The organism is Monashia sp. HAY1-11D, assembly GCF_056868035.1.
Genome location: NZ_CP200320.1, coordinates 2,901,808 through 2,959,478, shown reverse-complemented (window position 1 = coordinate 2,959,478; position 57,671 = coordinate 2,901,808). Strand labels below are relative to the sequence as shown.

At 73.5% G+C, this 57,671-nt stretch carries 48 protein-coding genes, 1 tRNA gene and 5 pseudogenes (1 of these 54 running past the window's edge); 18 read left to right on the top strand and 36 right to left on the bottom strand.

Annotated elements, in window-relative coordinates:
- Positions 1 to 327: 327 nt before the first annotated feature.
- The gene (locus AC1VM9_RS13670) at positions 328 to 558 is read left to right on the top strand and encodes a helix-turn-helix domain-containing protein (RefSeq protein WP_481343414.1); all 231 of its coding nucleotides are present in this window, start codon (positions 328 to 330) and stop codon (positions 556 to 558) included.
- A gap of 34 nt (positions 559 to 592) precedes the next feature.
- On the opposite strand, the gene AC1VM9_RS13665 is transcribed toward AC1VM9_RS13670, so the two are convergent.
- Positions 593 to 1,141, bottom strand: coding sequence for a hypothetical protein (locus AC1VM9_RS13665; protein ID WP_481346345.1), 549 nt, complete (start codon positions 1,139 to 1,141; stop codon positions 593 to 595).
- A 166-nt stretch (positions 1,142 to 1,307) separates the two neighbouring features.
- Between AC1VM9_RS13665 and AC1VM9_RS13660 the strand changes: the two genes are divergently transcribed.
- Together AC1VM9_RS13660 and AC1VM9_RS13655 are read left to right on the top strand one after the other, a co-directional pair.
- Positions 1,308 to 2,273 (top strand): LysM peptidoglycan-binding domain-containing protein, encoded by a 966-nt coding sequence (locus AC1VM9_RS13660; protein ID WP_483123015.1) that lies wholly within the window; start codon positions 1,308 to 1,310, stop codon positions 2,271 to 2,273.
- Between the two features lie 3 nt (positions 2,274 to 2,276).
- Positions 2,277 to 2,792 (top strand): Rv3235 family protein, encoded by a 516-nt coding sequence (locus AC1VM9_RS13655; RefSeq protein ID WP_481343410.1) that lies wholly within the window; start codon positions 2,277 to 2,279, stop codon positions 2,790 to 2,792.
- A 102-nt stretch (positions 2,793 to 2,894) separates the two neighbouring features.
- Here AC1VM9_RS13655 and secA read toward each other — a convergent pair whose 3' ends face one another.
- The 9 genes from secA to AC1VM9_RS13610 all read right to left on the bottom strand — a co-directional run bounded on the left by secA (position 2,895) and on the right by AC1VM9_RS13610 (position 14,835).
- Positions 2,895 to 5,747: a preprotein translocase subunit SecA gene (secA, locus tag AC1VM9_RS13650; RefSeq protein WP_483123014.1), complete on the bottom strand. Its 2,853-nt coding sequence runs from the start codon at positions 5,745 to 5,747 to the stop codon at positions 2,895 to 2,897.
- Positions 5,748 to 5,937: 190 nt separating this feature from the next.
- Complete coding sequence (locus AC1VM9_RS13645) at positions 5,938 to 7,155, bottom strand: winged helix-turn-helix domain-containing protein (RefSeq protein ID WP_483123013.1); 1,218 nt, start codon at positions 7,153 to 7,155, stop codon at positions 5,938 to 5,940.
- Between the two features lie 28 nt (positions 7,156 to 7,183).
- The gene (locus AC1VM9_RS13640) at positions 7,184 to 7,867 is read right to left on the bottom strand and encodes a response regulator (RefSeq protein ID WP_481347177.1); all 684 of its coding nucleotides are present in this window, start codon (positions 7,865 to 7,867) and stop codon (positions 7,184 to 7,186) included.
- Between the two features lie 205 nt (positions 7,868 to 8,072).
- Positions 8,073 to 8,708, bottom strand: a complete 636-nt coding sequence (gene hpf, locus AC1VM9_RS13635; RefSeq protein ID WP_481339797.1) for a ribosome hibernation-promoting factor, HPF/YfiA family — start codon at positions 8,706 to 8,708, stop codon at positions 8,073 to 8,075.
- 231 nt (positions 8,709 to 8,939) lie between these two features.
- The gene (locus tag AC1VM9_RS13630) at positions 8,940 to 9,644 is read right to left on the bottom strand and encodes a ComF family protein (RefSeq protein WP_483123011.1); all 705 of its coding nucleotides are present in this window, start codon (positions 9,642 to 9,644) and stop codon (positions 8,940 to 8,942) included.
- 202 nt (positions 9,645 to 9,846) lie between these two features.
- The gene (locus AC1VM9_RS13625) at positions 9,847 to 11,670 is read right to left on the bottom strand and encodes an LpqB family beta-propeller domain-containing protein (protein ID WP_483123010.1); all 1,824 of its coding nucleotides are present in this window, start codon (positions 11,668 to 11,670) and stop codon (positions 9,847 to 9,849) included.
- Positions 11,667 to 13,418 carry an MtrAB system histidine kinase MtrB gene (mtrB, locus tag AC1VM9_RS13620; protein ID WP_481339788.1) on the bottom strand — a complete coding sequence of 584 codons (1,752 nt, stop codon included), beginning with the start codon at positions 13,416 to 13,418 and terminating at the stop codon, positions 11,667 to 11,669. Before mtrB ends, AC1VM9_RS13625 begins: the two co-directional genes overlap by 4 nt.
- A gap of 1 nt (position 13,419) precedes the next feature.
- Positions 13,420 to 14,097 carry an MtrAB system response regulator MtrA gene (mtrA, locus tag AC1VM9_RS13615; protein WP_481339785.1) on the bottom strand — a complete coding sequence of 226 codons (678 nt, stop codon included), beginning with the start codon at positions 14,095 to 14,097 and terminating at the stop codon, positions 13,420 to 13,422.
- Between the two features lie 174 nt (positions 14,098 to 14,271).
- The gene (locus tag AC1VM9_RS13610) at positions 14,272 to 14,835 is read right to left on the bottom strand and encodes a hypothetical protein (RefSeq protein WP_483123008.1); all 564 of its coding nucleotides are present in this window, start codon (positions 14,833 to 14,835) and stop codon (positions 14,272 to 14,274) included.
- Between the two features lie 129 nt (positions 14,836 to 14,964).
- On the opposite strand from AC1VM9_RS13610, the gene AC1VM9_RS13605 reads away from it, so the two are divergent.
- Positions 14,965 to 16,509, top strand: a complete 1,545-nt coding sequence (locus tag AC1VM9_RS13605; RefSeq protein WP_483123007.1) for a hypothetical protein — start codon at positions 14,965 to 14,967, stop codon at positions 16,507 to 16,509.
- Between the two features lie 133 nt (positions 16,510 to 16,642).
- Here the strand turns inward: AC1VM9_RS13605 and ahcY are convergent, their stop codons facing one another.
- From ahcY to AC1VM9_RS13570, 7 genes and pseudogenes are all read right to left on the bottom strand, one after another.
- Positions 16,643 to 18,079, bottom strand: a complete 1,437-nt coding sequence (gene ahcY / locus AC1VM9_RS13600; RefSeq protein WP_483123006.1) for an adenosylhomocysteinase — start codon at positions 18,077 to 18,079, stop codon at positions 16,643 to 16,645.
- 147 nt (positions 18,080 to 18,226) lie between these two features.
- A pseudogene (locus AC1VM9_RS13595) lies at positions 18,227 to 19,155 on the bottom strand (DUF808 domain-containing protein).
- 32 nt (positions 19,156 to 19,187) lie between these two features.
- Positions 19,188 to 20,600, bottom strand: coding sequence for a mycothione reductase (locus tag AC1VM9_RS13590; RefSeq protein WP_483123004.1), 1,413 nt, complete (start codon positions 20,598 to 20,600; stop codon positions 19,188 to 19,190).
- Positions 20,601 to 20,674: 74 nt separating this feature from the next.
- The gene (locus AC1VM9_RS13585) at positions 20,675 to 21,811 is read right to left on the bottom strand and encodes an SIS domain-containing protein (RefSeq protein WP_483123003.1); all 1,137 of its coding nucleotides are present in this window, start codon (positions 21,809 to 21,811) and stop codon (positions 20,675 to 20,677) included.
- A gap of 13 nt (positions 21,812 to 21,824) precedes the next feature.
- Positions 21,825 to 22,028, bottom strand: a complete 204-nt coding sequence (locus AC1VM9_RS13580; protein WP_481339764.1) for a Trm112 family protein — start codon at positions 22,026 to 22,028, stop codon at positions 21,825 to 21,827.
- Entirely contained in the window at positions 22,025 to 23,500 is a 1,476-nt protein-coding gene (locus AC1VM9_RS13575; RefSeq protein WP_483123001.1) for a phosphomannomutase/phosphoglucomutase, read from the bottom strand. Before AC1VM9_RS13575 ends, AC1VM9_RS13580 begins: the two co-directional genes overlap by 4 nt.
- Positions 23,501 to 23,516: 16 nt before the next feature.
- Positions 23,517 to 23,933 (bottom strand): DUF3499 domain-containing protein, encoded by a 417-nt coding sequence (locus AC1VM9_RS13570; RefSeq protein WP_481339756.1) that lies wholly within the window; start codon positions 23,931 to 23,933, stop codon positions 23,517 to 23,519.
- Between the two features lie 133 nt (positions 23,934 to 24,066).
- Here AC1VM9_RS13570 and AC1VM9_RS13565 point away from each other — a divergent pair, with 133 nt between their 5' ends.
- A complete protein-coding gene (locus AC1VM9_RS13565) occupies positions 24,067 to 24,579 on the top strand; it encodes a metallopeptidase family protein (RefSeq protein ID WP_481339751.1) in 513 nt (170 codons plus the stop codon).
- A 57-nt stretch (positions 24,580 to 24,636) separates the two neighbouring features.
- Here AC1VM9_RS13565 and AC1VM9_RS13560 read toward each other — a convergent pair whose 3' ends face one another.
- The 3 genes and pseudogenes from AC1VM9_RS13560 to AC1VM9_RS13550 form a co-directional block, all read right to left on the bottom strand.
- Positions 24,637 to 26,097: a DUF5719 family protein gene (locus AC1VM9_RS13560; protein WP_483124020.1), complete on the bottom strand. Its 1,461-nt coding sequence runs from the start codon at positions 26,095 to 26,097 to the stop codon at positions 24,637 to 24,639.
- Between the two features lie 2,518 nt (positions 26,098 to 28,615).
- Positions 28,616 to 29,287: pseudogene (locus AC1VM9_RS13555) on the bottom strand (glycosyltransferase); the annotation flags it as partial.
- 112 nt (positions 29,288 to 29,399) lie between these two features.
- On the bottom strand, positions 29,400 to 29,666 hold the full coding sequence (locus tag AC1VM9_RS13550) for a WhiB family transcriptional regulator (protein WP_076258264.1): 267 nt from the start codon (positions 29,664 to 29,666) through the stop codon (positions 29,400 to 29,402).
- Between the two features lie 273 nt (positions 29,667 to 29,939).
- Here AC1VM9_RS13550 and cofD point away from each other — a divergent pair, with 273 nt between their 5' ends.
- Entirely contained in the window at positions 29,940 to 30,932 is a 993-nt protein-coding gene (gene cofD, locus AC1VM9_RS13545) for a 2-phospho-L-lactate transferase (protein ID WP_483123000.1), read from the top strand.
- A complete protein-coding gene (locus AC1VM9_RS13540) occupies positions 30,929 to 32,041 on the top strand; it encodes a coenzyme F420-0:L-glutamate ligase (protein WP_483122998.1) in 1,113 nt (370 codons plus the stop codon). Before cofD ends, AC1VM9_RS13540 begins: the two co-directional genes overlap by 4 nt.
- A 42-nt stretch (positions 32,042 to 32,083) precedes the next feature.
- On the opposite strand, the gene AC1VM9_RS13535 is transcribed toward AC1VM9_RS13540, so the two are convergent.
- Entirely contained in the window at positions 32,084 to 33,055 is a 972-nt protein-coding gene (locus tag AC1VM9_RS13535) for a zinc-binding dehydrogenase (protein WP_483122997.1), read from the bottom strand.
- Positions 33,056 to 33,107: 52 nt separating this feature from the next.
- On the opposite strand from AC1VM9_RS13535, the gene AC1VM9_RS13530 reads away from it, so the two are divergent.
- The 3 genes from AC1VM9_RS13530 to AC1VM9_RS13520 are packed head-to-tail and all read left to right on the top strand — an operon-like array spanning position 33,108 to position 35,145.
- On the top strand, positions 33,108 to 33,785 hold the full coding sequence (locus AC1VM9_RS13530; protein ID WP_481339717.1) for a biotin transporter BioY: 678 nt from the start codon (positions 33,108 to 33,110) through the stop codon (positions 33,783 to 33,785).
- Entirely contained in the window at positions 33,782 to 34,501 is a 720-nt protein-coding gene (locus AC1VM9_RS13525) for an energy-coupling factor ABC transporter ATP-binding protein (RefSeq protein ID WP_481347366.1), read from the top strand. Before AC1VM9_RS13530 ends, AC1VM9_RS13525 begins: the two co-directional genes overlap by 4 nt.
- Positions 34,498 to 35,145 carry an energy-coupling factor transporter transmembrane component T family protein gene (locus AC1VM9_RS13520; RefSeq protein WP_483122996.1) on the top strand — a complete coding sequence of 216 codons (648 nt, stop codon included), beginning with the start codon at positions 34,498 to 34,500 and terminating at the stop codon, positions 35,143 to 35,145. Before AC1VM9_RS13525 ends, AC1VM9_RS13520 begins: the two co-directional genes overlap by 4 nt.
- Positions 35,146 to 35,188: 43 nt before the next feature.
- Here the strand turns inward: AC1VM9_RS13520 and AC1VM9_RS13515 are convergent, their stop codons facing one another.
- The 3 genes from AC1VM9_RS13515 to AC1VM9_RS13505 form a co-directional block, all read right to left on the bottom strand.
- Positions 35,189 to 36,349: an NAD(P)-dependent malic enzyme gene (locus AC1VM9_RS13515; protein WP_483122995.1), complete on the bottom strand. Its 1,161-nt coding sequence runs from the start codon at positions 36,347 to 36,349 to the stop codon at positions 35,189 to 35,191.
- A gap of 174 nt (positions 36,350 to 36,523) precedes the next feature.
- Positions 36,524 to 37,831, bottom strand: a complete 1,308-nt coding sequence (locus tag AC1VM9_RS13510; RefSeq protein ID WP_481339708.1) for an HD-GYP domain-containing protein — start codon at positions 37,829 to 37,831, stop codon at positions 36,524 to 36,526.
- Entirely contained in the window at positions 37,828 to 39,126 is a 1,299-nt protein-coding gene (locus tag AC1VM9_RS13505) for an HD-GYP domain-containing protein (protein ID WP_481347369.1), read from the bottom strand. Before AC1VM9_RS13505 ends, AC1VM9_RS13510 begins: the two co-directional genes overlap by 4 nt.
- 450 nt (positions 39,127 to 39,576) lie before the next feature.
- Here AC1VM9_RS13505 and AC1VM9_RS13500 point away from each other — a divergent pair, with 450 nt between their 5' ends.
- Positions 39,577 to 39,651, top strand: a complete 75-nt coding sequence (locus AC1VM9_RS13500; RefSeq protein WP_369791897.1) for a 50S ribosomal protein bL37 — start codon at positions 39,577 to 39,579, stop codon at positions 39,649 to 39,651.
- 77 nt (positions 39,652 to 39,728) lie between these two features.
- Here AC1VM9_RS13500 and rsrA read toward each other — a convergent pair whose 3' ends face one another.
- The 4 genes and pseudogenes from rsrA to AC1VM9_RS13480 form a co-directional block, all read right to left on the bottom strand.
- The gene (gene rsrA / locus AC1VM9_RS13495; RefSeq protein WP_481339705.1) at positions 39,729 to 40,016 is read right to left on the bottom strand and encodes a mycothiol system anti-sigma-R factor; all 288 of its coding nucleotides are present in this window, start codon (positions 40,014 to 40,016) and stop codon (positions 39,729 to 39,731) included.
- Positions 40,013 to 40,765, bottom strand: a complete 753-nt coding sequence (locus AC1VM9_RS13490) for a sigma-70 family RNA polymerase sigma factor (RefSeq protein WP_483122994.1) — start codon at positions 40,763 to 40,765, stop codon at positions 40,013 to 40,015. Before AC1VM9_RS13490 ends, rsrA begins: the two co-directional genes overlap by 4 nt.
- Positions 40,766 to 40,899: 134 nt before the next feature.
- Entirely contained in the window at positions 40,900 to 41,397 is a 498-nt protein-coding gene (locus AC1VM9_RS13485) for an alpha/beta hydrolase family protein (RefSeq protein WP_483124018.1), read from the bottom strand.
- Between the two features lie 170 nt (positions 41,398 to 41,567).
- A pseudogene (locus AC1VM9_RS13480) lies at positions 41,568 to 42,480 on the bottom strand (SOS response-associated peptidase).
- Positions 42,481 to 42,648: 168 nt separating this feature from the next.
- Between AC1VM9_RS13480 and AC1VM9_RS13475 the strand changes: the two are divergent.
- The 5 genes from AC1VM9_RS13475 to AC1VM9_RS13455 all read left to right on the top strand — a co-directional run bounded on the left by AC1VM9_RS13475 (position 42,649) and on the right by AC1VM9_RS13455 (position 47,161).
- On the top strand, positions 42,649 to 43,188 hold the full coding sequence (locus AC1VM9_RS13475; protein ID WP_481339697.1) for a DoxX family protein: 540 nt from the start codon (positions 42,649 to 42,651) through the stop codon (positions 43,186 to 43,188).
- A gap of 100 nt (positions 43,189 to 43,288) precedes the next feature.
- Positions 43,289 to 44,662, top strand: coding sequence for a 3-phosphoshikimate 1-carboxyvinyltransferase (gene aroA, locus AC1VM9_RS13470; RefSeq protein WP_483124017.1), 1,374 nt, complete (start codon positions 43,289 to 43,291; stop codon positions 44,660 to 44,662).
- Positions 44,659 to 45,690 (top strand): ribosome small subunit-dependent GTPase A, encoded by a 1,032-nt coding sequence (rsgA, locus tag AC1VM9_RS13465; RefSeq protein ID WP_483122993.1) that lies wholly within the window; start codon positions 44,659 to 44,661, stop codon positions 45,688 to 45,690. The genes aroA and rsgA overlap by 4 nt, the downstream gene beginning before the upstream one ends.
- Positions 45,691 to 45,793: 103 nt before the next feature.
- The gene (gene hisN, locus AC1VM9_RS13460) at positions 45,794 to 46,624 is read left to right on the top strand and encodes a histidinol-phosphatase (protein WP_483122992.1); all 831 of its coding nucleotides are present in this window, start codon (positions 45,794 to 45,796) and stop codon (positions 46,622 to 46,624) included.
- A gap of 3 nt (positions 46,625 to 46,627) precedes the next feature.
- Positions 46,628 to 47,161, top strand: coding sequence for a GNAT family N-acetyltransferase (locus AC1VM9_RS13455; protein WP_483122991.1), 534 nt, complete (start codon positions 46,628 to 46,630; stop codon positions 47,159 to 47,161).
- Positions 47,162 to 47,206: 45 nt separating this feature from the next.
- On the opposite strand, the gene AC1VM9_RS13450 is transcribed toward AC1VM9_RS13455, so the two are convergent.
- Positions 47,207 to 48,619 (bottom strand): M16 family metallopeptidase, encoded by a 1,413-nt coding sequence (locus AC1VM9_RS13450; protein WP_483122989.1) that lies wholly within the window; start codon positions 48,617 to 48,619, stop codon positions 47,207 to 47,209.
- Positions 48,616 to 49,923: a M16 family metallopeptidase gene (locus tag AC1VM9_RS13445; protein ID WP_483122987.1), complete on the bottom strand. Its 1,308-nt coding sequence runs from the start codon at positions 49,921 to 49,923 to the stop codon at positions 48,616 to 48,618. The genes AC1VM9_RS13450 and AC1VM9_RS13445 overlap by 4 nt, the downstream gene beginning before the upstream one ends.
- Before the next feature lie 128 nt (positions 49,924 to 50,051).
- Between AC1VM9_RS13445 and AC1VM9_RS13440 the strand changes: the two genes are divergently transcribed.
- Positions 50,052 to 51,755: an aminotransferase class V-fold PLP-dependent enzyme gene (locus AC1VM9_RS13440; RefSeq protein ID WP_483122986.1), complete on the top strand. Its 1,704-nt coding sequence runs from the start codon at positions 50,052 to 50,054 to the stop codon at positions 51,753 to 51,755.
- 49 nt (positions 51,756 to 51,804) lie between these two features.
- Here the strand turns inward: AC1VM9_RS13440 and AC1VM9_RS13435 are convergent, their stop codons facing one another.
- Complete coding sequence (locus tag AC1VM9_RS13435) at positions 51,805 to 51,996, bottom strand: hypothetical protein (RefSeq protein WP_481339678.1); 192 nt, start codon at positions 51,994 to 51,996, stop codon at positions 51,805 to 51,807.
- A gap of 118 nt (positions 51,997 to 52,114) precedes the next feature.
- Between AC1VM9_RS13435 and AC1VM9_RS13430 the strand changes: the two genes are divergently transcribed.
- Positions 52,115 to 52,603, top strand: a complete 489-nt coding sequence (locus tag AC1VM9_RS13430) for a MarR family winged helix-turn-helix transcriptional regulator (RefSeq protein ID WP_481339808.1) — start codon at positions 52,115 to 52,117, stop codon at positions 52,601 to 52,603.
- Positions 52,604 to 52,628: 25 nt separating this feature from the next.
- Here AC1VM9_RS13430 and AC1VM9_RS13425 read toward each other — a convergent pair whose 3' ends face one another.
- The 5 genes and pseudogenes from AC1VM9_RS13425 to AC1VM9_RS13405 form a co-directional block, all read right to left on the bottom strand.
- Complete coding sequence (locus AC1VM9_RS13425; protein ID WP_483124016.1) at positions 52,629 to 52,961, bottom strand: Rieske 2Fe-2S domain-containing protein; 333 nt, start codon at positions 52,959 to 52,961, stop codon at positions 52,629 to 52,631.
- 138 nt (positions 52,962 to 53,099) lie between these two features.
- Positions 53,100 to 53,246: pseudogene (locus tag AC1VM9_RS13420) on the bottom strand (hypothetical protein); the annotation flags it as partial.
- 41 nt (positions 53,247 to 53,287) lie between these two features.
- A pseudogene (locus tag AC1VM9_RS13415) lies at positions 53,288 to 54,265 on the bottom strand (NAD(P)/FAD-dependent oxidoreductase); the annotation flags it as partial.
- Between the two features lie 114 nt (positions 54,266 to 54,379).
- A tRNA-Met gene (locus AC1VM9_RS13410) sits at positions 54,380 to 54,453 on the bottom strand.
- 188 nt (positions 54,454 to 54,641) lie between these two features.
- Positions 54,642 to 57,671 carry the 3' portion of a UPF0182 family membrane protein gene (locus tag AC1VM9_RS13405; RefSeq protein ID WP_483122985.1) on the bottom strand. Its footprint extends 27 nt past the window's final position, so 3,030 of the gene's 3,057 nt are visible here — the last part of the coding sequence; its start codon lies beyond the right edge, outside the window; it ends in the stop codon at positions 54,642 to 54,644.

Here is a 57,671-nt window from a genome sequence, read left to right as displayed (position 1 = left end):
GGACGAACCGTGATGAACCGGGCGAACCGGCACAGCGCACATCCTGCACCAGCGCGCACGCCATCGCCCACCGACGTCGACACCTGTGGATGGCGACGGCTCACCGCAGCCACGGGGCCTACCATGTGGCGGTCGGACGCAGCCGTACCCGACGTCCGACCGCTGCAGGGGATGCGGGAGGGTCGGGTACGCGCCGCCCTGGACGGGTACGGACGCCGTGAGGCGCCCGGACCACCACGACGTCCCGCCAGGGCACAGCGCCGGGGTGACCGACGCCACCACAGCACGACGCGGTCCTGCCGATCGCCGACACGACAAGGAGCGGACGTGGCCCAGCGGTTCCTGCAGCTCGCCGAGGTCTCCGAGATCCTCAACATCTCCTCGGCCCAGGCCTATGCGCTCGTGCGCTCGGGTGAGCTACCGGCCATCAAGATCGGCGGCCGCGGCCAGTGGCGGGTGGAGGTCAGCGAGCTCGAGGCCTACATCGAGCGGATGTACGCCGAGACCCGCTCCTTCGTCAAGGCGCACCCGTTCGGCGGAACCGTGGACGACGTGTGAGCGCCGGCCACGTCCCTCCTGCCGCGGCGCCGGGTCAGGCGAGCCGGCGCACGGTGGCCAGTGCGGCGAACGGGACGACGACCGACCCGCTGACGTTGTCGCGTCGGCGCGGCTCGTCGGGGGCGTGGACGGCCAGCTCGAGGTGGTCCGACCCCACCATGTCGATGGTGCCCGTGGACTGACGGCCGTCGAGGTCCGCCAGCTCGACGGGCGCGCGGTCACGGCTGAGGACCCGCAGAGCCGCGCCCAGGCCGAACCGCCGGGTGACGACCGAGGGTGTACGCGCCCCGCGGCCCAGCCCCGCCAGCGACCGCACCGCGGGGAGGGCCACGAGCACCTGGCGGTCGGCCGCGGGCTCGAGGAGCACCCAGTCCGGGCCGACGTCGCGGACAACCCCCGCGAGCACCCGGCCGGGAAGACGCAGGGAGACCGCACTCGCGCCCAGCTGCGCCAGGAGCCGGGTGTGGAGGTCCAGCTGGGCGCGCTCGCGCCGCACCCGGTCGGCCACCTCGGTGACGAGGCCACGGGCCTCGTCGGCATCGACCTGCGCCTCGAGGTCGTCGAAGAGCCGTTCCCAACGCATGGCACCACTGTGGCGCCTGCAGCCCGATGGCGCGACCCGAGTCATCCACAGGCATCGAGGCTCAACTGTTGCCAAACGCAGGCAAACTGCATTGAATGAGCCCATGAACCGGGGAACGAGCGGGTCCAGGTCACGGAGTGCACCTCTCCGACCTCCGCCAGGTCGTGTGCAGGAGCAGGGCGGCCGGGTCCGCGCCGCGGCGTGGGCTGCGGTCGGAGTCGGGGTCGCCTCGGGGGCCGCCCGCCTCCTCGTCGAGGTGGCTGCCTCCGGGCCGCGCACGGCCGACTCAGCCCGGCCGGACCAGCTCGTGCTCGTCGGGCTGGCCTGGCTGGGTGCCGCCCTGGCCCTGTGGCTCGCTGTCGGGTCCGGGTTGGCGCTCCTGGCCCTGCTCCCCGGCGCTGCGGGGCGGCTCGCCGCAGGGGTGGCCGAGCGCGTCACCCCGCTCGCGGTTCGCAAGGTGCTCACCGTGCTGCTCGGAGCCTCCGTCGGCTCGCTCGCCCTGCCACCCGCCTCGCTTTCCTCGGCCGGCAGCGCACCGGTCGCGGCTCCCGCCCGCGGCGGCGAGCCAGGAGGGCTCGGCGCAGCGGGTACCCGGGGCGCTTCCCGCGGGGGCGGAGGGCCGGACGCGGCGCCGGCCGTCCCCGGACCCGGGTTCCTGCCGTCGATGCCGGGTGACGCAGTCGGCCGGGACCGGCCCGAACACCGGTCGCTGGCGGCACCCGTCGGGCCGGGCTACCGACCCAGCGCGGACCACGGCGCTCCCGCCCCGTCACCCGCCTCCTCACCCGCCCCCTCACCCGCCCCCTCACCCGGCTTCCGGCCGAGCGAGCCCCTGCGGGTGGCCGACGACGAGCAGAACCGGCTCCTGGCTCCCAGCCCCCGGCCCTCGACGGTCGCGCACGGCCTCGTCACGGTCCGCCGCGGCGACAGCCTCTGGACCATCGCCCGGCGACACCTGGGCCCCGACGCGTCGGACGCCGACGTGGCCCGTGCCTGGCCCCGCTGGTACGCCACCAACCGCGCGGTCATCGGTGAGGACCCCGACCGCATCGTGCCCGGGCTGCAGCTCGCGCCCCCCGCCTCCGGCGCGGCCGGTGACGCGACGACCACACACCCGGTCCCGAAGGAGTGACCCGTGCCCACCACGACCCGCCCCCTGCCCGGTGGTTTCACCGTGCGCGCACTGCCCCAGACCGCCCCGGCCGTCATCTCCGCCGACGAGGCCTGGGGCGACGAGCAGCCGTACGCCCAGGACGCCCTCGCGCTCGACTTCCTCGGGGCCGGCGAGGACGACTTCGGCCGGCGACCGACCCGCACGAGCCAGCTGCCCGACCCCGGCGCCTTCGTGGCCAAGCTGTCCCAGGCGATCGTGGAGGTCGTGTCCGGCCAGCGTCCGGCGCCACAGCTCATCCGCCACACGAGCCCGACGACCTACTCCGTCCTCGCACGCCAGGCCATGGTGGCCGGGCGCCGTCGGACGCCCGGCCCGCAGCGGCCCGCCATCGTGCGCCGCGTCCGGGTGTGCGAGCCCCGCGACGGTGTCGTCGAGGCGTGCGCCGTCGTGCTGTCGCACGGACGCGTGCGCGCCCTCGCGCTGCGGCTCGAGGGGCTCGACGGTCGCTGGGTCGTCACGGCCCTCACGATCGGCTGAGCCCAGCCGCCGAACCGCGCCCCGGGCCAGACGACACGGGCCGGATGACACGGGCCCCGACCGAGGTGGTCGGGGCCCGCGTCGATGGTTCGCACCGCGTCGTCAGCGCCGCTTGCGCTTGACCTTCTTGCCGCGGCGGTCGGCGCGACGCTCGACCGGCTGCTGGTCACCGGTGACGACGGCTCGGCCGTCCTCACCCGGAGCCGAGTAGCGCAACGCTCCGGACCGCTGTCCGTCGGTGTGGTCGACGCCGGACACACGCACGCCGGTGCCGAAGGCGCCCACACCCTCCGGGGCGTCGGGCTCGGCCCCGCCGTGGGCGTCCGGTTCGGCGGCGGCACCGGTCCGGTCGTCGGTCACCGGTGCGCTGCGGTCGGCGGTCGCTGCGGCGACACCACCGACGAGGTCCGAGACCGACATCGGGGCCGCGCCGACCGTCGCGGGCTGCGGCGCCACCTGCACCTCGACGGAGAACAGGTGCGAGACCGACTCCTCCTTGATGGCCTCCATCATCGCCTCGAACAGCTGGAAGCCCTCCCGCTGGTACTCGATGAGCGGGTCGCGCTGGGCCATGGCGCGCAGGCCGATGCCCTCTTGGAGGTAGTCCATCTCGTAGAGGTGCTCGCGCCACTTGCGGTCCAGCACCGACAGGACGACGCGCCGCTCGACCTCGCGCATCGTCTCGGCGCCGAGCGACTCCTCGCGCCGGTCGTAGGCGTGGTGGGCGTCGGAGAGCAGCTGCTCGCGCAGCAGGCCCGCCGAGATCGACTGGCGGTCACCGGCGAGGTCCTCGATCTCCTCGATCGTCACCGAGACCGGGTACACCTGGCGCAGGGCTTCCCACAGCTGCTCGAGGTCCCAGTCGCCAGCGAAGCCCTCGGCCGTCGCGGCGTCGACGTACCCGCCGACGACGTCGTTGACGAAGAGGCGCAGCTGCTCGTGCAGGTCCTCGCCCTCGAGGACGGCGCGGCGCTCCTCGTAGATGACCTGACGCTGGCGGTTCATGACGTCGTCGTACTTGAGGACGTTCTTGCGGATCTCGTAGTTCTGCGCCTCGACCGCACCCTGCGCCTTCTGGATCGAGTTCGTGACCATCTTGCTCTCGATCGGCACGTCGTCCTCCATGCCGGCGGTCTGCATGAAACGGTCGACGATGCCGGCGTTGAACAGGCGCATGAGGTCGTCGTGCAGCGACAGGTAGAACCGCGACTCGCCCGGGTCCCCCTGGCGGCCGGAACGACCGCGCAGCTGGTTGTCGATGCGGCGGGACTCGTGCCGCTCGGTGCCGAGGACGTAGAGACCACCGAGCTGGGTGACCTCCTCGTGCTCGGCGGCGACCGCCTCCTCGGCGGCGGCGAGCGCCTCGTCCCAGGCCGCCTCGTACTCCTCCGGCGTCTCCTCCGGGTCGAGGCCGCGGCGCTTCAGCTCGGCGACGGCCCGGAACTCGGAGTTGCCGCCGAGCATGATGTCGGTGCCTCGACCGGCCATGTTCGTCGCGACCGTGACGGCCCCCTTGCGGCCCGCCTCGGCGACGATCGCGGCCTCGCGCTCGTGCTGCTTGGCGTTGAGCACCTCGTGCTTGATGCCGCGCTTCTTCAGCTGCTGCGAGAGGTACTCGCTCTTCTCGACCGACACGGTGCCGACGAGGACGGGCTGGCCGGCCGCGTGCCGCTCGGCGATGTCGTCGACGACGGCGTCGTACTTGGCGATCTCCGTGCGGTAGACGAGGTCCGGCTGGTCGATGCGGATCATCGGGCGGTTCGTCGGGATCGGGATGACCCCGAGCTTGTAGATGGAGTTCAGCTCGGCGGCCTCGGTCTGGGCCGTGCCGGTCATGCCCGAGAGCTTGTCGTACATGCGGAAGTAGTTCTGGAGGGTGATCGTGGCGAGGGTCTGGTTCTCGTTCTTGATCTCGACACCCTCCTTCGCCTCGATCGCCTGGTGCATGCCCTCGTTGTAGCGGCGGCCCGGCAGCATGCGGCCGGTGTGCTCGTCGACGATGAGGATCTCGCCGTTCATGACGACGTAGTCCTTGTCCTTCTTGAACAGCTCCTTGGCCTTGATGGAGTTGTTGAGGTAGCCGATGAGCGGGGTGTTGACGGTGTCGTAGAGGTTGTCGATGCCGAGGACGTCCTCGACCTTGGCGATGCCCGACTCGAGGACGCCCACGGTGCGCTTCTTCTCGTCGACCTCGTAGTCGCCCCGACCGTCCTCGCCGCGGTGCAGGCGCTGGGCGATCCGCGCGAACTCGACGTACCACTTCGTCGCGAGGTCGGCCGGACCGCTGATGATGAGCGGCGTGCGGGCCTCGTCGATGAGGATCGAGTCGACCTCGTCGACGATGCAGAAGTGGTGGCCGCGCTGGACGAGCTCTGCGGGCTCCCACGCCATGTTGTCGCGCAGGTAGTCGAAGCCGAACTCGTTGTTCGTGCCGTAGGTGATGTCCTTGGCGTACTCGGCGCGGCGCTGCTCGGGCGTCATCGAGGCGAGGATGCAGCCGGTCTCCATGCCGAGCGCGCGGTGGACGCGGCCCATGAGCTCGGACTGGTACTCGGCGAGGAAGTCGTTGACCGTGATGACGTGCACACCCTGGCCGGTCAGCGCGTTGAGGTAGCTCGGCAGGGTCGCGACGAGCGTCTTGCCCTCGCCGGTCTTCATCTCCGCGACGTTGCCCATGTGCAGCGCGGCGCCGCCCATGAGCTGGACGTCGAAGTGACGCTTGCCCAGGGTGCGCTTGCTCGCCTCGCGGACGGCGGCGAAGGCCTCGGGGAGCAGCTGGTCGAGGGTCTCGCCGTTGTCGAGCCGCTCGCGGAAGCCCTTCGTCTCGTCCCGCAGCTCCTCGTCGGTGAGCTTCTCGAAGTCGGCCTCGAGGGCGTTGACCTGCTTGGCGATGCCCTGGAGCTTCTTCAGGGTCCGGCCCTCGCCGGCGCGAAGCAGCTTCTCGATGACGGCCATCTGGTGATCTCACTCCCGACTGAACGTGTGGGCTCGCCCGGTGGGCGGGCTCCATCGCCCGCGATGGGTCACGGGACCCGCCTAGGCTAACCGTCCCGGCGACTCTCCGACCAACGCACACCCGCCCCGGTCGGTTCCGGGGCGGTTCCGGATCGGCTCGAGGATCGGTGCCGCCGGCGCGGGTGACGTGTCAGGGCGCCCCGGCCCAGCCCGGAGGTAGGTCGATGCGCTCGAGACCCAGCCACTGCGCCATGGCCTCGAGGTTGCGCACGAGGGCGCTCCGCGCGTCGGCGGGCGCGCCGGGTTCCCACGAGACGCCGGGACAGCGGAGCACGCCCGCGGCGCGGTCGGCCTTGAGGTCGCAGCGAGCCACGAGCGCGTCGCCGTGCAGGAAGGGGAGCACGTAGTAGCCGTGGACGCGCTGGTGGGCCGGCGTGTAGATCTCGATGCGGTAGTGGAAGTCCCACAGGTCATGGATCCGCTGGCGCTGCCACACGAGCGAGTCGAACGGGCTGACGAGCGCCTCGGCGTGGACCCGCCTGGGCAGCCGCGCGTCGGCGTGCAGCCATGCGGGCCGCCAGCCGGGCACCTCGACGGGGACGAGCTCGCCGTCGGCGACGAGCCGGGCGATGGCCGGTCGCGCGTCCTCCCGCTTGATCCGGAAGTAGTCGGCGAGGCACAGCTCGGTGCCGACGCCGTGGGCGCGAGCGGCGATCCGGACGAGCTCGACGTACCGCTCGGGGTCGGCGTCGGGGCCCGGGCGCTCGAGCCAGGCGGCGCGCTGCGCCGGCGGGGCCGTCGCGGCGAGCGAGGCGTACCGACGCTCGAACTGGGTGGTCCGCCCGGCCGAGCTGATGCGCCCGGCCCAGAAGAGGTACTCGAGCGCCTGCTTGACCTCCGACCAGTTCCAGCCCCAGTGGTCCGTGCGGCGCGGCTGGTCGTGCTCGAGGGCGGCCTCGACCTCACGCGCCGTCATCGGCCCGCGCGCGACGACCTCGGCCTCGACGAGGTCGACGAAGTCCGGACGCTCGGCGAGGATGCGCCGCATGCCGCCCCACGCCTTCTCGGCGGCCGCGCGCATGCGCGGGTCGAGCAGGGGCCACGTCGAGGGCGGGATGAGGCTCGCCTCGTGGGCCCAGTACTCGACGAGCCGGCGCGGAGCCCGGTCACGGGCGCGGTCGAGCAGGGCCGGGTCGTAGGGCCCGAGGCGGGAGAAGAGCGGCAGGTACTGGCTGCGGGCAAGGACGTTGACGCTGTCGATCTGGATGACGCCGACCCGGTCGATGACGCGCTGCACGTGGCGCATCGTCGCCGCGAACGGCTCGGGACGCGGGTCGAGGAAGCCCTGCGCGGCGATGGCGACGCGTCGGGCCTGGGCGCGGCTGAGCCGGCGCGGGGCAAGGGTCACGGCGGTGCACGTCCTCGGCTCGTGGGCCTCAGTCCGGGTCGATGAGCCGCTGGCGCACGGCGTACATCGCCGCCTCCATCCGCGAGTGCATCTGGAGCTTGTCGAGGATGTTGCGGATGTGGTTGCGGACCGTGTTCTCGGAGATGAACAGCTCGGTGGCGATCTCGCGGTTCGTCCGGCCCTTGGCCACGAGCCGCAGGATGCCGAGCTCGCGCTCGGTCAGGCGGGGCGCCTCGAGACCGCCCGCGACGGCCGGGACGGAGTCGCGCTGGCTGATCGCGGCGAACTCGTGAAGCAGCTTGGAGGCCATCAGCGGCGACAGGAGCGACTGCCCGTCGTGCAGCTTGCGGATGCCCTCGGCGACCTCCTCGGGCGGGACGTCCTTGAGCAGGTAGCCGTTGGCGCCGGCCCGGACGGCCTCGAAGAGGTTGGCCTCGTCGTCGGAGCTGGTCAGCATGAGGATGCGGGCTGAGGGGATGCGCTCCCGGATGGCCCGGCAGGCGTCGATGCCGCCGCGCTTGGGCATGCTGACGTCCATGACGATGACGTCGGGGGCCTTCTCCTCGGCGACGGTGACCGCCTCGACGCCGTCGGCGGCCTCGCCGACGACCTGGATGCCGTCCTCGGTCTCGAGGACGGTCTGCAGCCCGCGGCGGTAGAGCGCGTGGTCGTCGACGATGAGGACTCGGATCACGTCCGGAGGCGGGTTCACCCGCCCATCCTGTCAAAGCGTGCCGACAACGCACGCCGGCGCGCCTTTCGACGCGCTGGCCAGGCACTGGCGACGCACTGGCGACGGCCCGGCGATGGACCGGCCGTCGTGGCGGGCCACGTGACGGAGGCGCCGCCCGCTCGTGCGGACGGCGCCTCCCCGTGCGTGCCGGTGCGTACCGGTGCGGCCTTCGTGGCGCGAGCCGTCAGCCGGTGGCCGCGACCTCCTGGTCGGTCTCGAGGTGCAGGACCCCGTAGCTCCACCCCCGGCGCCGGTACACGACGCTGGGGCGGTCGGTGTCGGCGTCGTGGAACAGGAAGAAGTCGTGGCCGACGAGCTCCATCTGGTTGACGGCGTCCTCGAGGCTCATCGGGGCGGCCGTGTGGATCTTCTCGCGGACCTCGATCGGCGAGTTGCCCATGGCTCCGAAGCGGTCGAGGTCGTCGATGCGTCCGTCGCCGTTGGCCGACTCGGGCGCGGAGGGCTCCCCCGCTGCGTCGATGCGTGCCGTCGCCTGTGCAACCGACTCCGGGACCCGGCGACCCCGGCTCACCTTGCGCTTGTCGTGCACGCGCCGCAACCGGTCCATCAGCTTGTCGACGGCAGCGTCGAGCGCGGCGTACTTGTCGTCGAGACAGGCCTCGGCGCGGATCACGGGGCCCTTGGCCCGGCACGTGATCTCGACCTTCTCGGACCCACGGGCTACCCGCTCGTGGGTGACGACGACATCGATGCGGTGCACCTTGGGGGCGAGCGCGGGCACCTTGGCCAGGCGCTCGTCCAGCTGCTGACGGAATCGGTCGGGGATCTGGACGTGACGCCCAGTGACGACGATCTCCACGGTTCCTCCTTGATCGCGCACGGCTTCTTCGTGCGGCGCAGGCTGCTGCTCCGGGCCAGGCCACGCGCGGCCGGCCCACTGACGGGTCGACACCACCCCTTCCGCTGGTCACGCCTCCGGTCGGACGGGGGGCCGAGCCCAGCTGCCGTACCCCGGAGGACGGGGTTCCTGACCCGACCCTACTTCGGCGGCGACACCGGTGGGAAGCAGTTCCCGGGACTACGACGGACTTCACGTGGGGCGCCCCGACGCAGACCCCCGCCGGCGGGTCCTCGGGGCGGGTGTGGCCGCCACGGTGGCGCCGACGACCGCGACGGCGCCAGCCTCGTGGAGGGCCCGAGCGGCCTCGGCGAGCGTGGCACCCGTCGTCAGGACGTCATCGACGACGACGCAGCGCCGTCCGCGGATGACCTTGTGCCACAAGGGTTTGACCACCATCGAGCCGGCGAGGTTGCGACGTCGGGCGGCCCGGTCGAGGCCGGTCTGGTCGCGCGTACGGCGGGTCGGCTCGAGCGCGCACGCGAGCCGGACCGGTAGGGGCGAGGAGGGCCCGGGCCCCGCCGCCGACACGCCGAGCGCGTGGGTCGCCAGAGCGACGAGCGGCGTGTCGCCGCGGGTCCGCTCCGCCCGTCGTGACGACGGCACGGGGACGACGAGGACCGGCCCGCGGGACCACCCCGACTCCCGCACCGCGGCCTCGAGGGCTGCGGCGAGCAGGGGCGCGAGGACCGCCTCGACGTCGCGCCGCCCGTGGTCCTTCCACGCCGGGACGGCGTGGCGCAGCGGCCCGTCGTACGGGCCCCAGGCCCAGACCGGCGGCAGCCCGGCGGGCGCGCGCTGCGGGACGACCTGCGGGGCGTGGGCGCCCCCGGCGAAGGCCAGACCCGGGAGCGCGAGCCGCAGCGCCGGCACCACGCGCGTCCGGGCCTGCGGCACCCGGCGCACTCGACCGGCAGGACGAGGTCGGCGAGCGGCAGGAGCAGCCCGGCGGCGAGCGCCCGGACGCGGCCGGCCACCTCGGGCGGGACGGGCACCACCCCATGACACCGCGTCGACACGGCCGCTGCCGGCCTCGGTCGCGGGCCTGTGGACGCCTCGCGCCCGGGCCGGGGGGTGTGGAGGAGCGCCGGTGCGCCGGTCAGCCGCCCGGGACGAGGACGTCGCTGCCGTTCTCGATCCTGCGCCAGGTGGACCCGGCGCGGACGAAGACGTGGTCGTCGGAGGTGATGACCACGAGACCGCGGGGACCTCCGACGGTCGTGATGCGGACGGCACCGGCCACCGCTCCCAGCCCGGCGGTCGACTGCCGGCGGCCGTCGATGCCGGCCCCCAGCGTCCCGGTCCACGGATGCATGCTGCCGCGCGCGCCCTCGGTGCCGAGCACGGCGTAGGACACCGGACCGAGCCAGGTGACGTCCTGCAGCTGGGTCAGTGACTGGGCCTGGCGTTCCGGCGTCGTCAGGGACAGGGGCTCGCCGTTGGTGGCCCTGACGATGCCGGTGAGCCCCAGCTGCTGGTCGCGACCGAACCGGTCGGTGCTGATGACGAGCGCGCGGGACGCGTCGGCCGAGACGCTGAGCGCGACGACACGGCGCCCCGCCAGCCAGGGCGCGCTGATCGCGCGCGGCCGCGCCGCGGGGTCCTTCGAGACGCTGTCGAGGACGTAGACGTGGTCGGCACCGTCGCGGCCGCTGCCGGCGATCCACAGGTAGCCGCTGTTGTCGTAGGACGGACGCGTCAGCGAGGTCGCGAACGGCGCGAGGAACCGGGTCTCGGCCGACGCGCTCCAGATCGACAGCTCCGCTCGGCCAGTGGACACGGCGGCCAGCTGCTTGCCGTCGACCGACAGGGCGAGGGCGGTCCACGTGTCGGGGACGCGCGCGATGTCACCGTCGCGTGGCTTGAGGTCGGGTCGCCTGGCGCCGTTGCCGGTGTCGGACACGTAGGTCGGGTCGATCCGCGTGACGGAGTCGCCCGCGCGCAGCAGGGCGGTGTCCTGCGCCGGGCGGGTCACGGTGTCGAAGCCGAGGTCGGTCGCGGCCCCGACGGTGGTCAGGCCGCCGGGCAGCTCGAGCGGGGTGCCGGCCACGGCAAGCGACACCGACGAGACCGTCGGGACCTGCCGCAGCGTCTCGGTCAGCTGCGCCCACAGGGCGGCGCGCCCGTCGGGGTCCGCCGAGAGTGCCTGGGTGCTGAGGTTGACCTGCGCCTGCCCGTTCTCGACCGGCACCGCGTTCACGGCGAGGCGGGTGCCCGGCGGCGCCGCGGTGGCGACGGCGCCGCCGAGGTAGGCCGGCACCGGCGACAGCTGCGCGCGGGCCAGCGTCGTCGGCAGCCGCGAGCCGATGGGGAACCAGCGCGAGTCGGGCACGAGGTCGCGACCGGTCCTCGTCACGTAGTAGACGAGCTGGTTGGTGTAGATGCGCTCGAACTGGTCGGTGTCGAGCCACAGCCCGAAACCGCGGGGCGGCAGCTCGATGCGCCACTCCCCCCGCACCTTCGTCAACCCGAGGACCATCGACACCCGCGTGCCCGGCTCCTGCTCCTCGTACCGTCCGTCGGCCGACACGCGAGCGACCTCGTCGGCCGACACCTCGAGGCGGTCCGGACCGACCCTCCGGAAGGACAGGTCGCCGTCGTAGACGACGACGTCCTCGGTGCCCCACCGCCACAGGTCGACCGACTGCGGGGCGAGGAAGAGCTTGCCGGTCTGGTGCGTCTCGTCGTTGTCCTCGCCGGCCCGCAGGAAACCTCGGATGACGGCCTCCTGGCTCGCCCCGTCGACGGGGCCGACGGCCGCGACGCGGACCGGTTCGACGGCCGAGTCACCGAGGGCCCTGCCGTCGACGACCGGGCCGGAGCCGGGCAGCCCGCCGCACCCGGCGAGGAGGAGCGTCGTCACCGCGGCGGCCGCGGCCAGCGCCACGCGCCGACGCGGCCGCCGGACGGGGCGACCCGTCACGGGGAGCGCTCCACCGCGATGCGCCTCAGGCGCAGCGTGTCCTCGTCGGTACCGCCCGTGCCGCCGGTGCCGTCGCTGCGCGTCGCCTCCCCCAGCGCGGCGCCCTCGCGACGGGCCCTGGCCGCCTCGGCCGCGAGCGGGCTGAGCGGCAGGGGTGAGCTGGTGATGGTGGCGTCGGCCTTGCGCGGCAGCGTCAGCCGGAAGCAGGAACCCTCGCCGTGCGCGCCCCACGCCTCGAGTCGTCCGGCGTGCAGCCGGGCATCCTCGAGCGCGATGGCCAGGCCCAGGCCCGTGCCTCCGGTCGTGCGGGCCCGCGCCGGGTCGGCGCGCCAGAACCGGGTGAAGACGAGGGCCGCCTCGCCCGGCCGGAGCCCGACGCCGTGGTCGCGCACGGTGACCGCGACGGCCGAGTCGTTCTCGCCCACGGTCACCTCGACCGGGCGGCCCTCGCCGTGCTCGACCGCGTTGGACACGAGGTTGCGCAGGATCCGTTCGATGCGGCGCGAGTCCATGTCGGCGATGACCGGCCGCTTGGGCATCCGCAGCACCAGCCGCGTGCCGCGGCTGGCGGCGAGGGCCCGGTGGGCGTCGACGGCTCGCTCCACCGACGCACGCAGGTCGGTCGCCTCGACCTCGAGCACCGCGGCGCCGGCGTCGAACCGGGAGATCTCGAGCAGGTCGGTCAGGAGCGACTCGAACCGGTCGAGCTCCTTGTGGAGCAGCTCGGCGGAGCGGGCGACGGTCGGGTCGAACCCGGCCCGGGAGTCGTGGATGAGGTCGCCGGCCATCCGGATCGTCGTCAACGGGGTGCGCAGCTCGTGCGACACGTCGGAGACGAACCGCTGCTGGACACGCGAGAGGTTCTCCAGCTGGGCGATCTGCTGCTGCAGGGAGGCCGCCATGGCGTTGAAGGAGTTGCCGAGGCGGGCGAGGTCGTCCTCGCCCTTGGAGCGCATCCGCTCGTTGAGGTTGCCCTCGGCGAAGCGCTCGGCCACGAGCGCGGCCCGGCGGACCGGGTCGGCGACGAGGCGCGTCACGACGAAGGCGATGGCGCCGATGAGCAGCACGAGGATGGCACCACCGACGAGGAACGTCTGGCCGATGAAGGAGATGATCTCCCGCTCCCGGTGCATCGGGTAGATGAAGTAGAGGCCGTAGTCGCCGGCCACGGGCGTGGCGATGCGCTGCCCGACGATGACCGCCGAGATGGAGTCGTTGCCCTCGTCGATCGTCGCGACCTGCAGGTGCTGGCGGTCCGGCTGCGCGGCGACCTGGGCGCGCAGCTCCGCCGGGATGAACCGCGCGCTGCCCGAGCTGCTCTCGATGGTGTTGATGATGATGCGACGACCGGCCGGGTTGTCGAGCGTCGACAGGACGACGTAGCGCTTCTCGTTGCCGGCGTCGCGCCGGTACTGGTTGACGAGCGTCGTCGCGAACTGGGTCAGCGCGGCGTCGGAGGCGATCTGGTCCGTCGAGTCGAACTGCTTCTGCGCGTCGGCGGCGTCACGCAGGCTGTCGTCGGCGGCGATCCGCTGGCGCCCGTCGACGAGGCCCTGGGCGATCGAGCCGTAGAGGTAGGTGCCGACGGCCGTGAGCACGAGGATGCCGAGCAGCATCGTGACCATGACGACGCGGAACCCGAGCGATGACCGCCACAGGTGCACGAGGCGCGAACCCGCCCGGCGCAGCGCCGAGCGGGCCCGCGACGCGAGCCCGGCGACCTGCGCGGTGCCCGACCTCGCGGTCATCTCAGGCCGGACCCGCCTTGTACCCGACGCCGCGGACCGTCACGACGATCTCCGGGCGTTCGGGGTCGTGCTCGATCTTCGAGCGCAGCCGCTGGACGTGGACGTTGACGAGACGGGTGTCGCCCGCGTGGCGGTAGCCCCACACCTGCTCGAGGAGCACCTCGCGGGTGAAGACCTGCCACGGCTTGCGGGCCAGGGCCACGAGCAGGTCGAACTCGAGTGGCGTCAGGGACAACGGCCGGCCGTCGCGCTTGACCGAGTGCCCGGCGACGTCGATCTCGAGGTCGCCGATGGCGAGCTTCTCGGGGGCCGGCTCGTCGCCGCGGCGCAGCCGGGCGCGGACGCGGGCGATGAGCTCCTGGGGCTTGAACGGCTTGACGACGTAGTCGTCGGCGCCGGACTCGAGGCCGACGACGACGTCGACGGTGTCGGTGCGGGCCGTCAGCATGACGATCGGCACGCCGCTCTCGGAGCGGATGCGTCGGCACACCTCCATGCCGTCGAGGCCGGGCAGCATGACGTCGAGCAGAACCAGGTCGGCGTGCGACTCGCGGAAGGCGGACACCGCCTCGGCGCCGTCGGCCACGTGGGTGACCTCGAGCCCTTCGTTGCGCAGCACGATCCCGAGCATCTCGGCGAGTGCGAGGTCGTCGTCGACGACCAGTACCCGACCCTTCACGACACACTCCGTTCCCGGGACGACAGTGTCCCGTCCCCCGTAGTCCTTTGGCACATCATCACACAGGGACGCGACGCGGCCGGTACGACGCGGGGACGCCGGCGCGGGCGGGTGCGGTGCGGGCGGAACGCCGCGAACCGGACGAACCGTCCGGCGGTCACGACCCGGCCTGTGTCAACCCTGCGTGACGTACCACTTCCCGCCGATGCGGACCGCCTTGAAGTTCGAGACGACGTCGGCCGCGAGCGCCGGCTCGGTCGTCACGCTCTCGAACGAGGCCTGGTCACCGGTGACGGTGGCCCCGCTGATCTTCAGGCCCCGGAACGCGCCGCCGAGCTCCTTGAGCTGGTCGAGCATCGGCGTGATCGTCTTGCTGCACGCCGCCGCCGCGCCCGGGATGCTCGAGATGGTCTTGCCCCCGGTGGCCATGAGCTCGCACACGGTCCGGCCGTCGCCGGCGACCATGGCGCCGAGCCACGAGGTCATCGCGGCCTCCGGCGTGGTCTGGTCGACCGGGGTCGGCGTGGCCGCGGTGGTGCTGTCGCCGGTGGCGCCGCTCGTGTCGGACGGAGTAGCCGACGCCGTGTCCGACTGGGTGTCGGACGGGGTGTCGGACGCCGTCGTGGCAGACGAGGCGGCGGGCGTCGTGCTCGGCGTGGTGGGCGGGGTGGCCTTGCTGCAGGCCGCGAGCGAGACGGAGAGCGAGAACGCCAGCACGGCGGTCGTGAGCTTCTTCATGGAGGGTCCCTGCCAGACGGTGGTGAGTTGGCGCCAATCCTCGCACGGTGGCCGCGGGCCGGGACCGGGCCGCAGGACCGATCGGGCCAAAACGGCCCAGCCGCAGGATGGAGCGGGGATGATCGGCCCGTGACGAGCGACACGACCCGCGCCGCGGGCGTCACCGGGACACCGGTGCCGGACGCCGCCGGCGCCGCCGACGCCCCGGACGCCCCGGACGCCGCCGACGCCTCGGACGCCCCGGACACCGCGGACGCCCCGACCGTCGACGCGACGCGGCGCCCGCCGCTGCCCTACCGCGTGCGCCAGGCGCTGCCGGGCCTCGTGCTCCTCGCGGCGATCGTCCAGGTGGCGCGCCCCGTGTCCGACCCGGACACCTTCTGGCACCTGGCCGCCGGTGACCGGCTGCGCACGACGTGGGTGTTCAACGGCCCCGACCCGTGGAGCACGATGTCGACCCAGCCGTGGCGCCTGCACGAGTGGCTCCCCGAGCTGCTCATGAGCCTGGCCCAGCAGCTGCTCGGCCTGCCCGGCGTCGCCTGGCTGCTGCCGCTCGGGGTCGCCGGCATCGGCCTCGTGCTGTGGCGGGTCACGCGCCGTCGCGGCTCACTGCTCGTCTCGGCCGCGGTGACCGCCGTCGCTCTCGCGGCGATGAGCCAGAGCCTGTCGTTGCGCCCTCACCTCGTGACCTTCGCCCTCACCGCCGTGACGACGGGGGCGTGGCTGCGCTCGTGGCAGGACCGCCGGGCCCGCTGGTGGCTCGTGCCGCTGACGTGGCTCTGGGCCTGCTCGCACGGCATGTGGTTCATGGGGGTGCTCGTGGGCGTGGTGGCGCTCGTCGGCCTCGCCCTCGACCGACGCGTCGGCCGCCGTGAGTGGGGACGGCTCGCGCTCGTGCCACTGGCGTCGCTGGCCGTCGCGGCGCTGACGCCGACCGGGCCGGAGCTGCTGCTGTCGCCCTTCGCGGTGTCGGAGACGACGCAGTTCGTCCAGGAGTGGATGGCCCCCTCGATCAAGCAGCCCGGGTTCGCGTTCTTCGTCGGGATGGTCGGCGTGGTCGTCCTCGTGTGGGCGCGGTCGCGCTCCCGGGTGCCGTGGACGGACGTCCTGCTCCTCGTCCTCGGCACGGGCCTCGCCCTGCTCTACGCCCGGACGGTCGCCGTCGGTGCGGCGGTCGTGGCCCCGGTCGCCGCCGTCACGCTGCAGGGCCTGCTGCCCACGGCTCCCGAGCCGGTCGAGCGCCGCGAGGTCGGGTTCACCGTCGGCCTGGCCTCGCTCGGCCTCGTCGTGGCGGCCGTCGTCGTCGCGGTACGGGCCGTGCTGCCGGCCTGGGGTGCGACCGGTCTCGACCCGGCCATCGCCAGGCTGCCCGCCGGGACCGTCGTCTGCAACGACTACGGCATCGGCGGCTGGCTCATCTGGCGGCACCCGAACGTGCGTCCGGCCATCGACGGCCGCATCGAGGTCTACAGCCTCAGTCACGTGCGCGAGTACGTCGCCTTCTCCTCGGCCACCCCCGGGTGGACCGCCTACCTGACGCACACCGGCTGTCGCTGGGCGCTCGTGTCGGCCTCCTCCGCGGCGTCGGAGGCCCTCCAGAAGCAGGCCGGCTGGCGCGTCGCGGACCGCGACTCCGAGTTCGTCCTGCTGCAGGCGCCTCCCGCGGGTCGCTGACGGCCCGTGCGCTGACGCAGCGGTGCCGCCCGCCCCGGTGGGCGCCGACGCAGCGGTGCCGCCCGCCCCCGGTGGGGGCGAGCGGCACATGACAGGCAACCGGAGCGACCGGCGCGTCGCCGCAGCGGTCGCTTCAGTACCGGTAGTGCTCCGGCTTGTACGGGCCGGCGACGTCGACGCCGAGGTACTCGGCCTGGCCCTTGGTCAGCTCGGTCAGCCGCACGCCCAGGGCGTCGAGGTGCAGGCGGGCGACCTTCTCGTCGAGGACCTTGGGCAGGGTGTAGACCTGCTTGTCGTACTCGCCGGTCTTCGTGAACAGCTCGATCTGGGCGATCGTCTGGTTGCTGAAGGAGTTGCTCATGACGAAGCTCGGGTGCCCCGTGGCGTTGCCGAGGTTCATGAGACGGCCCTCGGACAGCACGATGATCGAGCTGCCGGACTCGAAGGTCCACTCGTGCACCTGCGGCTTGATCTGCGTCTTGACGACGCCGGGCACGCGGGCCAGCCCCGCCATGTCGATCTCGTTGTCGAAGTGGCCGATGTTGGCCACGATCGCCTTGTTCTTCATCCGCTGCATGTGCTCGGCCGTGATGACGTCCTTGCAGCCGGTCGTCGTGACGAAGATGTCGGCGACGTCGACGACGTCCTCGAGGCGGGCCACCTGGTAGCCCTCCATCGCGGCCTGGAGCGCGCAGATCGGGTCGACCTCGGTGACGATGACCCGGGCGCCCTGGCCGGCGAGGCTCTGCGCGCAGCCCTTGCCGACGTCGCCGTAGCCGGCCACGACCGCGACCTTGCCGCCGATGAGCACGTCGGTGGCCCGGTTGAGGCCGTCGATGAGCGAGTGGCGGCAGCCGTACTTGTTGTCGAACTTGCTCTTGGTCACGGCGTCGTTGACGTTGATCGCCGGGAAGAGCAGCTCACCGGCCTCGGCGAGCTGGTAGAGACGGTGGACGCCGGTCGTCGTCTCCTCCGTGACGCCCTTGATGCCGGCCGCGACGCGCGTCCACTTCTGCGGGTCGGCCGCGACGGTCGCGCGGACGAGCTCCTTGAAGACGCCGAACTCCTCGGAGTCGGACTCGTCGTTCGGCGGGACCTGGCCCGCCTTCTCCCACTCGACGCCCTTGTGGACGAGCATCGTGGCGTCGCCGCCGTCGTCGAGGATCATGTTCGGGCCCTCGCCGTTCGGCCAGGTGAGGATCTGGTCGGTGCACCACCAGTACTCCTCGAGCGTCTCGCCCTTCCAGGCGAACACCGGCACGCCCTCGGGCGCGTCGGCCGTTCCGTTCGGACCGACGACGACCGCGGCGGCGGCCTCGTCCTGGGTGGAGTAGATGTTGCAGCTGGCCCAGCGGACCTCGGCACCGAGCGCGGTCAGCGTCTCGATGAGGACGGCCGTCTGGACGGTCATGTGGAGCGAGCCGGCGATGCGGGCGCCCCGGAGCGGCTGTGCGTCGGCGTACTCGGCGCGCAGGGCCATGAGGCCCGGCATCTCGTGCTCGGCGAGCCGGAGCTGGTGGCGCCCCGCCTCGGCGAGGCTCAGGTCGGCAACCTTGTAGTCGAAGGACATGGGTGATCGCTTCCTCTGGTGGTCGGTGTGCAGACCCGGCGCGCCCCTCTGGGCCATCGTTCGCGGGTCATCACCCACGCCGGCAGTCCCCCAGTCTAGCGAGGCCTCGCGGAGCAGCCCAACGACCGTGTCGAGCCCGGGCTCGGGTCAGTGGGTGGCAGTCCTGCGGCGCCGGGGGACGACGTGGAGCAGCGCGACGAGCGCGGCCCCGACGACGAGCCCGATGACGGCCGAGGCGAGGGTGTTGACGAACCACGCCAGGACCCCGCCGACGCCGGGCACGCCGGCAACGCCCTCCTCGAGGTGGTGCACCCCTGCGTACAGCGCGTGCCAGCCGAGCTCGTCGACGCCCACGAGCAGGATGTGGCCGCCGACCCAGAGCATCGCCGCGATGCCGACCGTCGCGAGCACGGACAGCAGCCTCGGCATGCCCTTGACGAGGGCCCGGCCGAGCCGCTGCGAGCCGCCGGACTCGCGTTCGGCGAGCGACAGGCCGACGTCGTCCATCTTGACGATGAGCCCGACGACGCCGTAGACGAGCGCCGTGATGAGCAGCGCGACGATGACGAGGATGACGGCCCGCGACAGCAGCGGCTCCTGCTCGACCTCGTTGAGGGCGATGACCATGATCTCGGCCGACAGGATGAAGTCGGTGCGGACGGCACCGGCCACGACGACCTGCTCGTCGACCTCGCCGGGCTCCCCCACCTCCTCGTGGTGGCCCGAGACGAGCTCCACACCTTCTCGGCGCCCTCGTAGGACAGGTAGGCACCGCCGACCATGAGGACCGGGGTGAGCAGCCACGGCAGGAACTGGCTGAGCAGCAGGATGACGGGAAGGATGATGAGCAGCTTGTTGCGCAGCGAGCCGACCGCGATCTTCTTGATGATCGGCAGCTCGCGCTCGGGGTGCAGCCCCTGCACGTAGCGCGGGGTGACGGCGGTGTCGTCGACGACGACGCCCGTGGCCTTGATGCTCGCCCTCGTCGCGGCCGCGCCGACGTCGTCGACGGAGGCGGCCGCGAGCTTGGCGAGCGCCGCGATGTCGTCGAGGAGCGCTACGAGTCCACCTGCCATGCGCACAGCCTAGGGCGCGTCCCAGCGTGCTCTCAGGGACGGGTCGTGCCGTCCCGGGTGGGCGGGTCGACGGCGAGCCCGAGGAGAGCGTTCTCGACGACCTCCGCGAGGGCCGGGTGGATCCAGTACTGTCCGCGTCCGACGTCGTGGACGTGCGCGCCGGTCGCCATGGCCTGCACGAGCGGCTGCACGAGGCTCGTCGCGTGGGGTCCGAGCAGGTGGGCGCCGAGCAGCCGCCCGGACCGCGGGTCGGCGACGAGCTTGCAGACGCTCGTCGTGTCCTCCATCGCCCACCCGTAGGCGGTGTCGCCGTAGTGCTGGACGGCGGTGACGTGTGCCAGGCCGGCGTCGACGCAGGCTTGCTCGCTGAGGCCGACGGTCGCGATCTGCGGGTGGCTGAAGATGCCGGAGGGCACGTGCGCGTGCGGGAGCCGGTGCAGGTCCTCGGGGTGCGCGAGGTTGTGCGCGACCGCCCGGGCCTCGGCGTTCGCGACGTGCTTGAGCTGCCACGGCGAGCTGACGTCGCCCAGGGCCCAGACGCCGGGCAGGTTGGTGCGGCCGTACTCGTCCACGGCGACGCGGCCGTCGTCGTGCAGGCGCAGCCCCACGGCGTCGGCGCCGAGGTCGTCGGTGTTGGGCCGGCGCCCCGTGGCGACGAGCAGGAGGTCGCCCTCGACGGTGGCGCCACCCAGCAGGTGCACCCGCACGCCGCCGCACGGCCCGGCGAGCCGCTCGACCGCCGTGACCTCGACGCCGGTGCGCACGTCCCACTGCTCACGCGCGAGGTCGGTGAAGCGCTGGGAGATCTCGGTGTCGAGATGGCGCAGCAGCTGCGAGCCGCGCGCGAGGACCGTGACGTGCACGCCGAACGCGGAGAAGACGTGGGCCATCTCGGCCGCGATGAACCCGCCGCCGATGACGACCATCCGCCGTGGCAGCTCGTCGATGCGCATGACGGTGTCGGAGGTGTGGAACGGCACCCCCGACGCCGTGACGACGTCCGGGACGACGGGCCGCGCACCCGCGGCGACGACGACCTGGTCCGCGGTCACCACCTCGGTCCCTCCGGCGTGCAGCCGGACCGTCAGCTCGCGGTCACCCGTGAACCGGGCGTGTCCGAGAAGCGCCGACGTGTTCGGGCCCTCCTGCCGGTAGCGCAGCCCGCCCTCGGAGATCGGGTCGATGCGTCCGAACACCCGGTCGCGCACGTCCCGCCAGCGCACGCCGTCGAGGATGGCGTCGACGCCGTAACGGGCCGCCGAGCGCACGGAGTCGGCCACCTCGGCGGCATAGACGAACATCTTCGTCGGGATGCACCCGACGTTGATGCAGGTGCCCCCGAAGATGCCGCCCTCGATGACGGCGACGCGCTTGCCGGCGAAGTCGGGGGTGACGAGCGAGTTGCCGCTGCCGCTGCCGATGATGGCGAGGTCGTAGTGGGCCACGGTCGCAGCCTACGGAGGCATGGGCGGTCCGCCGGGTCAGGCACCCCGGCACCCGGGCCGTCGCCCGGTGCGGCTCAGCGGCTGCGGGCCCCCCGCAGGAGCTCGACGTGGGGCGAGGTGGCCGGGTCGAAGCCCAGGCCGAGCGCGAGGTACGTGGCGGCGAAGTCGGTGAGCGCGACGTGGTGGGCGAAGCGCAGCAACGGGTGGGTGGCCGGCGCGTCGACGAGGGAGACGCGCACGCCGGCGTCCTCGGCGACGGACACGATGGTCGCGGTCAACCGCTCGTCGGCGCCGTCGCTCGTGTCGCGGAGCATGATGAGCCGCAGCGGGGGCCGCGTCGGTCCGTCGAGGAACGGGTCGGCGAAGATGTCCTCGGCCCCACCGTCGGCGCCGCCGCCGGACAGCGGCCCGTCGAAGCACGCGACGATCTGGCTCGCCGCGTCGGGCAGTGCGCCGTGGGCCACGGGGACACGGCCGGTCCGGCCGAACATCCCCGCCGCGCGGCGGGCTGCGACGCCGCCGAACGGTCCCTCCCCCAGGACGATCGGCGCGGACTCGGCGATCTCGGTGGCCAGGACCTTGGCGGGGTTGACGAACGACTCCGACGAGGGGCGCGCCTCGGTGGCGCACCGGTCGAGCACGTCGGCGAGCGCCCCGAGCGTCTCGGTCCCCGCGGGCGCGATGCCGAGCGCGTCGGCGGCGAGGAGGGTGGGCGTCGCCTGCGCCCACATCGACGTGCGTGACGAGGACCCCGAGACGGGGATCGGCACGTGGACGCCCCGCGCCCGGGCGCTGACCTCGGCCAGGGGCGAGTCGGCCGCGCCGATGGTCAGCAGGGAGGCGCCCCGCCGCTGAGCCTCGGCGGCGAGGGCGAGAGCGCCGGCGGCGCGTCCCGACTGCGACACGGCGATGACGAGGTCGAGCGAGCCCACCCAGCCCGGCAGCGGCCCGGCGGAGCAGCTCTGCACCGGCAGGGACGCCCCGGCGCAGGCGAGCGCCTCGAAGAGGTCCGCGACGGCCGCCGAACCGCCGGCCGCCGCGACGACGACACCGCGGGGCTCGACGTCACGCAGCCGCTCGAGCCCCGCGTCGGAGGCCGCCTCGAGGGACCGACGCACCTGGGCTCCGGCCGAGGCGAGCGCGCGCAGGGTGTCGCTGCGGTCCAGGGCCGCGAGCGTCCCCTCGTCGTCGAGGCGGGTCTCGTCGAACACGGCGCCGACCGCGTCAGCCGTCGGTGCGCCGGGCGAGGTCGACGAGCAGCACGGGCACCCCGGACTCGACCGGGTAGGCGAGATGGTCGGTGGCACAACGCAGCTCGGGCGTCTCGCCCGACCCCGAGTCGTGCGTCGCGTCGGTCAGCTCGCCCTTGCACTTCGGGCAGCGGAGGATGGCGCGCAGCCACGGCTCGATGGTCTGCTGGGTGGTCACGATGCGTCTCCTGTGTCGGTCGGGTCCGTCATCGCGTCCGCCACACCGTCGCCGGACCGGATCAGGGCGAGCATCTCGTCGCGGACGCGCTCCATGGTCTCACGGTCGGCGGCCTCGACGTTGAGCCGCAACAGCGGCTCGGTGTTGGAGGCGCGGACGTTGAACCACCACATCGGCTCGGTGCCCTCGGGGCAGGTGACGGTGAGGCCGTCGAGCTCGTCGGTGCCGGCGCCGCGGACCGTCGCCCACGCCCGCACCTGCTCGACGACGGCGGCCTGGTCCTCGACGGTGGAGTTGATCTCGCCGGAGGCGACGTAGCGCTCGTACTGGCTGCACAGACGCGACAGCGGGTCGTCCTGCTCGCCGAGGGCCGCGAGGACGTGCATCGCCGCCAGCATCCCGGTGTCGGCGAACCAGAAGTCGCGGAAGTAGTAGTGCGCCGAGTGCTCGCCGCCGAACACGGCTCCGGCGCGGGCCATCTCGGCCTTGATGAAGGAGTGTCCCACGCGGGTGCGCACCGGGTTGGCGCCGTTCTCGGCGACGACCTCGCGGACCGCCGCGCTGGAGATGACGTTGTGCACGATGGAGACCTCGCGGTCGCCGCCCTCGCGCGCCCGGGCGATCTCGCGCGCCGCGACGAGGCCGGTGATCGCGCTCGGCGACACGGGCTCGCCGTCGGCGTCGACGACGAAGCAGCGGTCGGCGTCGCCGTCGAACGCCAGACCGATGTCGGCGCCGTGCTCGCGGACCGCGGCCTGCAGGTCGACGAGGTTGGCCGGGTCGAGCGGGTTGGCCTCGTGGTTGGGGAACGTGCCGTCGAGCTCGAAGTACATCGGCACGACCTCGAGCGGCAGCTCGGGAAGTCCGGCACCCGTGCCGAGGACGGCCGGGACGGTGTGCCCGCCCATGCCGTTGCCCGCGTCGACGACGACCTTGAGCGGCCGGCAGCCGGACAGGTCCACGAGCGAGCGGAGGAAGCCGGCGTAGTCACCGAGCAGGTCGCGGGTCGTGACGTTGCCCGGCCCCCCCACCGGCTCGGCCAGGCCGGTTCCGCCGTCGAGCAGCCACTGGGCGAGGTCGCGGATCTCCGCGAGCCCGGAGTCCTGGCCGACCGGGCGGGCTGCGGAGCGGCACATCTTGATGCCGTTGTACTGGGCCGGGTTGTGGCTCGCGGTGAACATCGCGCCCGGCAGGTCGAGGGCGCCGCTGGCGTAGTAGAGACCGTCGGTCGAACACAGGCCGACGTGGACGACGTCGATGCCGCGCGAGGTCACTCCGGCCGCGAACGCCTGCGACAGCTCGGGCGAGCTCGGCCGCATGTCGTGCCCGATGACGACAGCCGCGCTGCCGTCCGGGATGGCGACGACCTCCGCGAACGCGGCGCCGATGGCGCGGGCCACCTCGGGCGAGAGCTGGTCAGGGACGATCCCCCGGACGTCGTAGGCCTTGACGAAGTCGACGAGATGAGGCACGCGCCCACCCTAGTGGTCAGCCGTCGCGCAGGATGCGCAGGTGCCCGCGCCGGCCGGACTCCACGACACCGGCCTGGGCCTCGGCCGCCGCCTGGCCCCGGGGTTCGGCGCGCTCGCCCGGGGTCGGCTGACGCGACTGACTCGGCTGACGCGGCTGACGCGGACGGGCGGCCTCGCGGACCGCGTCGGCGAGGGCGAGCAGGTCGTCACCGGCCAGCTGCGGCTCGGGGAACTCCCCACCGACGCGCACGACGTCCCAGCCGCGCGGGGCCGTCATGCGCTCGGCGTGCTCGAGGCACAGGTCGTAGGTGTGCGGCTCGGCGTAGGTGGCGAGCGGGCCGACGACGACGGCACGGTCGGCGTAGGCGTAGGTCAGGGTCGCGACCGCAGGGCGCGCGCACCCCGTCTTCGAGCAACCACGAGTCAGACCCACGTCGCGGGACTCTAGTCGCCCGGTCGGACGAGGACGAATCACCACGCCGTGGACGCGACGGCGTCCCTGCCGCCGGTCCGCCACTCCTCGCGTCCCGACCGGCCGCGCCGACCCGTCGATCTAGAGTGGGACCGTGAGCACCTCCGGCACCACCCCGGGCGCGGGACCCGACACCGGGCGCGACCCGTCCGAGCGCACGGACCCGGACTCCGGACGCAGCGCCGCCGCCTCCCGGCGCCCGCTCCCCCGTCGGCGCGACCGGCACGGGCGCGGCAGGCGCGGACCGCTCGCCTGGCCGCCCGTCCCGGCGATGGTCTCCCGCCGCGACGAGTTCGACGACTACGTGCTCGATGCCGCGGCCCGGCTCGAGGCCACCTGCGGGCGCGCCTTCCCCGCAGTCGAGTTCGCGGTCGAGGACGTCCCGCGCGGACCTGCGGCCTGGGACCACCGCGAGGTGCCGCTGGGCCGCCTCTTCCCCGCCACGGGTGCCCGGCCGGCGCGGATCGTCGTCTACCGCCGCCCGGTCGAGACCCGCGTCTCGGACCGGCGTGACGTCGCCGCGCTCGTCGCCGACATCGTCACCGAGCAGGTTGCCGGCCTCCTCGGCGTCGCCCCCGAGGAGCTCGACCCCGGCTTCGGCGACTGACGAGGCCCTGCGTCGCGGCGGCCATCTCGCCGTGCGACGTCGGACAGCCTGCGCCGGTCAGTTGCGCACCTGGCGCACCGGGACGGACAGGGCCCGGACCGGGGCCGACTGGACGGCGGCGATGGAGAACGTCGGCACACCGCCGTCGGTGCCGGCGACCGAGACGGCGCCGCGGACCTCACCGCTCGTCGGCACGACCCAGACGCTGTCGGCGTCGCCGAGGTCGGTGGCCACGGTCGAACCGGCCGGGACGTCGACCGTCGTCGTGCGAGCGGCGTCCCCCGTGCCGATGCGCACCTGCGCACGCGCCGTGGTCTGGCCCGACGTCAGGAGGAGACGCTTGGTCGTGCCCGTGAGTCCCGGCAGCAGGACCCCGCCGAGACCGGTGAGGCGCGGCGTGGCCGCGGTCCAGGCGAAGTCGCCCATGCGGTCACCGGTCGAGGCACGCCGCTCGGTCCAGGCGCCGGCCACGACGGGCTGGTCGGACCGGACCCCGAGACCGAACGCGCCGGACGCGCGCTGGATGGGCACGTCGAGGGTCGACCCGGCGGGCACCCGGACCGCGCGCAGCTCGTCGGGCTGGACCGGTCCGGCGTCGGTGAGCAGGCTCAGGCGGACGAGCGCCTCGGTGTCACCGGGGTTGGCGACGCGGGCCCACACCGAGCCCGACGCGTCGATCCCCGGCACGACGAGGTCGGTCTCCGGCGGGGCGGCGCGGGTGGCGTCGTCGATGCCGCGTGCCGTTGCACCGTCGATCCACTGCTCGTCGAGCACCGCGGACAGGACGCCACCCGTGGCGGTGACGTGGACGGCGGGGCTGGCGAGGTCGGGCGCGAGCGCGTCGAGCGAGACGACCGCGCGCGAGTGCGGCTCGACCGAGATCGTGCGGTCGTCCAGGCCGGCCACCCGACCGCGCGCGCCGAACACCTCGAGCGAGGCGGTCACGGCATTGGCCCCGGGGTTGCCGAGGATGACCCGCTCCGTGCGGGACGGACCGGCACCCCCGCCGACGAGCCAGACGTCGGACGAGGGCAGCTGGCACGGCGTCACGGCCAGGCCCCGGTCGTCGTCGCCGGTGTGCTTCCACACCTGGGTCGCGACGAGGCCCGGGGCCAGTTGCCTGGTGGCTCGGGCGAGGACGCTGTCGGCCGTCTTCACGGTGGCGGTCACGGCCGAGCCCGCGGCACCGCCCTGGCCGAGCCCGGACGCGTCGCTGCCGGACAGCAGCGCGAGCGCGCCACCGCTCGGTGCCCCGGCGACGACCCCGGGGTCCGGGGCGGACGCGGCGACCGTGACGTCCGCCTCGACGTCGCGCAGGCCCACGGCGCCGAGCCGCTGCTGGCCGGGGCACACGAGCGTCGAGTCGTCGAGGAGGACGCTGGAGGTCTCGGGCAGGCCCGCGCGGTCCCCGGGCGCCGCCAGCTGGAGCGAGCCGCTGACGTGGGTGGCACCGACGGCCGCGCCGGCCGCGACGACGGCCACCGCGACGGACCGGATGATGCCCGCTGCCCTGCTCATGCGCGCCTCCTCGAGCGACGGTTGCCGAAGGGCAGCGCCATGAACACGACGAACGCGAGCAGCGCACCCTGTCCGAGACGCCACCAGGGCTGCGCCGCCGCGAGGTCGACGCGCAGGGCGCCCGGCGCCGACGGCACGACGTAGGTGGGTTGCGCAGCGCCGGGCACGGGGGCAGGACCGCGCCGTCGTAGCTGACGACGGCGTGCCGGGCCCACTCGGCCGGCTCGGCGAGGACGAGGCGTCGCTCGCCGGTCGCGGCGGGCAGCGAGGTGTCGACGGCGGCGTGCGGTCCGACGGTCGGGACGACGGCCAGCAGGCCGCCCGAACCGTCGACGAGGCGGGCGCGCGACGGCGCCGTGGCATCCTCGGCGCCCTGGGCCGCAGGCAGGGCCCGCACCTTCCAGAGGACGCCGTGCTGGCCGCTGCCCAGTCGGCTCAGCCCCTCGGCCGCGTCGAGCCGGCGTGCGAGCGGGCTGTCGGCCCCACCGGTCACCTGGACGAAGCCGATGCCGAGCCGGGCGAGGGACGACGCGTCGAGGGCATCGGCGGCCCGGCCACCGACGATGGCGGCGACGGCCGACACGAGGGGCGCGTCGTCGGCGTCGGGACGTCGGTCGAGGTCGCGCAACAGCTCACCGGGCTCCTGCCCGGCCAGGACGAAGTCGACGACGTCGTCGGACGGGCGCAGCAGCAGCAGGCGGTTGCCGAGCGGGCCGGTGGCCTGGTCGACGGCGACCGCGGGCAGCGTCGCCTCGCCGACCGACAGCGTCCGGCCGGCCCCCCGGACCGCCCAGACGCCGGCACCGGCGAGGACCGACCCCACGACGAGCACGACGGCCGCGACGGCCCCGGCCGGCCGCAGCCGTCCGTGGCCGCGACGCAGGTGTCCGAGGACGGCCCGACTGCCCGCGAGGAGCCCGACGAGCAGGCCCACGAACCACAGCTGGAGCCCGACCCCGGCCCACAGGTGCGCGGCCGCCGACGTGCCGACGCCGGTCTCGGCGGAGCCGAGGACGACGCGCGAGCCGCCGAGCGCGGCAGCGAGGCCGACGACCGCGAGCAGCCCGCCGACGGCGAGCCCGACCGACTCGGTCCGGGTCCGGGCCCGAACTGCGAACCCGGCGACCCCGAGGAGGACGACGGGTGCCACGAGCCACGCGGTCCACGACGAGGCACCCGGCTGCCCGAGGACGAGCGCCACCGGCCCCCAGGGGCCCGCGTCGGACCCGGTGGCCACGAGGCCGGGGCCTGACAGCAGGAGGTGCCAGTCCTCGACGAACCGAACCACCCACGGGCCGAGCAGCGCGGTGGGCACGACGAGCAGGACGAGGGCACGCGCGCGGCGCAGCCCCGGCCCGAGCAGGAGCAGGAGGAGCGCGGCGGCGACCGAGACGGCCAGCAGCGGCGGCGCGAACGCGCCGGTCACCGCCGTGGCCAGGGCCGTGGCGAAGGTGGCGGTGAAGGTGCCGTCACGGCGAGCGGCGAGGGCGTACCCGGCGACGACGAACGGCAGCAGGACGTGCGCGACGGCGAGGGTGACGCGACCCTGGGCCGCGCCCGTGACCAGCACGGCCGAGGACCCCCACGCGAGCGCGGCCGTGCCGCGGGCGACCCGGGAGGTGGTGACGACGCGTCCGGCGAGGTAGGCCGACCACGTCGCGAGCACGGGCGCGAGGAACAGCAGCCAGGCGATCGTCACGCCGGCGCTGGACCGGCCGTCGGCGACTCCGGGGAGGCGCTCGGCCAGCCACGTCAGACCGGAGAGCACCGCGAGGTGGGGCCCGGCGTCGACCGCGGTGCCGAGGCCGGCGCCGTGCCACGCGTCGAGGAAGGAGTGCCACAGCCCGTCGGACCCGGTGGCGACGGGGCGCAGCTCGCCACCCGCCAGACCGGTGTGCGTCGGCGAGAGGCCACCGGCCCGGATGGTGTCGCGCCAGGCCGCGACGGCGGCGACGAGGGCGGCGAGGACGGCGAGGAACCCGGCGTGGGTCAGGACCCGTCGCCCGAGCGAGGCCGGCAGGTGCGCCAGGGAGTCGGTGTCCTCGGCGGTCGGTCCGGTCTCGGTGGTCGGCGCGGCCTCGCGGTGCGCGGCACGCTCGGGGGCGATGGCGTCCTGGAAGTGGTCGAGGGTCGTGCGCGCCGCGACGGACGGCGGCACGAAGAGCGTCGCCAGGTCGCCGCGGCGCAGGCGCTTGGTCGACCGGCCCCGCCACCTGGCCGCGGTCGTCGCGGCAGGGTGCAGCAGCGCGGAGGCGTCGGACAGCTCGCGCCACGCGAGCCGCGGCCGCTTGGCCACGAGGAGGCCGAGGGCGCCGAGGACGCTCGAGGCCGCGAGCCACACGGCGAGGAACGGCGCGAGCACCGGCGCGCAGCGGGCCAGGGTCACCTGTCTGGCGGCGCAACGGGAGCGGCGCTCGACCTCACGCGGGCGCGGTCCCCCGGGCCGGGTGCCGTCGACGCCGGCCGACGCGTCCCGCACGACGGCGCCGGGGACGACGACGACGCGGTGGCCGGCCAGCTGGGCCCGCCAACCGAGGTCGAGGTCGGCCCCGTACTCGGTGAACGCGGGGTCGAACCCGCCGAGGTCGTCCCACACGGCCCGGCGCACGAGCATCCCCGCCGTGCTCACGGCGAGGACGTCGGTGCGGTGGTCGTACTGGCCCTGGTCGGCCTCGCCCCGCGTGGGGCGACCGAGCCGGCGGCCGGTACGGGTGATCTGGATGCCGAGCTCGACGAGGCGTCGCGGGTCGTCCCACGCGACGAGCTTGGGCCCGGCGATCCCCACGGACGGCGAGCGCAGCCCCTCCTCGAGGAGGCGGGCCAGCGCCGTCGGTGCCGGCGCGGTGTCGTCGTGCAGCACCCACACCCACTCCGGGCCGGTGCCCCCGGCGCCCGGGGCGACGGCGTGCAGCCGCTCCATGCCGGCCGCGATGGCGCGGCCCAGGGGGACCCGGCCCGGCAGACGCAGCATGTCCACGTGGGGCACCACCGCCCGGACGCGCCCGTGGGCCTGCGCGATCGCCGCCGACGTGTCGCTGCTCGCGACGTCGACGACGAGGAGACGGGCGGGCGGCAGTGTCTGGGTGGCGACCCCGTCCAGACACTGCGCCAGCCACGTCGCACCGTTGTGCACGACGACGATCGCGGCGACCTGCGCGCTGGGCCGGGGTCCGGTGGAGGGAGCGGACATCGACCCGTGCGCGGCGCCCCCGTGGGGGGCGCTGCGGTCATCGGCGAGCTCGTCGGGCACAGCGGTCACCTTCACCCGGACACCGGCTGGGGCCCGGGTCCTATGGCCACGGTCAGACCGCGCGCTTCTTCAGCTTGCGGCGCTCGCGCTCCGACAGACCGCCCCAGATGCCGAAGCGCTCGTCGTTCGCGAGGGCGTACTCGAGGCACTCTGCGCGCACCTCGCACCCGACGCAGACCTTCTTGGCCTCGCGCGTGGAGCCGCCCTTCTCCGGGAAGAACGCCTCCGGATCGGTCTGGGCGCAGAGCGACCGCTCCTGCCAGGAGAGCTCGCCCTCCTCCGTCCCGACGTCCGACATGACCACCATCAGCTCGTGCATGACCCCTCCTCGACCCTGACTCTCTTGTGTGTCAGCACTCGCTGTACCCGGCGGCACCGTTCCCCTGGCAGATCGACCCACCGTTTCGTGAGCCCGTCGACCTCGGTACCGACCCCGACGAATACAACAATGAAATTACATGTGTGTCATACGCCCTACGTCAAGCCCGTTAGTGATATTCGCTCGATCTCGGTGAGGCGCTTTCCCGGCTGTGGTAGAACGGGTTCCGACCCGTCTTCGGACGCGGCTGCACGGGGCTGAGAGGATCGCTGCATGCGCATCACAGCCCTCGCCGGAGGCGTCGGCGGCGCCCGGTTCCTCCGCGGCCTGCTCCGCCACGTCCACTCCCCCGCGTCCGTCGTCGGAGACGAGCCGGTCGAGCTGACCGTCATCGGCAACACGGGTGACGACATCACGCTCTTCGGCCTGCGGGTGTGCCCCGACATCGACACGCTGCTCTACACCCTGGGCGGAGCCGTCCACGAGGGCCAGGGCTGGGGCCGTGCCGACGAGACGCACCACCTCGCCGAGGAGCTCGCCGCGCTCGGAGCGACGCCGCAGTGGTTCACCCTCGGCGACAAGGACTTCGGCACCCACGTCTACCGGTCGCAGCTGCTCGGTCAGGGCCGGCCCCTGTCGGCCGTCGTCGACCGGCTGGCCGCGCGGTGGGGGCTGCCCGAGCAGGGCGTGCGGCTGCTGCCGATGACCGACACCCCGGTCGAGACCCACGTCGTCGTCGAGCAGGACGGACAGCCGCGGGCGATCCACTTCCAGGAGTGGTGGGTCCGGCACCGCGCCGAGCTGCCGGCCGAGCGTTTCGTCGTGGCGGGGCTCGACGGCGCCGCCCCGGCCCCCGGCGTCCTCGACGCGATCCGCGAGGCCGACGTCGTCCTCCTGCCACCGAGCAACCCGGTCGTGTCGATCGGCATCGTCCTCGGGGTCCCGGGCGTCCGCGACGCGCTGCGCGGCAGCCGGGCCCCGGTCGTCGGCGTCTCACCCCTGGTCGGCGGGCGCCCGGTCCGCGGCCACGCCGACGTCTGCCTGCGCACCATCGGCGTCGAGGAGTCGAGCGCCGGTGTCGCCGGCCTCTACGCCGACTTCCTCGACGGCTGGCTCGTGGCCGAGGACGACCCGATGCCGCCGCAGCGCGGCCTGCAGGTGGTCCACCGCCCGCTGCTCATGAGCTCGCCCGACGCAGCCGCCGACCTGGCCGGGGCGGCGCTCGACCTGGCGCTGCGGCTGCGTCCCGCGAGGACCCCCGCGTGACGACGCACGACCCCGCGACGGCCGGGCACCCGACGTCCGACGCCGCCGTGCCGCGCCCGGTCAGCGTGCTGCCGCTCACCGGGATCCCCGAGGTGCGCGAGGGCGAGGACCTCGCCGACGTCGTCGGGACCGGGCTCGAGCACGCCGGGCTGCGCCTCGAGGACGGCGACGTCGTCGTCGTGTCGAGCAAGATCGCGAGCAAGTCCCTCGGCCTCGTGACGCACGACCCGGACAAGGACCGCGTCGTGCACGCCGAGACCGAGTACGTCGTCGCCGAGCGCTCGCTCGGGGACCGGGTGACCCGCGTCGTCCGGGCCAAGGCGGGCCCGATCATGGCAGCGGCCGGCGTCGACGGCTCGAACACGGGCGACCGCGGGGGCTGGCTGCTGCTGCCCCACGACCCGGACGGCATCTGCGCGGAGCTGCACGACGCGCTCGTCGCGCGGCACGGCGTCCGGGTCGGCGTCGTGCTGTCCGACACCGCGGGCCGCCCGTGGCGCGTCGGTCAGGTCGACTTCGCCCTGGGGGCGCACGGCGTACGGACGCTGGACGACCTCCGTGGCGCCACCGACGCGGACGGCAGACGCCTCGACGTCACCGCCCGGTGCATCGCGGACGAGGTGGCCGCGGCCGCCGACCTGGCCAAGGGCAAGGTCGCGGCGGTACCGGTCGCGGTCGTGCGCGGACTCCACGACGCGCTCGTCGACGAGCCGCTCATGGCCCACCCCCGCGGCCGCGACCTCGTGCGCACCGGTCCCGGCGACTGGTTCGGCTACGGACGCGTCGAGGCCGTGCGAGCCGCCCTCGGGGTCGAGCCGGGAACCGCGGACGCCCTGGACGTCGGGATCCCGCCTGCAGGCGCGGACAGCCGCATTGGGTCGGTGTCCCGTGCGGTGCGCGCGGCGCTGCACGGCATCGAGTCCGGGACGGCGGACATCGGCCCGCTCACGGTGACGCTCGGTGCGGACAGCCCGCACGAGCTCGGCCGGGCGGTGGCCCGGCTCGAGGTGGCGCTGTGGGCCGAGGGGCTGCGCGGCGACGCCGACGTCCCGTCCGCCGACGGCCTGGCGGTGCTCGTGCACGTGTCGGCGCCGCCCGACGCGCGCTGAGCCCCGCACCGGGCCCGCACGGGGCCCGCGCTGAGCCCGCGTTCAGCCGACGGTGAAGACGACCTTGCCGAAGACGTCGCCGTCGACCATGCGCTCGAACCCCTCGCGGGCATCCGCCAGCGGCAGGACCGAGTCGACGACCGGGGAGATGCCGGCCGTGACGACGAGCTGTGCGAGTCGGGCCAGCTCCTCGCGCGTGCCCATCGTCGAGCCGACGACGCGCAGCTGCTTGAAGAAGATCTTCGTCAGCTCCGCCTTCGGCGGGGCGTCGCCGGACGTGGCGCCCGAGATGACGATGCTGCCGCCCGGGCTCAGCGAGTTGACCGAGTGCGACCACGTCGCGGCCCCGACGGTCTCCATGACCGCGTCGACGCGCTCGGGGAGGCGCTCCCCCGACTCGAACACCCGGTCGGCGCCGAGGTCGAGCGCGCGGGCCCCGCGGGACTCGTCGCGCGAGGTCACCCACATCCGGTAGCCGGCGGCTGCGCCCAGCTGCACGAGGGCCGTGGCCACGCCGCCGCCCGCCCCCTGGACGAGGACCGTGCCGCCGGGACGCACGCCCGAGTTCGTGAACAGCATCCGGTAGGCCGTGAGCCACGCCGTCGACAGGCAGGCCGCCGTCTCCCACGTCATGCCCTCCGGCTTGGGCACGAGGTTGGCCGTCGGCACGAGGACCTTCTCGGCGAGCGTGCCGTCGTGCAGCTCGGACAACAGCGTGCGCCGTGGGTCGAGCGTCTCGTCGCCGCGCCAGCCGTCCGAGGGCACGACGGCGTGGACGATGACCTCACGACCGTCCGGGTCCACGCCGGCGCCGTCGCAGCCGAGGACCATGGGCAGGCGGTCGGCGGGCAGCCCCACCCCGCGCAGCGACCACACGTCGTGGTGGTTGAGCGCACTGGCTCGCAGGTCGACGACGGACCAGCCCGGACGCGCCTCGGGGGTGGGTCGCTCGCCGATGACGAGGCCGGAGAGCGGGTCGGACGCGGACTGACTGGAGGCGTAGGCGGCGAGCATTCCAGCACCATAGTGAGCGGGGCACCGGCGCGGCCCGGGTAGGGTGCGGGCCGTGACCGACGACACCCGCACCGCGACCGGCCCCCGCAGCGACGGCTCGCCCGCCCGCGGTACGAGCGGATCGGGCCACGCCCGCGGCCCGCGCGGCGTCGACGCCCGCACCGTCGCCCATGTCGCCGTCTTCGCGGCACTGCTCGTCGCGACGGCCGTCGTGCCCGGTGTCCCCGTCGGGGGCCTCGGGGTCCCCATCACGCTGCAGACCCTCGGGGTCCTGCTCACCGGCCTCGTCCTCGGGCCGGGTCGCGGCGCGCTGGCCGTGCTGGTCTACCTCGCCATCGGGTTCGTCGGGTTCCCGGTCTTCAGCAAGGGCCAGTCCGGGCTGCAGGTGCTGAGCGGACCGACCGCCGGGTACCTCGTGTCGTTCCTCCTCGCGGCCGCCGTCGCCGGCGCGGGCGCAGCCCTCGTCGTGCGCCGCGCCGACCGGCGCTGGTGGGTGCCGCTGCTGTTCGTCGTCGCGGCGCTCACCTCGGTGGCCGTCATCCACGTCCTCGGTGTCGCCGGTCTCGTCGCCAACCTGCACCTGCCGCTGTCGGCCGCCGTCACGGCAGACCTGCCGTTCCTGCCCGGCGACCTCGTCAAGGCGCTCGTCGCCGCCGTGGCCGCCGCGGCCGTGCACCGCGCGTTCCCGGACGTCCTCGTGCGCGCCGGGGTCCCGCAGCGCCGGGCGTGACTCCGACGAGCCGCATCCGCCTCGACGCCGCGACGGTCACCGTCCCGGTCGACGGCGACCCCGGTCGACGCGAACGCACCGTCCTCGGCCCCGTCGACCTGGACCTCACCGAACGACGCGTCACGGTCATCGGCGCCAACGGCTCGGGCAAGTCGACGCTGCTGCGCCTGCTCAACGGGCTCGTCCTGCCCACGACCGGCAGCGTCGAGGTCGACGGGCTCGACACCGGTCGGGACGGTGCCCGCGTCCGTCGACGCGTCGCCTTCGCCTTCACCGACCCGCTGTCCCAGCTCGTCATGCCGACCGGGCGAGAGGACGTCGAGCTGTCGCTGCGGCGCCTGCACCGGTCTCGCGGTGACCGGCGGACGGCGGCGGAGGCCGTGCTCGCGCGGTTCGGCCTGCTCCACCTGGCCGACCGGAGCGTCCACGAGCTGTCCGGCGGCGAACGGCAGCTGCTGGCGCTCGCGGTCGTGCTGGCCACCGAGCCCGCGGTCCTCGTCCTGGACGAGCCGACGACGCTGCTCGACCTGCGCAACACCGCCCTGCTGCGCCGCCTCCTCGGCGGTCTGGAGCAGACGCTCGTCGTCGCGACGCACGACCTCGACCTCGCGCTCGACGCCGACCGAACCCTCGTCGTCGACGCCGGGCATGTCGTCTTCGACGGCTCGCCGGTCCCTGCCGTGGCTCACTACCGAGCCCTCGCCGAGCTCGCGTGAACGCCGGCGGGCTGTTCGCCACCCACGTGCCCGGCAGCTCGCCGGTGCACCGGGCGCCCTTGTGGCTCAAGCTCATCGGCGTGCTCCTCGTCGGTGCGGCGCCGTGGTTCGCCCGGTCGCCGGCACCGCTGGTCGTGACGCTCGGGCTCGTCCTCGGGGCCGCCGCGCTGGCCCGCCTGCCCGTCGCCCGGCTCGCGCGGTCGGTGCGCGCGATCGCGCCCGTGCTCGTCCTTCTCCTCGCGTTCCAGTGGTGGGCCCAGGGGCCGGCCTACGCAGCCCAGGTCGTCCTCGGGATCCTCGACGCCTACCTCGCCGCGGGCGTCCTCACGGCGACGACGCCGGTGACCGACCTGCTCGACGGCGTCGTCCGGGCCGCTCGCCCGCTGCGACGTGTCGTCGACCCGGAGGTCGTGGCCCTGACGCTTGGGGTCGTCATGCGCTCGGTGCCGTGGGTCGCGGGGTCGTTCTCGGCCGTCCGGGCAGCGGCGCTGGCCCGCGGCCTCGAACGCAGCCCGCGGGCGGTCGTCGTGCCCACGGTGCTGCGCGTCGTGGCCTACGCCCGGTCCACCGGCGAGGCGCTCGCGGCCCGCGGGCTGACCGACCCCGACGACCACCCCGACGACCGCCCCGACGACGACGCCTGACGGGTCCGGCGGGGGGATCCGTCCGGCGTCGACGCGTCGGCTCCTACGGCGCGAGCGCGGCGACGGCGCGCGCCACGGCCGGTGCGACGCGCTCGTCGAAGACGCTCGGGACTATGAGATCGGCCGTTGGCTCCTCGACCAGGCCGGCGATCGCGTACGCGGCGGCCAGCTTCATGTCCTCGGTGATCTCGCGCGCGCCGGAGTCGAGCGCGCCACGGAAGATGCCGGGAAAGGCGAGAACGTTGTTGATCTGGTTCGGGAAGTCCGAGCGACCCGTCGCGACGACCTCGGCGAACCGCGTGGCGACGGACGGGTGCACCTCCGGGTCGGGGTTGGCCAGGGCGAAGATGGCCGCGCGAGGCGCCATCCGCATGAGGTCCCGCTCGGCGACGGTGCCGCCGGAGACACCGACGAGCACGTCGGCGCCGTCGAGCGCGTCGCCGAGCGCGCCCGTCACGCCACGGCGGTTCGTCACGGCGGCAAGGTCCGCCTTGTGCGGTGCGAGGTCCGCGCGGTCCGGACCGAGGACGCCGCGGGAGTCGACCACGACGACGTCACCGACGCCCGCCGCCAGCAGGATCCGGCTCACCGCGACCCCGGCGGCACCGGCGCCCGACACGACGACGGTGACGTCGGCCATGGCCTTCCCCACGACCCGCAGCGCGTTGACGAGGGCCGCGAGCGCCACGATCGCGGTGCCGTGCTGGTCGTCGTGGAACACCGGGATGTCGAGCCGCTCGCGCAGCCGGCGCTCGATCTCGAAGCACCGCGGCGCCGAGATGTCCTCGAGGTTGATGCCGCCGTACGTGGGCGCGATGCGTGCCACCGCGTCGACGATCTGCTCGACGGTGCCGGTCTCCATGCACACCGGGACCGCGTCCACGCCGGCGAAGTGCTTGAACAGGACGGCCTTGCCCTCCATGACGGGCATCGCCGCGAGGGGGCCGACGTCGCCGAGACCGAGCACCGCGGTGCCGTCGCTGACGACGGCCACCGTGTTGCGCCGGGTCGTGTAGACGGCGGCCAGGCCGGGGTCGGCGGCGATGGCCCGGGACACCTCGGCCACGCCGGGCGTGTAGAGCAGCGACAGGTCGGCTGCGTCGCGCAGCTCGGACGTGGCGTGCACCCCGAGCTTGCCACCCACGTGGGCCCGGAAGACCGGGTCCCTGGGGTCGGCGAGCTGGCTGGTGGGCAACGCACTCATGACGGAACACCTCGTTCGCGTGAGAGGAAGAGGGCAGGCGGCCCTCGCTGGGTGGTGCGGTGCGGGGGTCTTGCCTGCACGATGTCGTCTCGCGTCCGGGGGTTGCCCGATCCGGACAGTCTGGCATGTACCGGCCTCGTGCCCAAGGGCGGACGCCGACGTGTGAGCGCCGTCTCAGTCGGTCAGCGTCGAGCCCAGGACGCCGAGCAGGGCATCGACCACGCGCGGGTCGTACTCGTAGCCGAGGCCGAGGTAGATGCGCTCGACGGCGGCCTCGCGCGCGCGGGCGCTGCGGGACCCCGCGGTGAGGTCCTCGTAGGCGTTGACGACCTTGAGGATGCGGCTCGTGAGCGGGATCTCCTCGCCGAGCTCGCGGACCTGCCGGTACGGGGTCGTCTGGTGCTCGAGGATCTGCACGGCGCCGCCGAAGACACCTGTCTCGCGGACGATCGCGACGGAGTCGGCGGCGATGCGACGCTGGTCGGCGGGGGCGGCCAGGACGGTGGCCCCGCCCGGGATCGGCTCGACGAGGGCCACCTGGCCGATGTCGTGCAGCAGCGCCGCGTACTCGAGGTCGAGCAGCTCGCGCTCGGACAGGCCCAGCTGCCGACCGACGCGGACGGCGAGCGAGGCGACCCGCTCGGAGTGGCCGGACGGGGTGTACCCGGCAGCATCGGTGAGGCGCGAGAGCGTGCGGATGCTCTGCAGGTAGGTCGCCCGGATGCTGACGTAGCGGCGGAACGCGAAGAGCGTCAGGACGAGCGGCAGGATGAACAGCGGCAGCGCGATGACACCGAGCGGGGGCAGCGCGAGCGCGACGAGGACGCCGGTGACCACGACCGCGCCGGACAGGGCGAAGGAGGACCGCGCCTCCTCCATGAACGTGCGCCGCAGGTCGGCCGTCGCCATGGCCCTGAGGACCGACGTGAAGAGGGTGTCGGCGACGAGGGCCGCGACGCAGATCACGAGCATGAGCAGGGCCCGCTGCCACGGCACGAGGGTGTCCTCGTGGGCGGCTCCGGCAGCTCCACCGGCTCCGCCGGGGCTCTGCCCCAGGTGGACCGTGCGGTAGAGCAGCGCGGCCACCACCACGGCGAGGAACCGCCCGGTCGTCTCGACGAGGCTCACCTCGCGGCCGCCGAGCACCCGCGCGCCGGCCCCGAGGGCCATCGACACCGACGTGACCGCGAGGACGAACGCCGTCGAGTGGGTCAGCTCGACGGAGGGACCGACGCGCACGGCGAACGCGAAGGCCAGGGCCGTCGCGGTGGCGATCGGCGCCGACCCGCGGAACCCCGGGGCGGCGAGCTGGAACCACTCCCCGAGCACGATGGTGACGGCGAAGGCCGCCGTGACCCCGATGGCCGGCTGGGAGCCCAGTCCGGGGGTGTCCTCGGCGCCCACGGCGAGCACGACACTGCCGACGAGACCGGTCAGGCCGACGACGAGCGCCACCGGCTCCCGGTAGAGGCCGCGCTTCACGACGACACCGAGCCGACGCTGGTCGGCAGGCCGTGCTTGTCGAGCGCCGCCCACGTGGCGGCGACGACCGCCGGGTCGAAGCGCCCGCCGTCGTCGGTGAGCCGGCGGTAGAGGTCGGCCGAGGTGCCGGCGGCAGCGGACGGGTCGGAGGAGGACCTCTCGACGGCCGTGACGACGGCGAGCACCCGGGCAGCGACGGGGATGTCGGTGCCGGCGAGCCCGTCGGGGCGGCCGCGCCCGTCGAAGCGCTCCTGCTGGTGCCGGATGCCCGAGCGCGCGTCCTCGAGGAAGTCGATGCCCTCGATCATGCGGGCGCCCATGACGCAGTGGCGGTCGACGATCCGCCGCTCTGACTCGGTCAGCGCGCCCGGGGCCCGACGCAGCAGGCGCGTCGGCACCCCGAGGTGGCCGATCTCGTGCAGCGTGGCCGCATACCGGATCGTGCCGATCTGCGCCGGCGTCAGGGCGAGCTCCTCGGCGACCCACTCGGCGAGCGTCGCGGCGCGCCGGCTGCGGTCGACGGCTGCCGGCTCCTTGGTGCCGAGGGCCGTGACGAGGGTGTCCACGGTGCGCTCGTGGGAGCGCAGCTCCTCCCCGTACTGGATGAACGCCCAGCGGGCCGCGAGCAGCGGCGCCATGACGAGAAGGGCGCTGAAGGGGCCGAGTCCGGCGGGGAACCACAGGATGACGAAGAGCAGCCCGATGACGCCGTAGCCGATGTAGGCCAGGCCCGACCCGCTGAGCACACGGCGGAGCTGGATCCAGAACGGGATGCCCTGGTCGAGGTGGATGACCCCGGACAGGAGCGCCGCGTTGACGAGGCAGGCGGTGACGTCCGCGGCCAGCAGCGGCCAGCCGACCGCGGTGGCCAGCTCGGCGGGACCCTTGCCGACGGTCTGGGACCCCGCCCGGCCGCCGAGCATGGCGTAGACGAGGCCCCCCGCGGCCCCGAGCAGGCCGCTCATGCTCGCGTTGAACATCGTCGCCGACCATCGGCGCTGACGCCGGTCGACGAGCATCGACAGCGAGCCCACGACCCACGCGCCGAACGTGCCGACGATGGCGGCCGAGGCGACCAGGATGATCGACAGGAAGGAGAAGCTGATCTTCAGGCCGACGTCCGGCTCACGGATCTGGAAGCTGAGCACCCCCATGACGCAGAGCAGCAGCAGCGGCCCGAGCTCGAGACGCCGGGTGGTGAACCACGCGAGGACACCGGTCAGGACCGATGCCAGCACCACGGCCGCGAGGTAGACCGGCAACCACCGGGATCGGCTCGTCGCCGTGGTCACCATGCTCACGGCGTCCACCGTAGTGCGACGGCGCCACGGACGTGGAACGTCCGTGGCGCCGTCGGTGGAGGTCGCGCTCAGCCGCCCCAGCCCCAGACGCTGGCGAACGAGATGACGGCGCGCGTGGTGTAGTCGGTGGTGGCGGCGAGGGCCGACAGGAGAGCAGCGAACATGTGGGGGCTCCTTCAGGTGGTGATGTTCCGGATGCGTGCGCCATGGAGGGGCTTGCTGCGGCAGCACAGAACAACAGAGGTTTCCCTCGGCGTTCAGGGTGACATCAGCCTGCAGGCATGCGGAAGCACGTCCGGTGGTAAGCGGCCGGATCTATACCAAGATTTTACGTTTGTGAGCGCAAACCCCCTGTGGATTCGGCGCCCCGCCACGCGTGTGGAAGAATCGGGGCTTCGTGCCCGTTCCGGGCAGCACCCCAGAAGCATCCACGAGGAGACCCCGATGAGCAAGCGCGCCCGCAAGCGTCGCTCGCGCAAGGGCAACGCCGCCAACCACGGCCGCAAGCCCAACGCCTGAGCCGCAGACGTCAAAGGCCCACCTCCCCCAAGGGAGGCGGGCCTTCGTCGTTCCCGGGCCGCACGAGGCCCGGACGGTTACTGGCCGCGCTCGACGGTGATGACCGTCATCGAGATGCGCGACATGATCGTCGTGCGCAGCGAGTCGGGCGCCTCCTCGCGACCGCACGAGCGCTTGATGAGCGCCTTGAGCGTCGTGTCGAGGTCGTACTCCTTGAGGCAGGGCCCGCACTCGTCGAGGTGGGCCTGGATCTTGGCGCAGTCCTCCGGCCCGAGCTCACCGTCGAGGTACTCGTAGACGCGCAGCAGGGCCTCCGAGCAGTCGGTGCGCCCGCTGTCCCCACCGGTGCTGTCGTGGTGACTCATGACCCGCTTCCTTCCGTGCCCGGGCGGCCCGTCGGGCCCGCCCCGCTCGTCGTGCCAGCGGCCCCGGCCTGGGCGAAGCCCCGACCGGCGGCGTACTCGGACAGCAGCTCGCGGAGCTGGCGCCGGCCGCGGTGCAGGCGGCTCATGACCGTGCCGATCGGGGTCTCCATGATCTCGGCGATCTCCTTGTAGGAGTAGCCCTCGACGTCGGCGAAGTAGACCGCGAGCCGGAACTCCTCGGGGATCTCCTGCAGGGCGCGCTTGACGTCGCTGTCGGGCAGGTGGTCGAGCGCCTCGGCCTCGGCCGACCGCAACCCGGACGACGAGTGCGACTCGGCGCGCGCCAGCTGGTAGTCCTCGATCTCGGCCGCGTCCGACTCCAGCGGCTGGCGCTGCTTCTTGCGGTAGCTGTTGATGTAGGTGTTGGTGAGGATGCGGTACATCCACGCCTTGAGGTTGGTGCCCGGGCGGTACTGGTGGAAGGCCGCGTACGCCTTGGCGAACGTCTCCTGCACGAGGTCCTCGGCGTCGCTCGGGTTGCGCGTCGTGCGCAACGCCGCGCTGTAGAGCTGGTCGAGCAGCGGCATCGCCTCGCGCTCGAACCGGGCGCGGCGCTGCTCGGGCGTCTCGGCCGAGACGTCGACGGACGCGTCGGCGCCGGCCTGCGCGTCCGCGTCGGCAACCTCGGGGCCGGGCTCCGCGAGACGCAGGGGAGCCGTCGGGTCGGTCTGCTTGTCCTTAGCCATCACGTCCCAGCCTAGTCGGGCGCCTAGTCGGGACGGGCCGGCCGCCACGGCGGCTCCGGTGCGCCGGGCCTCGGAGGGAGAGCCGGACCGGCGCTCGGGGGCGACGCAGGGGCTGGGAACCATGCCACGTGCAACGGTCACACGCCGGGCAGCATTCCCGCGATCCGGGTCAGCTCCTCGGCGAGCCGGGTCCGTGAGCTGCGGGGGAAGCTGTGGGCGCCCGGGACCTCGACGAGCGTCGCGCCGGGCGGCAGGTGGGGACGCACCTCCTCGGGTGTGCCGAACGTGTCGCGGAGGCCCTGGACCACCCAGGTCGGGTCGGGTGCGAGCGCCAGCTCGTCCGCGCGCAGCCGGTCCGGACGGCCCGGCAGGTGGAGCGGGAAGCTGAGCAGGAGCGCGGCGTCGGCCCCGAGGGCGGCCGCCGTCCGGCAGGCGACGCGGGCGCCCGCGCTGCGACCGCCGACGACGAGGGGACGCGGCAGGCGGGACCGTCCCGACAGCAGCGCCTCCACGACCGGCACCCAGGCCTCGTCGAGCGTCGGCGGCCGCCCGGCGACCTTGCACCCGGCGACGAGCCACGGCTGCTCGACGAGCGCGACCGCCCGGCCCGAGGCCACGAGGGCCTCGCGGGCCACCGTCAGGTCGAGCGCCCCCAGACCCCCGCCGGCGCCGTGCCCGAGGACGACCGTCGAGCCGGCGCGCACCGGACGCCACACGTGGACCCGCGCGGGACCCTGCGGTGTCTCCACCTCGCGGACGGCGGGTCGCACCCCGTACCCTCGTCCGGGCTCTCGCGACGGCGGCGTCACGACCCGATCACCTCGCCGGTCATCGGGTCGACGACACCGACGAGCTGCCTCCCTGGGCACGGGGTCGAGCAGGTGCGGGCCGTTGTTCGACGTGGCCCCGACAGCTCGGCCGACCGGGTAGGCCTCGAAGCGGCCCGGGCTCGCGAACTCGAGCACGCCCTGGACGTAGGCGGGGTCCTTCTCGGCCGGGTCGAGCCAACGCGCCCACTGTTCCGGCTCGAGGACGAGGGGCTGCCGGTCGTGGATCCGGTCCATGCCCGGGTCGGCGGCGGTCGTGATGATGGTGAAGGTCGTCAGCCAGGCGTCCGGGTCGCCGTCGGGTCGCTGGCGGTCGCGCCAGAACTCGTACAGGCCGGCGAAGCCGACCGGCGCACCGTCGGCGCGGCGGATGAAGAAGGGCTGCTTGCGCGGCTTGCCCTTGGCGTCGAGGGCGGTCGGTGAGACCTGCCACTCGTACCAGCCGTCGGCCGGCACGACGCACCGCCGCGACAGGGCCGCCTTCGCGAAGGCCCCCTTGCCGAGGACCGACTCGGCCCGCGCGTTCGTCATCCGCTGGCCCATCGTGACGTCCTTGGCCCAGGCCGGTACGAGCCCCCACGTCAGCAGGCGCAGCTGACGCACCGCGGCCGTGTCGACCCCCGAGCCACCGCGAGCGACGCCGGTGGCGTCGGCGGGGTCCGCGGAACCGGCGGCATCGGCCGCGTCGGCGGCGCTGGGGACGCGAGGCGCCCGGGTCAGCACGACCGGCGCCTGCTTGGACGGCGCCATGTTCCAGTCCGGCTCGCCCGCGGGTGGGTTCTGGGGGTTCTTGAGGATGCTTCGGGCCGGCTCGGCGGTGTGGTCCTCGTCGACGTCGAAGGCCTCGACGAGCTCGTCGGGCCGGGCGCTGGCGGCGTACCTCCCACACATGGCGCCCAGCCTAGGTCCACCCGGTGTCGACGCCCGTGTCACGCCAGTGTCACGCCCGGGTCGGTGGGCGCGGGGGCGTGCGACCGCGGGTATGTCGCTACCGTAGGTTCCCACTGGTCCACGATGGCCACGCCCGTCCCGCACGGCCGTGGCCGGAGGAGGAAGGTCATGATCGTCCGCCGTCTCGCTCGTCCCCTGCTCGCGTCCGTGTTCATCGCCGCGGGGGTCGATGCCCTGCGCAACCCGTCCGCGCGCACCGACAAGGCGGCGCACCTGCTCGGGAAGGTCCCGGACCAGGTGCCCGGCTCGGACAAGGTGGCGCGCGCCGCGAAGGACCCCGACCTCGTCGTCCGCGTCAACGGCGCGGCGCTCCTCGGCGGCGGCGTCCTGCTGGCCACGGGCCGGCTGCCGCGCATCGCGTCCACCGTGCTCGCCGCCTCGATCGTGCCGACGACGGCGATCGAGCACGCCTTCTGGGACGAGACCGACCCGGCCCGCAAGGCCGCGAGCCGCAGCCTCTTCCTCAAGAACGTCGGCCTCCTCGGCGGCCTGCTCCTCGCAGCCGCCGACACCGCAGGCCGTCCGGGCCTCGCGTGGCGCGCGCAGCACGCCACGAAGACCACCCGCCGTGAGGCACGCCACGCCAGGGCGACCGCCACGCGCGAGGCCCGCCTCCTCGCCCATCGAGCCCAGGACGTCGTGAGCTGACTTGAGTCCCGCTGATCCCCTCCCTGCCGATCCCCTGCCCACGGGCCCCCACCAGGCCGCGGGTCCCGCAGGTGCCGAGGCCGGTCCCGCCGGTGGCACCCTGACGGACACGCGGACGGGCACCCCGACCGACACGCCGACCGACACACCGACGGACCCGGACTGGCCGGCCCCGACCACCCCCGGGCCGCTGGACGCCACCGTGGTCCTGCCCGGCAGCAAGTCCCTGACCAACCGCTACCTCGTCCTCGCGGCCCTCGCGAGCGACCGGTCGCGCCTGCGGGCGCCGCTCCGCTCGCGTGACACGCTCCTCATGGCCGACGCGCTGCGCAGCCTCGGCGTCCGCATCGACGACGTGCCACCGGAGGGCGAGACCGCGCCCGGAGCCGTCGAGGACTGGCTCGTCACTCCCCCGGAGACGCTCCGGGGCGACGGGCGCGTGGACTGCGGCCTCGCCGGCACCGTCATGCGGTTCCTGCCCGCGGTCGCCGTGCTCGCCGACGGCCCGGTGCTGCTCGACGGCGACCCGCAGGCGCGGGTCCGGCCGATGGGCCCGGTCATCGACGCGCTGCGCACGCTCGGCGCCGACATCGACGACGCCGAGGGGCACCTGCCGATCAGCGTCCACGGACGCGGCGGGCTGGCCGGCGGCAGCGTCACGATGGACGCGTCGATGTCCTCGCAGTTCATCTCGAGCCTCCTGCTCGCCGGCGCCCGCTACGACGACGGCGTCACGGTCCACCACGACGGCAAGCCCGTCCCGAGCGAGCCGCACATCCTCATGACGGTCGAGACGCTCCGCGACGCGGGTGCCATCGTCGACGACAGCGAGCCGAACACGTGGCGCGTCGAGCCGTCGGAGATCAACGCCCTCGACGTGTCCGTCGAGCCGGACCTGTCCAACGCCGGGCCCTTCGTCGCGGCCGCGCTCGTCGCCGGCGGCACGGTCCGGGTACCGGGCTGGCCCCAGCACACGACGCAGGCCGGCGACATGCTCCGGGAGATCCTCGACGCCATGGGCGCCGACGTCCGCCTCGACCGCTGGGGCCTGACCGTCAGCGGTGGCGACGAGCTCGCGGGCATCGACATCGACCTGCACGACGCGGCCGAGCTGACCCCGACCGTGGCCGCCCTCGCGGCGCTGGCGTCCAGTCCGTCGTGGATCCGTGGCGTCGCCCACATCCGCGGGCACGAGACCGACCGGCTGGCCGCGCTGACGGCCGAGCTCGGCGGTCTGGGCAGCCGGGTCACCGAGACCGAGGACGGTCTGCGCATCGCGCCGGCGGCCTTGCACGGCGGGCGGTTCCGCACCTACCACGACCACCGCATGGCCACCGCGGGCGCGATCGTCGGCCTGCGCGTCCCCGGCGTCCAGGTCGAGGACATCGGCACGACCCGCAAGACGCTGCCGGACTTCGTCGGCCTGTGGCACGGCATGCTCGCCGGTGCGGCGCCCGTGGTGCTGCCCCGATGAGCTGGCGGGACCTCGACGAGGGGGACGTCCGCGTCCGCCCCAGCCGCAAGGGCTCGAGGCCCCGCACCAAGGAGCGTCCGGCGCACGCCGACGCGGTCGTCGCGATGGTCATCGGCGTCGACCGCGGGCGGTACACGTGCCTCGTGCCCCAGGGCGCGCTCGGGCGCAAGGAGCCCGAACGCGTCGTCACGGCCATGAAGGCACGCGAGGTCGGCCGGACCCGGGTCGTCGTCGGCGACGACGTCGCGCTCGTCGGCGACCTCGCCGGCGGACCGGATGCCCTGGCCCGCATCGTGCGCATCGAGGACCGCCGGTCGGTGCTGCGACGCACGGCCGACGACACCGACCCCTACGAGCGGATCATCGTGGCCAACGCCGACCAGCTCGTCATCGTCACGGCGCTCGCCGACCCGGTGCCGCGGCCGCGGATGGTCGACCGCTGCCTCGTCGCGGCCTACGACGCCGACCTCGAGCCGCTGCTCGCGCTGACCAAGGCGGACCTCGTCGACCCCGCCCCCTTCCTGGCGACGTACGCGCCGCTCGAGGTCGAGCACGTCGTCACGGCCCGGACCCGCGACGGGTTCACCGGCCTCGAGGAGCTGCGCGACCGGCTGGCGGGCAGGGTCTCCGTGCTCGTGGGGCACTCCGGGGTCGGCAAGAGCACGCTCGTCAACGCCCTCGTGCCGACGGCGATGCGGGCCACCGGCGTCGTCAACGACACGACGGGACGTGGCCGGCACACCTCCACCAACGCCGTCGCGCTGCGCCTGCCCGACGACGACGGCTGGGTCATCGACACCCCGGGCGTGCGCTCGTTCGGGCTGGCCCACATCGACCCGGACCGCATCATCGACCACTTCCCCGACCTCGCCGAAGGCACCGCGGAGTGCCCCCGCGGCTGCACCCACGACGAGGACGAGTGCGCGCTGGACGCGTGGGTGGCCGGTGGGCACGCCGGTTCCGCCGGACCGTCGCGGCTCGCCTCCCTGCGCCGGCTCCTGTCGAGTCGCTCGACCGAGGAACGCTGAGGCACAGGGATGCCCGTTCTGCCGAGACGCCTCGGCACACGTCGCGGACGCCACCGCGCGACCGTTCCCACCGCGGTCGCCCGGCGCAGGCTAGGTTGACCCGGTGACCTCCTACGACGACGACCTCCGCCTGGCCCACGTGCTCGCCGACGCCGTCGAGCGCGTGACCCTGAGCCGTTTCCGCGCCGCCGACCTCGTCGTCGAGAGCAAGCCCGACCTCACGCCGGTCACCGACGCCGACCGGGCCGCCGAGGAGCTCGTCCGGTCCCAGCTCAAGCGCACCCGTCCGCGCGACGCCGTCCAGGGCGAGGAGTTCGAGACGACGGGCCACGGGCCACGGCGGTGGATCGTCGACCCCATCGACGGCACGAAGAACTTCGTCCGTGGCGTCCCGGTGTGGGCGACCCTCATCGCCCTCGTGGTCGACAACGTGCCGGTCCTCGGCGTCGTCTCCGCGCCGGCCCTCGGTCGGCGCTGGTGGGCCGCGGTCGGCAGCGGCGCCTGGACCGGCCGGTCGCTGTCGTCGGCCAAGCCGATCGAGGTGTCGCACGTGGGACGCCTCGGGGACGCGTCGCTGTCGTACTCCTCGCTCTCCGGCTGGCGGGTACGAGGGCGGCGCGACGACTTCCTCGACCTCATGGACGACTGCTGGCGCACCCGCGCCTACGGGGACTTCTGGTCCTACATGCTCGTCGCCGAGGGTGCCGTCGACATCGCCGCGGAGCCCGAGCTCGAGGTGCACGACATGGCCGCGCTCGTCGCGATCGTCGAGGAGGCCGGCGGGCGGTTCACGGGGCTGGACGGCCGACCCGGCTGCTGGAGCGGCAACGCCGTGGCGACCAACGGCCTGCTTCACGACACGGTGCTCGAGCGCATCGGCATGCCGTCCGACCGCGAGGCCGCGCGCGCGGCCTCGAACCCGGAGAACGCCTGAGCCATGGGGCTGCTCGTACGCGCGGCAGGCCCCGCCGACGTGCCCGCGCTCGCAGCGGTCGCGGCCGAGACCTTCGCCCTCGCCTGCCCGCCGGACATGACGCGCGACCGCGTCGAGGCCTTCGTCTCCGACGTGCTGTCCCCGGACCGGTTCGCCGAGTACGTCCTCGACCCGGCCCGCCACCTGCTCCTGGCCGAGGAGGACGGCACGGCCGTCGGCTACGCGATGCTCGTGGCCGGCGAGCCGTCCGACGACGACGTCCGCGCTGCGATCCGTCACCGGCCCACCGTCGAGCTGAGCAAGATCTACGTGCTCCCCTCGTCGCACGGTCGCGGTACCGCCGCTCGTCTCATGGCCGAGGCGATCGGGTGGGCACGCTCCACCGGTGCGGCCGGCATCTGGCTCGGGGTGAACCAGCAGAACGAGCGCGCCCAGCGGTTCTACGCCAAGAGCGGCTTCGAGCGCGTCGGCACCAAGCGCTTCCTCGTGGGCGGCCGGTACGAGGACGACTACGTCCTCGAGCAGCCGCTGACCTGAGCGCGGTCAGCGACGGCGTGCTCCGGCCCGTCCGGCGGGGCCTGGTCAGCGAGGCGCGTCGCGCACGACGGTGACCTCGCCGAGACCGAGGCCGCGGACGGCTTCCAGGTGCGCCTCGGCGTCACCGACGAGGACGATCGTCCAGCCGGCGCCCGGCTCCTCGCCGGTGATCCCCGCCTCCTCGGCGAACCGGCGGAACGCCGCCTCGACGCGGGCGGCGTCGACCGTCGCCAGATCGCGCAGGTTCTCGGTGGTGAAGGCCGTCGTGCGGCCGTCGAGCGCCATGCCGACGGCTTCGTCGGCGATGGTGTCGGCAGTGGCGTAACGACCCGGGGCGGTCTTGGAGATGTAGTCGACACCGGAGCGGATCTCCTTGTCGCTGAACCCCTTCCATCCGCCGCCCAGGATGTCGAGGAGCAGGCGCACGGCGTCCTCGGTCGAGTCGGACCGCACGGAGCCGGTGGTGAGGAAGAGCCCGCCGCGACGTCGGGGACGGAAGCTGGAGCGGATGCCGTAGGTGTAGCCCTTCTCCTCGCGGAGCACCGCGTCGACGCGCGCGTTCGGAGACCCGCCGAGGACGAACCCCAGCACCGGGTAGGGCGCCCAGCCGCCCTCGACCGACCGGTCGGGCCCGGGAGCCCCCACGACGAGCTCGGTCTGCACCGAACCCGGACGCGACACGAAGACGACGCGCGACCGGTCCGGGGCCAGCGTGCCCGCGGTGTCGAGGTGCCTGCCCCGTTCACGAGGCCCGTGCTGCCATCCGCCGAGGGCCGACTCGACGAGGGCGGGCACGTCGAGGCCCTCGAGGTCGCCGGCGACGACCATCGTCACACCGGCGGCGACGACGTGCTCGGCGTGGAACGCCACGACGTCGTCGCGCGTGATGGCCGCCACGGTCTCGCGGGTCCCGCCGGTGGGGCGGGAGGCGCGGTCGTCGGCGTCGTAGAACGTGCGGACGAACTCGAGGATGGCCCGGTGCGCGGCGACGGACCGCTCCTGCTCGATCTCGGCGAGCCGGGTGCGAACCTGGCGTGCCACCTCCGCGTGCGGGAACACCGGCTCGGTGAGGATCTGGCGCAGCAGGTCCAGGGCCGGCTCGAGGTTTCCCTTGACGACGTCGAGGTCGACCGACAGGCCGGCCTCGGACAGGCCGGCGCCGAACCCCACGCCCTTGCGCTCGAGCAGCCGGGCGAACTCGTCGGCGCTGTGGTGCTCGGTGCCCTCGTCGAGGGTGCGGGCCATGATCGTCGCGACGCCCTCGCGGTCCCGCGGCTCGTCCCGCAGTGATACGGGCAGGCCGAGGCGCAGCGACAGGACGTACTGGCCGGGCACGTCGTAGGTGACCAGGTGCAGGCCGTTGGGCAGGTCGTGGGTCACGGGCTCCGGGAAGGCCCAGGGCTGCGGGGCGGCGACGGCGGGTCGAGCGACGGTGGTGTCGGACGTGGGCGTGCTCATGCCGCCTCCTCCCCCTCGCCGCCTGCGGTGGCTCCCGGCTCGGCGAGGTAGCGCACGACCGCGCGAGCCTCGGGCGCGAGCCACGCGGCCGTCACGGCGCGGACCGCGTCGGGGGTCACGGCGCGGACCTGGTCGACGAACGCGTTGACGTAGCCGGCGTCACCGGTCAGCAGGGCGTGGTGGCTGATGTGGTCGGCCCGCTCCTCGATGCTGGCGAGGGCGCTGAGCCACGAGCGCTCCGTGTCGGCGACGACCGACTCCATCTCCTCGGCGTCCGGCCCCTGCTCGGCGAGGGCCGACAGCTCCTCGCAGAGCACCTCCTCGACCCGCTCGACGTCGGCGCCCTCCGCGACGTCGACGGTGAAGGCGCCCAGACCGACGCCGTCGACGAGGCCCATCGTCCAGCCCCCGACCGCGACGGCCGTCTCGTCGCGGCGCACGAGGCGCCGGATGAGGCGCGAGCTGGCCAGGCCGCCGAGCACGTCGACGGCGACCTGGCAGGCGTGGTACTCGGGCGTCGTGTCGACGGGCAGCCGGAACGCCACGTAGAGCCGGTCGTTCGGCACGTCACCGACGCGGTCGAGGCGCACCGGCGCCTCCAGCGGCGGCAGCTGCGGCCGTCTTGGCTGCTCGTGCAGCTCGATGGCCGGCAGGTGGCCGAAGTACCTCTCGGCGGCCGCGAACCCGTCCTCGGGGGTGAGGTCCCCGACGAGCGTGAGGACGGTGTTGTTGGGGCCGTAGTGGGCCCGGAAGAAGGCGTGGACGTCCTCGACCGTCGCCGCGTCGAGGTCCTCCATGGAGCCGATCGTCGGGTGGTGGTAGGGGTGGTCCTCCGGGAAGGCCGTCGCGTAGATGTCGATGAGGGCCGTGCCGTACGGGACGTTGTCGTACCGCTGGCGCTTCTCCTCCTTGACGACGTCGCGCTGGTTGTCGAGGTTCTCCTGGTTGACCGCGTCGAGCAGGTAGCCGTGCCGGTCCGCCTCGAGCCACAGGGCGAGCTCGAGGGCGCCGGTCGGGACGGTCTCGAAGTAGTTCGTGCGGTCGAACCACGTCGTCGCGTTGAGGCGGGCGCCCTCGTCCATGAGCGCCGAAAAGTGCTCTCCCGAGGCCACGTTGCGGCTGCCCTGGAACATGAGGTGCTCGAACAGGTGCGCGAACCCGGTGCGCCCGGGCGCCTCGTGGCGGGAGCCGACGCCGACCCAGAGGTTGACGGCGACGTTGGGCACGGCGTGGTCCTCGCTGACGATGACGCGCAGACCGTTGGGCAGCGTGCGCTCCGCGAGGGGATAGGAGATCGACGTCACGCGCTCGACCCTATGCGACGAGGGCGAGAGTTCGCGGGCGCCCTCGGGACCTCGCGCGACGCCGCACCCTTAGCAAACTGTGGGTTATGGTTGTGACGAATAGCATCACTTGACGCTATGGTTGGTCCATGACCGCCAGCACCACTCCGGACCCCGACCTGCTCGCGACCATCCGCGCCTCCGTCATCGGCGACGACCAGGTCATGGTCGGCCCGTACGGCCCGCGCCGCGTCACCTACGCCGACTACACGGCGTCGGGGCGGGCGCTGGGCTTCATCGAGGACTTCGTCCGCGACGAGGTCCTGCCTCGCTACGCGAACACGCACACCGAGAGCTCGGGCACCGGCCTCCAGACGACGCGGCTGCGGGAGGACGCCCGTCGGACCATCCGCGACGCCGTGGGCGGCGACGACGAGACCGTCGTCGTCTTCGCCGGCTCCGGCTGCACCGGCGCCATCGACAAGCTGGTCGGCATCCTCGGCCTCCGTGTCCCGTCCGGCTTCGAGGACCGTTGGCACGCCAGCGAGCTCGTGCCCTCCGACCAGCGCCCGGTCGTCTTCATCGGCCCCTACGAGCACCACTCGAACGAGGTCATGTGGCGCGAGTGCGTCGCCGACGTCGTCGTCATCCCCCAGGACCTGGACGGCCATGTCGACCTCGTGGTGCTGCGGGACCGGCTCCAGGAGCATGCCGACCGGCCGTTGCGCATCGGCTCCTTCTCCGCCGCGAGCAACGTCACCGGCATCGTCACCGACACCGACGCGATCTCGACGCTCCTGCACGAGCACGGCGCCCTCGCCTTCTGGGACTTCGCCGCCGCGGGACCGTACGTCGACATCGAGATGTACGGGCGCGGGGGGCGGGGCGTCGCGAGCGACCTGGCCCGCAAGGACGCCGTGTTCCTCAGCCCGCACAAGTTCATCGGCGGTCCGGCCACGCCGGGCGTCCTCGTCGTCCGGCGTGAGCTGCTCACCAACCGGGTACCCGACGTCCCGGGCGGCGGCACCGTCGCCTACGTCAACCCGGCGGCCCACGACTACCTCACCGACCCCGCCCACCGGGAGGAGGGCGGGACGCCCGCCATCGTCGAGTCGATCCGCGCCGGGCTCGTGTTCGCACTCAAGGAAGCGGTCGGCGTCGCGACGATCCGAGCCCGCGAGGACGCCTTCCTGCGCCGCGCCGCCGAGGCCTGGACCCAGGAGCCGGCCATCGAGATCCTCGGCAACCTCGACGCCGAGCGCCTGTCCATCGTCTCGTTCGTCGTGCGCTCCCCCGACGGCCCGTACCTGCACCACAACTTCGTCGTCGCCGTCCTCAACGACCTCTTCGGGATCCAGTCGCGTGGCGGGTGCTCGTGCGCGGGGCCCTACGGCCACCACCTGCTCGGCATCGACCTCGAGCGCTCGCACGAGTTCGAGCGCGAGATCGGCCGCGGCTGCGAGGGCATCAAGCCCGGATGGGTGCGCATCAACTTCAACTACTTCATCTCCGACGCCGTGGCCGACTACGTCATCGAGGCCGTCCGGCTCGTGGCCAGGGACGGCTGGCGCCTCCTCGGTGACTACTCCTTCGAGCCGGCGACGGGTCTGTGGCGACACCGCAACGGGCCCGTCGAGCCACCGCTGCGACTGCGCGACGTCCGCTTCGGCGCCGACGGCCTGGACTACCCGCGCCACACCGACCGGCTGGGCGAGGAGGCGCTGGAGCAGCACCTCGCCGATGCCCGGCAGGTCCTCGCCGAGGCCGAGCCCGTGCGGTGCGGCCCGGGCAGCGTCGACGTGGACTTCGACCACCTGCGCTGGTTCGAGCTGCCGGCCACGAGCCTGGCCTGAACCTCGGGATCCGGTCCGCCGCGCCTGCGTGGCGGGCCGGGTCAGCGGGTCAGCGCGCCTCGTCTCGTGCGGCGGCCTGCAGCGCCGCCTCGCGAGCGGCTCGTTCACGCCGCAGACGCTCCTTGGGGTCGTTGCGCTCCCCCAGCTGGGCCGGGCCGAAGAGGCTGAGGCCGAGCATCCTCAGGTTGTAGCCGAGGCGGTAGGCGAGCGACAGACGCCCGGAGCGGGGGGTTCGGGCCATGAGGACCACCTCGTGAAATCGTTCGTGCACTGATGATTAGTACACATACTATCCTGAGGTCGAGGACCGAAGGACAGGAGACATCGGCGTGACCGCACCGGACCACGACCAGCCCACCGTGCCCACCGTGCCCACCGTGCCCACCGTCGGCGCCGGTGCGTCCCACTCCCCCGACGACCTCCTGCGGCTCGACCAGCAGGTCTGCTTCGCCCTGGCGGTGGCCGCCCGCAACGTCATCGGGCTCTACCGCCCGATCCTCGAACCCCTGGGACTGACCCATCCGCAGTACCTCGTCATGCTCGCCCTGTGGGAACGGGCGCCCCTGACGGTCAAGGAGATCGGCGACCTCCTCAGCCTCGAGCCGGCCACGGTCTCACCGCTCGTCCGACGCCTCGAGGGGGCCGGGCTCGTGCGCCGCGACCCGCACCCCACGGACGACCGCGCCCTCCACGTCGGGCTGACGGAGCAGGGTCGCGAGCTTCGCCGGAAGGCCCTCGGCGTCCCGCCGCAGGTCATCGCGCGGCTCGGCATGGAGGTGTCCCAGCTCCAGGACCTGCACCGCGAGCTGAGCTCCGTCATCGCCGCCACCCGGACGGTGAAGGCCTGAGCCCGTCTCAGCGGACGACGGGCCCTCAACCACCGGAGGCCGGGGCGTGCAGGGGATGCGGCTTCAGCGGTTCGTTCGCCGGTCCCTGCAGCACCCTGCCGTCGACGGCGAACCGCGAACCGTGACAGGGACATTCCCAGGCCGTCTCCGCGTCGTTGAAGTGCACCAGGCAGCCGAGGTGGGTGCACGTGGCGGAGACCGCGGTCAGCAGGCCGTCGGCGTCGCGGTAGACGGCGCACCTCGTGCCGTCGATGCGGGTCACCGCGCCCTGGCCGAGCGGGATCTCGTCGACGGAGTCAACGTGGGAGGTGAGCCGGTCGCCGACGAAGTGGCGGGCGACCTTGGCCTGCAGCTTCACGGCTGGTCCCAGCTCGGTGAGCGGGTGCAGGCGACGGGGGTCGTACAGCGAGGCCCACGGGTTGTCGCGCTCGCAGACCAGGTCCGTGAGCAGCCGGCCGGCCAGGACGCCGCTGGCCATGCCCCACCCGCCGAAGCCCGTTGCGACCCAGGTGTTTTGCGCGCCCAGGTGGAACGGCCCGATGTAGGGCACCCTGTCCAGCGAGGTGGCGTCCTGGGCTGCCCAGCGGTAGACGACGTCGGCGGTGGGGAACTGTCCCCGGGTCCAGTCGAGGAGCTCTGCCACAGGCGGGTGACGTCGCCGTCCCCCGGTGTGAAGTGTTCGCCGGTGACGATGAGCAGCCGCCGACCGTCGTGCCAGGGGGCGCTGCGCAGCGACCGCGTGTTCTGCTCGGAGGTGATGAACAGACCCTCGGGGACCACGTCGGGCTCCACGGCGGCGGCCACGACCAGCTCACGCCGGACGGAGAGCCGGGAGAACAGCAGGGCGCGGTCGAAGACCGGGTAGTTGGTCGCCACGACCACGTGGCGAGCCGTGACGGTGGCGCCCTGCTCGGTCACGACCCGGCACGGGGAGCCCTCGGTGAGCTCGACGACCCGCGACCGCTCGTGGACCTGCGCTCCCCGGGCGACCATGTCCTCGACGAGGCCGAGCAGGTACTTGCGGGGGTGGAACTGCGCCTGCCCGTCGACGCACACGGCGCCGGCCACGGTGAAGGGCAGAGGTGTGTCGGTGGTGAAGGTGGCCGGCAGCCCGGCCCGACCGGCCGCGTCCGCCTCGGCCCTCAGCGCGTCCACCTGGGCCGGGTCCTCGACGTAGACGTAGGCGGGGCAGCGCTCTAGCTCGCACGCGATGCCCAGCTCGGCCGCGACCTGCGCCACGTGCTCGATCGCCTCTTGCTGCGACGCGGCGTAGCGAGCCGCGGCCTCGTCGCCGAGGTGCCTGGTCAGGTGGTCGTAGATGAGGGTGTGCTGGGCCGAGAGCTTGGCCGTCGTGTACCCGGTGACGCCGGCCGCGACCCGGTCGGCGTCCAGCAGCGCCACCGTGAGCCCCGCGCGGGTCAGCTCCCAGGCCGTGCTGATGCCCGCCACGCCGGCCCCCACCACGACGACGTCGACCGTGACGTCCTCGGTCAGCACGGGGTACGGCGTCCCGGGCGGCACGGTGGCGATCCAGTGCGACTCCTGGTTTCCCGGTAGCACGTCAGGTCCTCTCGACTCAGGGCAGGTGTCGGGGCGGCCCAGGCCCGGGCGTGCCCCACGGCGAGCCGTGGCCGGAGGCACCGGGGGCTCGTGCTGGTACATACCCCTTCACCGGGCGCGGGGCCGACCGCCGGCAGCACCGACCCCGGAACGACGAAAACCCCCGAACCCGAGGGTTCGAGGGTTTCCGGTGCCCTCCTGCCAGGAGGACCTGTGTAGCGGGGGCAGGATTTGAACCTGCGACCTCCGGGTTATGAGCCCGGCGAGCTACCGAGCTGCTCCACCCCGCGTCGGTATGTCTCAACCCTAGACGACGCCCCCGGGAAAGACCAAATCGGCCCTGTCGACCCGGGTGTGCACGGCCTCCACGACTGCCCGCAGCGGTGTCGTCGCCGGGGTGACGACTAGGGCGGCAGCCGAATCAGCCACTGCCCCAGTCGTTTTCGATCACGACGCCGACGGGCGTCGAAGCGTCCGCTCAGGGACGCGTCGTCGCCGTGCCCTGTGGCGACGCGGCCACGGCGCGCTCGAGGGCCTGCTTGAGGCGGGCCTGGGCCTGACCGTACGCGGCGAAGTCGCCACGCTTGAGCGCCGCCTCGCCCTCGGCGTAGGCCGCCTCGGCGTCCTTGAGGGCCTGGGCGAGAGCTGCCGCGTTCGGGGTGCCCGGCGGGGCCGGCCGTGTCGTCGTCGGGCTCGGCGTGGAGGTGCTCGTGCCCGTCGGGGTCGGGGTGCCTCCGGTGCCACCGGGGCCACCGGCCCCCGGCGTCGAGGGCGTGCCGGTCCCCGTGTCCCCGGCCGAGGCCCCGGACTCGCCGCCGAAGAGGTCGTTGAGCGCCGCGTCGAGCGAGCCCGCCCACGCGATCTTGCCGCCGAACGCCACTGCGACCGCGTTGAGCTTCGGGAAGGATCCGCTTCCGCTCGCCCGGGCCGCCTGCACGTAGATCGGCTGGACGTAGAGCAGGCCGCCGCCCACGGGCAGGGTCAGCTGGTTGCCGAAGATGACGTTGGCGCCGTTGCTGCTCGTCGTCGAGATGAACTGGGCGAGGGTCAGCTGCCGACCGAGCGACGCGTCGTTCGACGTCGTGCTCGACGTTCGCATGTCGTTGTAGACCTGGCCCGGACCGCTGACGTTGCCACCGCCCATCTCGAGCAGCCGCATCGTGCCGTAGTTCTGCGAGCGTCTGCCGTCCTGGTTGCCGGCATCGCCGTCGACGGCGAGGAAGCCCGACAGGACGTTGCGGTCACCCGTCGGCATGAACGTCGAGGTCAACGAGAAGGCCGGCGAGCTCTGGCCCGGCATCGCGAGCGAGAGGTAGTACGGCGGCTGGATGAGGTCCCCGCCGGACTGCGTCGGGTCGTCCGGCACCCGCCAGAAGTTCTGGCCGCCGTAGAAGGAGTTGGCGTCCTTGTCGTGGTACCTCTGCAGCAGCTGGCGCTGGACCTTGAAGAGGTCCTCCGGGTAGCGCAGGTGCTCCATGAGCGAGCCCTTGATGTCCGACATCGGCTTGACGACACCGGGGAAGATCGACATCCAGGCCTTGAGCACCGGGTCCTGGTCGTCCCACTGGTAGAGCGTCACGGAGCCGTCGTACGCGTCGACGGTGGCCTTGACCGAGTTGCGGACGTAGTTGACCTGGCCGCCCTGCACGGCGCGGACCGCGGTGCGCGTGCTGGTGACGGCGTCCTCGGTGGCCGTGTCGAGCGTCGTCATCTCCGAGTACGGGTAGTTCGCCGAGGTGGTGTAGCCGTCGAGGATCCACAGGACGCGGCCGTCGACGACCGCGGGGTAGGCGTTGCCGTCGAGGGTCAGCCACGGCGCGACGCGCTGCACCCGCTCCCGCGGCGTCCGGTAGTCGAGGATGCGCGAGTCGTTGGTCACGGCGTCGGACAGGAGGAAGTTGATCTCCCGGTACTTGACGGCGTACGCGAGGCGGCGGAGCGCGTCGAGCTGGACGCCGCCCGTGCCCTGGTAGGCGTAGGTGATCTGGCCGGTGCCCTTGGGGTCCGGGTAGTCGAACTCCTTCTTGCCGCCGCCGACGATCGAGTAGTCGGGCGAGTACTCGCCGAAGTAGATGCGCGGCTCGTACTTGCCGAGCGCGCCCTCGGTGCCGATCTGCGACTCGAAGAAGGTCGGCTCGCCGTCCGAGTCGCGGGTGTTGCCCTTCGCCGCGACGACGCCGTAGCCGTGGGTGTACACGGTGTGGTCGTTGAGCCAGTTCCGCTGCAGGTCGGGCACGCCGTTGAGGTCCAGCTCTCGGGCCGCGATGACGGTGTCCTGCAGCTTGTCGTCGAGCCGGTAGCGGTCCACGTCGAGGACGTCGGCGAACTGGTAGTAGCCCTTGCTCGCCTCGAGCTGTTTGAAGGTCGGGCTGACGATGTTCGGGTCGATGAGGCGGATGCCGGGAACCGTCGCGGCGTCACCGCGCAGCTGCCCGGGGGCTGCGACCGTCTTCGTGTCGTACGCCTCGACCTTGATCTTGTCGAAGCCGTACGCGGCCTGGGTGGCGTCGATGTTGCGCTGGATGTACGTCACCTCGAGCGACTTCTCGGAGGGGCGCACCTTGAGCGACTGGATGAGCGCCGGGTAGATGCCCCCGACGGCGACGACGATGACGGCGAGCACGGCGACGCCGACGACGGGCAGGCGCCAGGACCGGGTCCAGATGACCGTGAGGAACATCAGGGCGCACATGACGGCCGCGAGCGCGAGGATGCCCTTGGTCGGGATGTCGGCGTGCGCCTGGGTGTACTGGATGCCGGTGATCTTCGTCGACTGCGCCGTCGCGAGGTTGTACCGGTCGACCCAGAACGCGACCCCGCGCACGAGGACGAGGACCGCGGTGATGACGGACAGGTGGACGCGGGCCGCCTGCGTCGAGCGCATCTTCTGACTCGCGACGATGCCCCCGTAGAGGTAGTGCGTGAAGGCCGCGGTGATGAAGCCGATGACGAGGATCATCGTCAGGAAGGCGATGACGAAGTTGATCCACGGCAGGTCGAAGACGAAGAAGCCGACGTCGAGGTGGAACTCGGGGTCCTGGCTGCCGAAGGGGGTTCCGTTGCGCCACAGGAGGAAGGTGTCCCACTGCGTCGCTGCCGACAGACCGGCGAACAGGCCGATGGCGAGCGGCGCGGCGACCGTGGCGGTGCGGCGCATCGGCTCGACGAGCTGCCGGTAGTGCTCCATGGCCTGCGTGTCGGGTGACGGCGCGTAGATGGGTCGGGTTCGGAAGGCGATGTGGATGCTCGACCACACGACCGCGGCCGTGAGCAGGCCGCCGACGACGCCGAGGACGGTCTTGGTGACGAGCTGGGTCGTGAAGACCGAGGAGAAGGAGACCGACTGGTACCAGAGCACCTCGGTCCAGAACTGGGCCGCGATGGCCAGGACGACGACGAGGGCGCCCGCGACGACGAGCGCCGTGACCAGGGGGCGCCGCGCGGGCGGCAGTGTCGCGCCGTCCGGGCGCCGCGGTGGGCCGGCGTCGTCGTCGTCGAAGTTGCGCGG

Coding starts and splice junctions, on each gene's coding strand:
- AC1VM9_RS13665 (WP_481346345.1), bottom strand. CDS start 1,141: ATGCGTTGGGAACGGCTCTTCGACGACCTCGAGGCGCAGGTCGATGCC.
- secA (WP_483123014.1), bottom strand. CDS start 5,747: ATGGCCGTCATCGAGAAGCTGCTTCGCGCCGGCGAGGGCCGGACCCTG.
- mtrB (WP_481339788.1), bottom strand. CDS start 13,418: ATGACCGCGAGGTCGGGCACCGCGCAGGTCGCCGGGCTCGCGTCGCGG.
- AC1VM9_RS13610 (WP_483123008.1), bottom strand. CDS start 14,835: ATGAAGAAGCTCACGACCGCCGTGCTGGCGTTCTCGCTCTCCGTCTCG.
- ahcY (WP_483123006.1), bottom strand. CDS start 18,079: ATGTCCTTCGACTACAAGGTTGCCGACCTGAGCCTCGCCGAGGCGGGG.
- AC1VM9_RS13560 (WP_483124020.1), bottom strand. CDS start 26,097: ATGAGCAGGGCAGCGGGCATCATCCGGTCCGTCGCGGTGGCCGTCGTC.
- AC1VM9_RS13550 (WP_076258264.1), bottom strand. CDS start 29,666: ATGCACGAGCTGATGGTGGTCATGTCGGACGTCGGGACGGAGGAGGGC.
- cofD (WP_483123000.1), top strand. CDS start 29,940: ATGCGCATCACAGCCCTCGCCGGAGGCGTCGGCGGCGCCCGGTTCCTC.
- AC1VM9_RS13535 (WP_483122997.1), bottom strand. CDS start 33,055: ATGCTCGCCGCCTACGCCTCCAGTCAGTCCGCGTCCGACCCGCTCTCC.
- AC1VM9_RS13515 (WP_483122995.1), bottom strand. CDS start 36,349: ATGAGTGCGTTGCCCACCAGCCAGCTCGCCGACCCCAGGGACCCGGTC.
- AC1VM9_RS13505 (WP_481347369.1), bottom strand. CDS start 39,126: ATGGTGACCACGGCGACGAGCCGATCCCGGTGGTTGCCGGTCTACCTC.
- rsrA (WP_481339705.1), bottom strand. CDS start 40,016: ATGAGTCACCACGACAGCACCGGTGGGGACAGCGGGCGCACCGACTGC.
- AC1VM9_RS13475 (WP_481339697.1), top strand. CDS start 42,649: ATGATCGTCCGCCGTCTCGCTCGTCCCCTGCTCGCGTCCGTGTTCATC.
- rsgA (WP_483122993.1), top strand. CDS start 44,659: ATGAGCTGGCGGGACCTCGACGAGGGGGACGTCCGCGTCCGCCCCAGC.
- AC1VM9_RS13455 (WP_483122991.1), top strand. CDS start 46,628: ATGGGGCTGCTCGTACGCGCGGCAGGCCCCGCCGACGTGCCCGCGCTC.
- AC1VM9_RS13450 (WP_483122989.1), bottom strand. CDS start 48,619: ATGAGCACGCCCACGTCCGACACCACCGTCGCTCGACCCGCCGTCGCC.
- AC1VM9_RS13440 (WP_483122986.1), top strand. CDS start 50,052: ATGACCGCCAGCACCACTCCGGACCCCGACCTGCTCGCGACCATCCGC.
- AC1VM9_RS13435 (WP_481339678.1), bottom strand. CDS start 51,996: ATGGCCCGAACCCCCCGCTCCGGGCGTCTGTCGCTCGCCTACCGCCTC.